Origin of the sequence: Geodermatophilus bullaregiensis, assembly GCF_016907675.1 — a bacterium.
Classification (GTDB): domain Bacteria; phylum Actinomycetota; class Actinomycetes; order Mycobacteriales; family Geodermatophilaceae; genus Geodermatophilus; species Geodermatophilus bullaregiensis.
In genome coordinates this window covers 1,374,363-1,430,609 of sequence record NZ_JAFBCJ010000001.1, presented here as the reverse complement: position 1 = coordinate 1,430,609, position 56,247 = coordinate 1,374,363, and the positions used below count along the sequence as shown (strand labels likewise).

The window sequence follows — 56,247 nt, the reverse complement described above, 5'->3', positions numbered from 1 at the left end:
GACGCGGCCGGCGGGGCGTGTCCGCCCGGGACTGTCGGAGGGGCGTGCGACGGTCGCGGACGAGTGGGACCGGAGCGTCCCGCCGCCGACCCGCGAGAGGAGCCCCACGTGGACGCCCAGCTGTCCGTGCAGCCCGAGTGGCCCTGCCCCACCTGCGCCGAGACCCGGGTGTTCGAGCAGCCGCCGTGCGCCGACGGGCACACCGACGACGGCGCCGAGTGCCCGGAGTGGGTGTGCACCGGCTGCGGCGCCGCGTTCTTCCTCGGGGGCCTGGAGACCGTCGTCGAGGCGGTGGCGCGGCGCGCGGCCTAGCAGCGCACCGACCCGGCCACGCCCTGCAGGCTCGATACCCTGGGGTCAGGTGGCGCGGTCCGTCCGTGCCCGTGACTGCTGAGGACTGCTCGTGTTCGAGACACTCTCCGACCGCCTCGACAAGGTCTTCACCGGCCTGCGGGGCAAGGGCCGGCTGACCGACGCCGACATCGACGCCACCGCGCGCGAGATCCGCATCGCGCTGCTGGAGGCCGACGTCGCGCTGCCGGCGGTGCGGGCCTTCATCAACGCCGTCAAGGAGCGGGCCCGCGGGGCGGAGGTCTCGCAGGCGCTCAACCCCGCGCAGCAGGTCATCAAGATCGTCAACGAGGAGCTCGTCCAGATCCTCGGTGGCGAGACCCGCCGGCTGCGCTACGCCAAGCAGTCGCCCACGGTGGTCATGCTCGCCGGCCTGCAGGGCTCCGGCAAGACCACGCTGGCCGGCAAGCTCGGCCGCTGGCTGCGGTCGCAGGGCCACACCCCGCTGCTGGTGGCCTGCGACCTGCAGCGGCCCAACGCGGTCAACCAGCTCTCGATCGTCGCCCAGCAGGCCGGCGTCGACGTGTACGCGCCCGAGCCGGGCAACGGCGTCGGCGACCCGATCCGGGTGGCCGCCGACTCGATCGAGCACGCCCGCCGCACCCAGCACGACGTCGTCGTCGTCGACACCGCCGGCCGGCTGGGCATCGACGCCGAGCTGATGGCCCAGGCCGCCGGCATCCGCGACGCCGTGCGCCCCGACGAGACGCTGTTCGTCGTCGACGCGATGATCGGCCAGGACGCCGTCACCACGGCCGAGGCGTTCCGCGACGGCGTCGGCTTCAGCGGTGTCGTCCTCACCAAGCTCGACGGCGACGCCCGCGGTGGCGCCGCCCTCTCGGTGCGGTACGTGACCGGGCAGCCGATCATGTTCGCCTCCACCGGCGAGAAGCTCAGCGACTTCGACGTCTTCCACCCCGAGCGGATGGCCTCGCGCATCCTCGGGATGGGCGACGTGCTCACCCTCATCGAGCAGGCCGAGCAGGCCTTCGACGCCGACCAGGCCGAGAAGATGGCCGGCAAGCTCGCCAGCCGCGAGGGCTTCACGCTCGAGGACTTCCTCGAGCAGATGATGGCCATCCGCAAGATGGGCCCGATCGCCAACCTGCTCGGCATGCTGCCCGGCGCCGGGGCGATGAAGGAGCAGCTCAAGCAGGTCGACGACCGCGACCTGGACCGCACGGCGGCGATCATCCGCTCGATGACGCCCCAGGAGCGGGTCGACTCCAGGATCATCAACGCCTCGCGCCGCGTGCGCATCGCCAACGGCTCGGGCGTGACCGTCACCGAGGTCAACCAGCTGCTGGAGCGCTTCGCGCAGGCGCAGAAGATGATGGGCCAGATGGCCGGGAGCATGGGCCTGCCCGGGATGGGCCCCATGTCGAAGAAGGCCCGCGGCCGCCAGATGCAGGCCCAGTCGAAGAAGGGCAAGGGCGGCAAGAAGGGCAAGGGCAAGGCCCCCGCCCGCCGGCCCGCGGGCGCCCCGGGGCTGCCCACCGGCGCCGGGTTCCCCGGCCAGCTGCCCGGCGGCATGCCCTCGCTCCCGCCCGGTCAGGCGCTGCCCGACCTCAGCAAGCTCGACTTCAGCCAGTTCAAGGACGAGCGGCCCGGCCGGTGAGCGACCCGCGGCTGCCGGACCTGCACCTCTCCGGGGTCGTCCTCCCCGCGGGTGAGCACCGCGACCTGTGGGTCCGCGACGGGCGCATCACGTTCGAGCCGGTGCCCGGCGCGGAGACGGTGGGTGCCGGCGGCTGGCTGCTGCCCGGGCTGGTCGACGCGCACTGCCACGTCGGCATCGGCCGCGGCGGCGTGTTCGTCGAGGACCTCGCCGGCCTGCGCGAGCAGGCGCTGGCCGAGCGCGCGGCGGGCGTGCTGGCGCTGCGCGACTGCGGCTCACCGGTGGACACCCGGGCGCTGGACGACGAGCCCGACCTGCCGCGGATCGTCCGGGCCGGCCGGCACATCGCCCGCACCCGCCGCTACCTGCCGGGCCTGGGCGTGGAGCGCGAGCCCGGGGACCTCGTCGCGGAGGTGCGCGTGCAGGCCCGCCGCGGCGACGGCTGGGTCAAGCTCGTCGGCGACTGGATCGACCGCGGCGTGGGCGACCTCGCGCCCGAGTGGCCGGCCGACGTCCTGGCCGCGGCGATGGCGGCGGCGCACGAGGAGGGCGCCCGGGTCACCGCGCACACCTTCGGCACCGACGCGCTGCCCGACCTCATCCGTGCCGGCATCGACTGCATCGAGCACGGCACCGGGCTGACCGAGGACCTGCTCGCCGAGATGGCCGCCCGCGGGACCGCCGTCGTCCCGACGCTGGTCAACGTGGAGAACTTCCCGGGTTTCGCCGAGGCGGGGGAGAAGCGGTTCCCCACCTACGCCAGCACGATGCGGCGCCTGTACGCCGGCGCCGGCGCCGTCGTCCGGGCGGCGTACGAGGCCGGGGTGCCGGTGTTCGCCGGCACCGACGCCGGCGGCGGCATCGAGCACGGCCGGATCGCCGAGGAGGTGTGGGCGCTGTGCCAGGCCGGCATCCCGGCCGAGGCGGCGCTGGCCGGGGCGTCCTGGGCGGCGCGGGAGTGGCTGGGGCTGCGCGGCATCGAGGAGGGGGCGCCGGCCGACGTCGTCGTCTACGACGCCGACCCGCGCGCCGACCTCGGCACCCTCGCCCGGCCGGTGCTCACCGTCCTCCGCGGCCGGGTGGTCTGACCGGCGCCCGGCCGGTGCGCGGCCCGGTGGCGGCCGTCACCGCTTCCTGCCCTCGCGGAAGAGCGCGACGGCCTTCTCGATGCGCCGCTGCCGCGTCTCGGCGGTCTTCGCGCCGGTGACCGTGTCGACGTGGTGGCGCTGCAGGCTGTTCGACAGCGTCGCGAAGAAGGCCCCGGCCCGCTCGTCGGCGGCCAGGGCGGCGGCGAGGTCGGCGGGGACGGCCACCTCGCGCGGGGTGTCGGCCACGGTCAGGGTGACGCGGATCGGGTCCCCGGCCGCCAGCCCCGTGGCCTGCCGGACGGCCGCGCTGATGCTGACGAGGTGCCGGCCGCCCACGACCCCCACGGTGCTGCGGTACTCGTAGCCGTCGACGTCGACGACGACCGGCGGTCGCCGGCCCGCCCCCAGCTCGTCGATGACCTCGGGCGGGACCTCGATCCCGGTGTTGTTGCCGCTCGCGGCCACCGTCGTCTCGAACGTCACGCTGCGCTGCTCGGTCACCCGTCGCCCCGCTCCGTGCGGTCCTCTGCTGCCGAGGAGACCGGCACGGTACGGCGGACTCATCGGTCCGGCCCCTCCGGCACGGTGGCCGCGGGAGAGCCGGTGCACGGCCTGGGAGGATGACGTCCGTGCTCCTTCGCATGTCGACGCTGTTCCTGCGCACCCTGCGCGACGACCCGGCCGACGCCGAGGTCCCCAGCCACCGCCTGCTCGTGCGGGCCGGGTACATCCGGCGGGCCGCGCCGGGCGGCTTCACCTGGCTGCCGCTGGGCTACCGCGTGTTCCGCAACGTCGAGCGCGTCGTCCGCGAGGAGATGGACGCGATGGGCGCGCAGGAGGTGCACTTCCCGGCCCTGTTGCCGCGCGAGCCCTACGAGGCGACCAACCGGTGGACCGAGTACGGCCCGAACCTCTTCCGCCTGCAGGACCGCCGGGGGGCGGACTTCCTGCTCGGCCCCACGCACGAGGAGATGTTCACGCTCCTGGTGAAGGACCTGTACTCGTCGTACAAGGACCTGCCGCTGTCGCTGTACCAGATCCAGACCAAGTACCGGGACGAGGCGCGGCCCCGTGCCGGGCTGTTCCGCGGGCGCGAGTTCACGATGAAGGACAGCTACTCCTTCGACGTCGACGACGCCGGCCTGGACGCCTCCTACGCCGCCCACCGCGACGCCTACATCCGGGTCTTCGACCGGCTGGGCCTGGACTACGTCGTCGTCTCGGCGGTGTCGGGGGCCATGGGCGGCTCACGGAGCGAGGAGTTCCTGCACCCGACCGACATCGGCGAGGACACCTTCGTCCGGTCGCCGGGGGGCTACGCGGCCAACGTCGAGGCGGTCAGCACCGTCGTCCCCGAGCCGCTCCCGCTCGACGGGCTGCCCGAGGCGCACGTCGAGGACACCCCCGACACCCCGACCATCGAGACGCTGGTCGCCGTCGCGCGGGAGATGTTCCCCGACGCCGGCTACACCGCCGCCTCGACGCTGAAGAACGTCGTCGTCACGCTGGTGCACCCCGACGGCACCCGCGAGCCGCTCGTGATCGGCATCCCCGGGGACCGCGACGTCGACACCAAGCGGCTCGAGGCGCAGGTCGCCCCGGCCGAGGTCGAGCCGTTCACCGACTTCGACGGCCACCGCGCGCTGGTCAAGGGCTACATCGGCCCGGAGGTGCTCGGCAAGGACAGCGCGTCGGGCATCCGCTTCCTCGTCGACCCGCGGGTGGTGCCCGGCACCCGCTGGATCACCGGCGCCAACCAGCCCGGCAAGCACGTGTTCGACCTGGTGGCCGGCCGCGACTTCTCCTGGGACGGCACCATCGAGGCCGCCGAGGTGCTGCCCGGTGACCCCGCGCCCGACGGCTCCGGCCCGCTGGAGCTGGCCCGCGGCGTGGAGCTCGGCCACATCTTCCAGCTGGGCCGCAAGTACGCCGCCGCCCTGGGCCTGGAGGTACTCGACGAGAACGGCAAGCTCGTCACCGTGACCATGGGCTCCTACGGCATCGGCGTCTCCCGCGCCGTCGCCGCGATCGCCGAGTCCACGCACGACGAGCTGGGCCTGGTCTGGCCCCGCGAGGTCGCCCCGGCCGACGTGCACCTGGTGGCCACGGGCAAGGACGCCGCGGTCTTCGACGCCGCGGAGTCGCTGGCCGGCGAGCTGGTCGCCGCCGGGCTCACCGTGCTCTACGACGACCGGCCCAAGGTCTCGCCGGGGGTCAAGTTCAAGGACGCCGAGCTGCTGGGGATGCCGACGATCGTCACCGTCGGCCGCGGGCTGGCGCAGGGCGTCGTCGAGCTGCGCGACCGCGCGACGGGGGAGCGCGAGGAGGTGCCGGTCGGCGACGCCGCCGCCCGCGTGCTGGCCGCCGTCCGGACGTGACGCCGGGCGGGCGCCACGATCAGGTGACCTGATCGTGGCGCGTCCTCCCTCACCGTCGGCGGTCGGGGAGGACGCGCTGCGGTGCGGGAGGACGTCGCATCAGTCCGGGACCGCGACCAGCTCCACCTCGTAGCCGTCGGCGTCCTCGAGGTAGGCGGCCCGGTGTTGCGGGCCGCCGGCGAACGGGTGGCGGTCGGCGAACAGCAGCCGCCACCCGTGCGCCGGCGCCGCGGCCACCAGGGCGTCGAGCTCGGCGGCCGACCCCGCCCAGAACGCCAGGTGGTTGAGGCCCGGCCGGCACCGCTCGTGCGTCCCGCCGGTCAGCGCGGGGGACTGCTCGACGACGACGTAGACCCCGCCCAGCCGCCACGACCGGCCGCGCTCCCAGGACTGGTACGGCCGCGCGCCGAGGGCGGGGAGCAGCCAGCCCCACGAGCGCTCGGCGCGGGCGAGGTCGGGCACCCACAGCTCCACGTGGTGGAGCAGTCCCCGGCTGGTCACTGCACGCCTCCCGGCATCTGGCATCATGGACCGTCGAACACGGCCACGGGTGGCCCTCTCACCCCCGACGGCCGTGTCCCTGGCTCCGCCCCGGCGTACCCCCACGCGTCCGTCCGGCGAGCACCGACAGACAGCGTTCGAGGAGAACACGAGCCACCGTGGCCACCAAGATCAAGCTCATGCGACTGGGCAAGATGCGCGCCCCGTACTACCGCATCGTCGTCGCCGACGCCCGCACCAAGCGGGACGGTCGCTCGATCGAGACGATCGGCAAGTACCACCCGAAGGAGGACCCCTCCTTCATCGAGGTCGACAGCGAGCGCGCCCAGTACTGGCTGGGTGTCGGCGCGCAGCCGACCGAGGCCGTCGCGGCCATCCTCCGCGTCACCGGCGACTGGCAGCGGTTCAAGGGCGAGCCGGCCCCGCCGCCCATGAAGGTCGCCGCCCCCAAGCCCGACCGCAAGGCCCTCTACGAGGAGCTCGTGCGCAACAACGGCGACGAGCCCGCCGCCGGCGCCACCACCCCGAAGAAGAAGGCCGCCCCGAGGGCCGACGCCCCCGCCGAGGACCCGGCTCCAGCCGACGCCGCTGCCGCCCCCTCGGCGGGCGCCCCGGCCGAGACGCCCGCCGAGTAAGACGTGCTCGAAGAGGCGCTCGAGCACCTGGTCAAGGGCATCGTCGACCACCCGCGTGACGTCACCGTCGACATGGTCGGCGGGCGCCGCGGCAAGACCCTCGAGGTCCGGGTCCACCCCGACGACCTCGGCAAGGTGATCGGCCGCGGCGGCCGCACCGCCAAGGCGCTGCGGACGGTCATGGCCGGCGTGGGCGGCCGCGGTGTGCGGGTCGACGTCGTCGACACCGACGGGCGCTGAGCGCCGCCGTCCCTTGGACGCACAGGACCCACCCGACACCGTGGTGGTCGGCCGCATCGGCCGGCCCCACGGTGTCCGTGGTGAGGTGACCGTCGAGGTCCGCACCGACGACCCGGACGACCGCTTCGTCCCCGGCGCCGTCCTGCGCACCGAGCCCGCCGCGCGCGGCCCGCTGACCGTGGCCGGCGCCCGCTGGCACCGCGAGGTGCTGCTGCTGAGCATCGAGCGCCCCGACGGCTCGCCGGTCGACAGCCGCGAGGCGGCCGAGGAGCTGCGCGACACCGAGCTGCACGTGCCGGTCGCCGACCTGCCCGAGCTCGAGGACCCCGACGCCTACTACGACCACCAGCTCGTCGGGCTGGCCGCCCGGCTGACCGACGGCTCGGCGCTGGGCACCGTCACCGCGGTGCGCCACGAGGGCGCCGACCTGCTCGTCGTCGCCCGGGACGGGGGCCGCGAGCTGCTGGTCCCCTTCGTCGCGGCGATCGTGCCCACGGTCGACCTGGCCGGCGGCGTCGTCGTCGTCGACCCGCCCGAGGGGCTGCTCGACCTGTGAGCGCGTACCGGGTCGACGTCGTCACGATCTTCCCCGAGTACCTCGCCCCGCTGCGGCAGTCGCTGCTGGGCAAGGCCGCCGAGCGCGGCCTGGTCGCCATCGGCGTGCACGACCTGCGGCAGTGGACCGACGACGTCCACCGCACCGTCGACGACGCCCCCTACGGCGGCGGCCCCGGCATGGTCATGCGCCCGGAGCCGTGGGCCCGCGCCCTGGAGGCCGTCCGCCCGCCCGGCACCCGCCTGGTCGTGCCGACCCCGGCCGGGCGGCCCTTCACCCAGGCCGTGGCCGCCAAGTGGGCCGCCGAGCCCGGCCTGGTCTTCGCCTGTGGGCGCTACGAGGGCATCGACCAGCGGGTGGCCGAGTGGGCCGCGGCGTCCGGGCCGGTCTCGGAGGTCTCGATCGGCGACTACGTGCTGGCCGGTGGCGAGTCGGCGGTGCTGGTGATGGTCGAGGCGGTGACCCGGCTGCTGCCCGGCGTCGTCGGCAACCGCGAGTCCGTCGAGTACGACTCGCACACCGACGGGCTGCTCGAGGGGCCCTCCTACACCCGGCCGGCCTCGTGGCGCGGGCTCGACGTCCCGCCGGTGCTGCTCTCCGGCGACCACGCGGCGATCGCCCGGTGGCGGCGGGCGGAGGCGCTGCGGCGGACGGCGGCGCGGCGTCCGGACCTGCTCGCCGCACTCCCCGGGGACGCCCTCTCGCCGGCCGACCGGGCCGTGCTCGACGGTGCCTGAGAAGCGGGTGGGGGGGCGAGCGGTCGTCCGGCCCACCGCGCGGGTCGTCGTCCTCGATCCCGCCGGCCGGGTGCTCCTGCTCGGCGCGCGGCTGACCGACCCCGCCGTCCCGCCCGGCGACGTGCTGTTCTGGTACACCCCCGGCGGCGGGGTGGAGGACGGCGAGAGCGTCCGGCAGGCCGCCGCCCGGGAGCTGGCCGAGGAGATCGGCCTGGTCGTCGAGCCCGCGGCGCTCGAGGGCCCGGTGTGGTTCCGCCGGCACGTCGGTGCCTTCGCCGGGGTCGACGTCGACTCGCGGGAGACCTTCTTCGTCCTGCGCGACGTGGTGCACGAGGTCGACCCGGCCGGGCGCACCGAGCTGGAGCTGCTGGGGGAGGAGCCGCACCGCTGGTGGTCGGTCGGCGAGATCGTCGCCAGCGGTGAGGAGTTCGCGCCGCGCGAGCTGGCCGCGGTGCTGCCCGAGGTGCTCGCCCGGCCGTGGCGGCGGCCGCCACGGGTGGTCGACTGAGCCGCCCGTCCCCGGGGCAGCCTCGGCAGCCCGGTGAGGATGTGGCACAGTAGAGAGCTGCTGCAGACCGGAGGCGCCCGCCGACGGGCGCTCCCTCCCGGAGTCGCAGCCACCTGGACCCGAGCGCGGGGCACCCCGCTGCCCGGTCCGATGACGAGCCACTGCTGAGACCGAGGAATGCTGCGATGAACACCCTGGACGTACTCGACGCCGACTCGCTGCGCGACGACATCCCCACGTTCCGCCCGGGGGACACCGTCAAGGTGCACGTCCGCGTCGTCGAGGGCAACCGGTCGCGCATCCAGGTCTTCCAGGGCGTGGTCATCCGCCGCCAGGGCGGTGGCATCCGCGAGACCTTCACCGTCCGCAAGGTGAGCTTCGGCGTGGGTGTCGAGCGCACCTTCCCGGTGCACACCCCGGTCGTCGAGAGGATCGAGGTCGTGACCCGCGGTGACGTCCGCCGCGCCAAGCTGTACTACCTCCGCGAGCTGCGCGGCAAGGCCGCCAAGATCAAGGAGCGTCGCGAGCCCGTCGCGCGCTGAGGACCTCCTGGCCGGCTCGACCCGGCCTGACCGCGGCGGACTCCCCGCGGCCGTACGCTGGCTCCCGATGAGCAGCGACCGGTCCGGGGAGCCCGCCGACGTCGTCCCGGGGGACCAGTCCCCGCCCGGAGCGGAGGACACCGGCCGCCGGTCCCGCCGCCGGCGCGAGAAGCCGGAGAGCTCGCTGCTGCGCGAGCTGCCGGTGCTGCTGCTGGTGGCCTTCGTGCTGGCGCTGGTGGTCAAGACCTTCTTCGCGCAGGCGTTCTTCATCCCCTCCGGGTCGATGGAGCAGACGCTGCACGGCTGTCCCGGCTGCACCGGTGACCGGGTGCTGGTGAACAAGGTGCCGTACTGGTTCGGCGAGCCCGAGCCCGGCGACATCGTCGTCTTCCGGGGCCCCGACACCTGGGCGCCGGAGGTCGAGGTCGACGAGCCGGCGAACTGGTTCACCGGCGCCCTGCTGTGGCTGGGCCGCACCGTGGGCGTCGCGCCGCCGAGCGAGGACGACTACGTCAAGCGGGTCATCGCCACCGGCGGCCAGACCGTGGAGTGCTGCGACGCCGAGGGCCGGGTGACCGTCGACGGCCAGCCCCTCGACGAGCCCTACGTCTACCAGGACACCCCGCCCGAGAGCCGCGCGTTCGACGCGGTGACCGTGCCCGAGGGCCGGCTGTGGGTGATGGGCGACCACCGCTCGGCCTCCGCCGACTCGCGCTCGCACGTCGATGACCGCTACAGCGGCACCATCGCCGTGGACGACGTCATCGGCAAGGCGGCCCTCATCGTCTGGCCGGTGAACCGCTTCGGCACCCTCGACGACCCCGACATCCAGGACGTCGGGGCGTCGGCGGCACGCCCGTCCGGCTCGGCCGGCACCGCACACCCCGTGGCGTCGGTGCTGCCGCTGGGGGCCGGCCTGGTCGGCGCGCTCCCCGTGACCGTCTGGCACCACCGACGGCGGTCGCGCCGCGCGGCCCGGCACCGGCCCGGCTGAGCCCCGCACCCGCACCGCGACGGCGTCGTCCCCCGGGGGCGACGCCGTCATCGTCCGTGCCCGCGACCGTTCCGCCGCCATTTCCGAAATGGCGTCACCATGTCGACGATCGGCCGACCGGTCACCGGTCGGTGTTTCTCCTGTGGCGAGGCCGGTGCATTGTCGCCCGCCGGACATTCTTTGGAGAAATCCTCGGAAAGTGTTCAAGCAAGCACCATTCCACTCCGATGAGGTGTTCGAGAGCAACTCGGTCCACCGAAATGGAGTACGTCGTGTCCGCACCCATGGCGAGCGCCGCCCGAGGCGTCACCCGCGTCCTCGTCCTCGCCGACGCCCCCGTCCTGCGCCGTGGTCTGATCAGCATGATCAACGAGACCGCCGGCATGCAGTCGGTCGGCACCCCGGGGGAGCTGCGCCGCGGGCTGACCCTGGTGGAGACCGCCCGTCCCGACGCCGTGGTCGTGGAGATGGGCGCCGGCCGCGCCGCCACCCTCAACGTCGTCCGCGACCTGCGCCGTCGCTTCCCGCGGGTGGCCATCGTGGCCCTGGCGACCTCCGAGGACCCCGCCGTGGTCAACGAGGCGATCGCCGCCGGTGTCCGCGGCTACCTGATGCTCAACACCTCTCCGACCTTGCTCGGCTGGGCCGTCCTGGCCGTCCGCGCCGGCCGCACCGTGGTCGACCCGCAGATCCGCCGGGTCGAGCCCTCGGCCACGCCGGTCGGCAAGCCGCTGACGCCCGAGGTGCCGCTGACCCGTCGCGAGTCCGACGTCCTCGACGAGCTGCTCCAGGGCCAGTCCAACCGCCAGATCGGCCGCAACCTCTTCATCAGCGAGGACACGGTCAAGTCGCACGTCAAGGCGATCCTGCGCAAGCTGGGTGCCCGCGACCGGGCCCACGCGGTCTCGCTGGTCCTCTCGTCGCGCAGCTCGGGCACCTGCACCTGCGGCGCCCACGGCCTGACCGCCCCGGCCCCGGCCGAGGTCTGACCCACCGACGCCCGGGCCCGGCGCGTCACCGCGCCGGGCCCGGCGCACCCCAACCGGACCGCCCGCCTCCTCGGCGGCCCGCACGGGTGCCCCGCCGCGCGCCCTCCCGGGCCCGGCTCCGGTCCGCGGGCCGGTCCCCTCTGCCCCCGGGGACCGGCCCGCGGCCGTCCGGCGGCCGGCCCTCCGGACCGACCCGGCACCGTCGTACTGTCGGACGGCGATGGCCGGCCGTCTTCCCCTCCCGCACCGGGTCTCCGCGGCACCGACCGCCCGCACCCGCCGTCCCTCCCCGCTCGAGGAGCGCACCGACGCCCTCTGGGACATGGAGCGCTCGCTGCGCCGCCGCGGGTTCGCCGCCGTGGCCGGTGCCGACGAGGCCGGGCGCGGTGCCTGCGCCGGGCCGCTCGTCGCCGCGGCGTGCATCCTGCCCGCCGGCCGGCGCGGCCGCGTCCCCGGGCTGGCCGACTCCAAGCTGCTGACCGCCGCCGCCCGCGACCGGGTCCACGACGAGGTCGTCGACCGCGCGCTCGCCTGGTCGGTCGTGGTGATCCCGGTGGCCGAGCTCGACGCGCGCGGCATGCACGTGACCAACCTCGAGGCGCTGCGCCGCGCGGTGGTCGCGCTCGACCCCCCGGCCGACTACGTGCTCACCGACGGGTTCGTCGTGCCCGGGCTGGGACGGCCGAACCTCGCCGTCTGGAAGGGCGACCGCGTGGCCGCCTGCGTGGCCGCGGCGTCCGTGCTGGCCAAGGTGACGCGGGACCGGATCATGCTCGACCTGCACGAGCGCTTCCCGCAGTACGACTTCGCGGTGCACAAGGGCTACACGACCGAGGCGCACACCGCCGCGCTGGAGCGTCACGGCCCCTGCCCCGAGCACCGGTCCCGCTTCGTCAACGTGGTCCGCGCCCGCGACGCACACGCCGGTCGGGAGCTCCAGCTGACCGGTCCCGGCGGCATGGTCGATGATGGGCACATGCGCGCTGTGTCCGGAGAGCCTCGATGAGCACCGAGGACCTGGAGAAGTACGAGACCGAGATGGAGCTGCAGCTCTATCGCGAGTACCGGGACATCGTCCGGCAGTTCACCTACGTGGTGGAGACCGAGCGGCGCTTCTACCTCGCCAACTCCGTCGACCTGCAGGTCCGCGAGGCCGGCGGCGAGGTGTTCTTCGAGCTCAAGCTGTCCGACGCGTGGGTCTGGGACATGTACCGGCCGGCGCGCTTCGTGCGCAACGTCCGCGTCCTGACGTTCAAGGACGTCAACGTCGAGGAGCTGGACAAGCCCGACCTCGAGCTGCCCGACGGGCCCCGGCTGCCCTGATCGGTCCGCCACGCCCGGCCGCCCGCTGCCGGGTCGGGTGGCGGCCGGGGCGGGCGCCTCCTCGCGCAGCACCTCCGCCACCGTGCGCATCCGCTCCAGGTCCGGTCGCCGGGTCAGCTCGCCGGTGTCCCACGGGGGCCTGCAGGCACGCCAGACGGCGGTCGAGGCCCATGACGGTGGCCGCGGCCGGCGCCACGGACGCCAACGCGCGCTGGGCGACGGCGTGGACGGTGGCGGGTGTGCGCGGCACGTGGACCCGCCGGCCCGGCACCTCCTCGAAGAGCCGGGCGACGTCGGCCCACGTTCCGACCTCGGGGCCGCCGACGTCCACGGTGCCGTCGAGGTCGGGGGCGTCCACCGCCGCGACCACGAGCCGGGCGACGTCGTGCACCGAGATGAACGCGTGCCGTGCGCACGCCGGTCCGGGCAGGAGCACCAGGCCGTGGTCGTCGATGCTGCGACCGGTCAGGCGGCGGAACCGCTGCAGAAACACATGAGGCCGCGACACCGTCGCGCGCGGCTCGTCCCGGAGCGGGAGGGAGCTGCCGACGAGCGCCAGCCACACCTCGGTGGACGGCGCCGGCCGCAGCGACACCCACGACAGCGTGGACGCCGCGAGTCGCTCCTCGGCCCGGAGCTCCGCCCGGACCGGGCCCCGGCGGCGTGCGTGTCGCCGGCCCGTGTCGGCGTGACCACGTCCGCCGTCGCGACGACGGTGCGGACGCCGGCCAGCGCCCGGTCGAGCGTCCCCGGCTCCCGCAGGTCGGCCGCCACGAGTCCCGCGCCGGTCGCGGCGACGTCCTGCGCGGCGGCCGGCCGCCGCACGACCGCCCGCACCGGACGGCCCCGCGCCCTGAGCTGCCGGACGACCTGGTGGCCCAGCTGTCCGGTGGCACCCACGACCAGGATCACGGCGACCCACCCCTCCCTGCCGAACCCGGACGGGACGGGACGCGGCGACGGGAGGAGCCTGTGGCTGCGGACCGACAGGAGCGGAGGGCCCCTCCACAGGCCGCTGCGCCGTCCACAGATCTCCGTGCGGGCCGCTCGCGGGTCGTCGGCCGGGTCACGGTCGGCGGGTGTCCACGACCACCGAACTTGGCAGCCACGGCGAGTCCGTCGCCGCGACCTACCTCACCGACGCCGGGCTGCGCGTCCTCGACCGCAACTGGCGCTGCCGCGACGGGGAGCTCGACATCGTCGCCCGCGACGGGACGGCGATCGTCTTCTGCGAGGTCAAGACCCGCCGCGCCACCGGTTTCGGCCACCCGGTCGAGGCGGTCACGGCGGCCAAGCAGCGGCGCCTGCGCACCCTGGCCCAACGCTGGCTCGCCGCTCACGACCACCACGCTCCCGACCTGCGCTTCGACGTGGTCGGCGTGCTGGTGCGGCCGGAGCGCCCGCCCCTGGTGACGCACCTGCGCGGGGCGTTCTCGTGACGCTCGCGCGCACCTGGTCGGTCGGCCTGTCCGGGGTCACCGGCGCGATGGTCGAGGTCGAGGTGGACATGTCCGCCGGGATGCCGGGGGTGGTGCTGGTCGGCCTGCCCGACGCCGTGGTGCGCCAGTCGGTCGACCGCGTCCGGGCGGCGGTGGTGAACACCGGCGCGGCCTGGCCGCTGCGCCGCATCACCATCGGGCTGTCCCCGGCTTCGATGCCCAAGCAGGGGAGCGGCTTCGACCTGGCGCTGGCCGCCGCCGTCCTCGCCGCCGCCGGCACCGTCCCCGCCGACGCCGCCGACGGGCTGGTCCTGCTCGGTGAGCTCGGGCTGGACGGCTCGGTGCGGGCGGTCCGGGGCGTCCTGCCGGCGGTGCTGGCGGCCGCGGCGGCCGGGCACGGCGCCGTCGTCGTCCCGGCCGGCAACGCGGAGGAGGCCGCGCTCGTGCACGGCCTCGAGGTCCTGCCGGCCGCCACCCTCGGCGACCTGGTGGCCCACCTGTCCGGCCGCGCCCGCCTGTCCCCGCACGTCCGCGGCCCGCTGCCCGCGCCGGCGCCGGCGCCCGACCTCGGCGACGTCGTCGGTCAGGCCGCCGGGCGGCGGGCGGTCGAGGTGGCGGCGGCCGGCGGTCACCACCTGTACCTCACCGGGCCGCCGGGCGCGGGCAAGACGATGCTCGCCGAGCGCCTGCCCGGACTGCTGCCCGTCCTGGACGAGCGGGCCGCCCTGGAGGTCACCGCCATCCACTCCGTCGCCGGCACGCTGCCGCCCGGGTCGCCCCTGGTGAGCCGGCCGCCGTTCGAGGCGCCGCACCACTCGGCGACGATGGCGGCGCTGGTCGGCGGCGGCTCGGGCGCCATCCGTCCCGGCGCCCTCTGCCGGGCCCACCGGGGCGTGCTCTTCCTCGACGAGGCGCCGGAGTTCCCCCGGTCGACCCTGGACACGCTGCGCCAGCCGCTGGAGCGGGGCGCGGTCACCATCGCCCGCGCCGCGGGGTCGGCGACCTTCCCCTGCCGCGCACAGCTGGTGCTGGCCGCCAACCCGTGCCCCTGCGCCCGCGCGGCGGGGGACGCCGCCTGCACGTGCAGTCCGCTGGAGCGGCGCCGCTACCAGGCCCGCCTGTCGGGCCCGCTGCTCGACCGCATCGACCTGCGGGTCGAGTTGCCCCCGGTCACCCGCGCGGCCTGGCTGGGCGGCGGTGAGCCGCCGGAGTCGACCGCCCGGGTGTCCGCCCGGGTGGCGGCCGCGCGGGCGGCGGCCGCGGCCCGGCTGGGCGGCACGGGCCTGACGCTCAACAGCCAGGTGCCCGGCCGGTTGCTGCGCGAGCGGTGGGCGGTGCCCCGGCCGGCGCTGGCGCTGGCCGAGCGGGCGCTCGACCGCGGGGTGCTGTCGGTCCGTGGCCTGGACCGGGTGCTCCGGGTCGCCTGGACGCTGGCCGACCTCGGCGGGCGCACGGTCCCCGACGGCGACGACGTGGCCGAGGCGCTCGGGATGCGGCTGCAGCGGGTGGCGGCGTGACCGCCCCGACCCTCGACGAGGACCTCGAGGAGGCGCTCGCCGGGCCGCCGGCGGTCGAGGGCGGGGCCGTCCCGGGCGTCCGGCGGGCGCGGGCGTGGCTGACCCGCGCGGCCGAACCGGGCTCGGTCGGCCTGTGGCGCTGGGTCGACGACGTCGGGCCGGTCGCGGCCGTGCGGGCCCTCCGGGCGGGGACGGCCCCGGAGCACGCCCGGGCGCTGGTCGGCGCCCGCGCGGGGGAGGACGGCAGCCTCGCCGACCTGCGCCGCGCCGAGCGCTGCGGTGCCCGCCTGGTGGTCCCCGAGGACGACGAGTGGCCGGCGCTGCCGCTGCACGCGCTCACCGTGGCCGTCGTCGCCCACGACGGGGAGCGCGAGCAGGCCGACCGGACGACGGCGCTGGTACCGCCGGTGGCGCTGTGGGTGCGCGGCACCGCCCGTCTCGACGAGGTGGCCGACCGCTCGGTGGCCGTGGTCGGCGCGCGGGCGTCCACCGCCTACGGCGAGCACGTGGCCGCCGAGCTCGGCCATCAGCTGGGGGAGCGCGGCTGGACCGTGGTGTCCGGTGGCGCCCACGGCATCGACGCGGCGGCGCACCGCGGCGCCCTGGCCGCGGGCGCGCCGACGGTCGCCGTGCTGGCCTGCGGTGTCGACCGGCCCTACCCGGTGGCGCACTCGGCGGTGTTCGCCCGCATCGTCGACACGGGGGGCCTGCTGGTCAGTGAGTGGCCGCCGGGTGCGGCTCCGCACCGGCACCGCTTCCTCGTGCGCAACCGGCTGATCGCCGGGCTCACCCGCGGCACGGTGGTCGTGGAGGCGGCCGCCCGCTCCGGCGCGCAGGCCACGGCCCGGCGGGCGCGCGGGCTGGGCAAGGAGGTGCTGGTGGTGCCGGGTCCGGTGACCAGCGCGATGTCGGTCGGCTGCCACGAGCTGCTGCGCGACGAGGAGATGGGCGCGCGGCTGGTGACCGGCGCGGCGCAGGTGGTCGAGGCGGTGGGCGGCATCGGGACCGACCTCGCCGAGCCACCGGAGCGGCTCGCGGGCCCGCGCGACGGCCTCTCCGACCTGGCGAGGCGGGTGCTCGACGCCTGCCCAGTCCGCGCCGGCGTCAGCGCCGAGCGGCTGGCCGCCGTCGCCGGCTGCGACCCGCTGGAGGCGCTGCGGGTGCTGCCGGCGCTGGAGCTGGCCGACCTCGTGCAGTGGACCGGCACCGGCTGGCGACTGGCCCCGCCGCCGGAGCGGAGGGAGGGCCGCGGCGCGGGCGGGTGAGGCCGGCCCCTGCGCGACCATGGGGACCGTCAGGGCGCCCGGCCCGGCGCGGGCACGACCTGCGGTCCCGTCGCCCGGCGGCCGTCGCGCCAGACCGCCGTGATCGCCCGCGTGCGGGTGATGTCCTGGCCGGGGTCGCCGTCGACGAGCACGAGGTCCGCGCGCCTCCCCGGTGCGAGGGTGCCGCGGTCGGCGAGGCGGAAGGCCGTGGCCGCTGCGCTGGTCGCCGCCGCGAGCGCCGCTGCCGGGGACAGGCCGGCCTGCACCAGCAGAACGAGCTCGTCGTGCAGGCTGACGCCGTGGGCGACGCCCGGGCTCGACGCGTCGGTCCCGGCCAGCAGCGCCACCCCGGCCCGGTGCAGCCGGCCGACCGTCGACGTCGCGACGTCCAGGTCGGCCCGCGCACCCGGCCCGACCGGGAAGGCCGTCCCGAGCAGCGTGCGCTGCCCGTGGTCGATGCCCGGTCCGAGGTCCGGGTCGGCGGCCAGGGCCGGGCCCCGGCTCCGCCCCGCCCGCGCGGCCAGCGAGGTCAGCGTGGGGACGACGAACACGTCCCGGCGCACAGCGGCGTCCAGGAACTCCGCCGACGCCGGCTCGTCCACGAACAGGTGGGCCAGCCCGTCGACGCCCGCGTCGACGGCCAGCAGCGCGTGGGCCTGCGTGAGCGTGTGCGCGACGACGAGCAGGCCCCGGGCGTGCGCCGCGAGGACCAGCGCCCGCACCGTGTCGGCCGTCAGCGAGGGGCAGGGGCGCCCGGTGGTGGTGCCGTCCTCGAGGACGATCTTCAGGTGGTCGGAGCCCTCCGCGACCCGGTCCGCGACGAAGGCCTCGGCGTCCTGCGGTCCCGCCACGGTGGGGAAGGGGAGCAGCAGGCCCCTGTCGACCAGCGCGGTCGGGTGCCCGCCGGGAGCCGTGGCGCCGGTCCCGGCCGAGCGCAGGTCGGCCATCCCGGGGTCGGACGACGCCTGCCGCCGGAGCGAGCGCACGAGGGCCGGGTCGGCGAACATGTCCAGCTCGGTCGTGACGCCCGCCCGCAGCGCTGTCTGCAGGGCGCCGGGGTGCACGTGGACGTGTGCGTCGACCAGGCCCGGGAGGACGGTGCCGCCGCGGGCCGCGAGGACGGGTGTGCCGGCCGGCGGGGTCAGCCGGGCGTCGACCGCGGCGATGCGCCCCTCGACGACCAGCAACGCACCGGGGGACAGGAACCGGTGCCCGTCGAAGACCCGGGCGCCCTCGATCAGGAAGCTGTCGGTCGCCGCGTCCACCCCGTCCCCCTCGTCCGGTCAGAGCCTGGGGGTCCTGCCGGGCCGGCGCAACGCCCCCTCGCGACGCCCCCACGCAACGCCCTCGCGCGGGGGTCCCCGCACGGGGGTCCCCGCACGGCCGGGCCGACCCCGCCGTCCGCGGGGACGCGCGACGGCTGGTGCGGCGGTGGCGCCCGACTCCTGTCGCGGGCAACCGACCGGCGCGGCGGCTTGACCGCCGGGGGACGCCGTCGGACGGTCGGTGCGTGACCGCCCGCACCGCCGACGCCCGCGCCGCGCTGCCCCCGGCGCTCGCCGCGGCGCTCGAGGGCTACGAGCGGGCGCTGCACGAGGAGCGCGACCTCTCCGGGCACACCGTCCGGGGCTACGTCACCGACGCCGTCTGGCTGCTCGACCACCTTGCCCGGCGGGGCGGCACCGGGGTCGGCGAGCTCGACCTCGCCGTCCTGCGCAGCTGGCTGGCCCAGGGCCGCACCCGCGGGGCCAGCCGGGCGACCACCGCCCGCCGCGCCGCGGCCGCCCGGTCGTTCACCGCCTGGCTGCGCCGGTCGGGCGTGACCGCCGAGGACGTCGGCCTGCGCCTGGTCAGCCCCAAGGCGCACCGCACGCTGCCCGACGTGCTCGCCCCCGACCAGGCCCGCGCGGTCGTCGAGGCGGCCGGGGGCTCCGACGACCCGGCCGGCCTGCGCGACGCCGTCGTCCTCGAGCTGCTCTACGCCAGCGGCATCCGGGTCAGCGAGCTGGTCGGGCTGGACGTCGACGACGTCGACCGCGGCCGGCGGCTGCTGCGGGTCCTCGGCAAGGGTCGCAAGGAGCGCAGCGTGCCCTACGGCGCGCCGGCCGAGCGGGCGCTCGACCAGTGGCTGACGCGCGGCCGCCCCGCCCTGGCCACCGCGGACTCCGGCCCGGCCCTGCTGCTGGGGCTGCGCGGCCGGCGGCTCGACCCGCGCGAGGCCCGCCGCACCGTGCACGCCGCCGTGGCCCGTGCGCCCGGCGCCCCAGACGTCGGCCCGCACGGGCTGCGCCACTCCGCGGCGACCCACGTGCTCGAGGGCGGCGCCGACCTGCGGTCGGTCCAGGAGCTGCTCGGCCACGCTAGCCTCGCCACGACGCAGATCTACACGCACGTGACGGTCGAGCGCCTCCGCGCGGTGCACGCGCAGGCGCACCCCCGGGCATGACCGTCGTGCCCACCCGAACGACGTCCATCGGGCCGCGAGCCCATTTCCCAGCGGGAGTGCAGACCGTGCCCGAGGCGACCATCCACCGGATCGGCGAGTCCGACGAGGACGCCGACGCAGCGCTCGCCGAACTGTGGGCGCAGTACGTCAGCGACCGTGCCCCGGCCCTCCGCGACCGGCTGATCCTGCACTACGCGCCACTGGTGAAGTACGTCGCCGGCCGGGTCGGCAGCGGCCTGCCCGCGCACGTCGAGCACGCCGACCTGGTCTCCTACGGCACCTTCGGGCTGATCGACGCCATCACCCGCTACCAGCCCTCGCGCGAGGTCAAGTTCGAGAGCTACGCGATGTCGCGCATCCGCGGCGCGATCATCGACGAGCTCCGTAGCACCGACTGGATCCCGCGGTCGGTGCGGATGAAGGCCCGCCAGTTCGAGCGCACCGTCGCCGCCCTCGAGACCCGGCTGCAGCGCAGCCCGACCGAGGAGGAGGTGGCCGCCGAGATGGAGATGGACGTCGAGGAGGTCCGCAAGTTCCTCGGGCAGCTCTCGCTGGTCAACGTGGTGGCCCTCGACGAGCTGCTCACCGACGACGACGGCGGCGCGCCCCGGCTGGTCGACACCCTGCAGGACGCCAACGCCCTCGACCCCCAGGCCGTCGCCGAGCACGGTGAGGCCCGCCAGATGCTCGCGCGCGCCGTCGAGCAGCTGCCGGAGCGGGAGAAGGTGGTCGTCAGCCTCTACTACTTCGAGGGCCTGACCCTGGCCGACATCGGCCGCGTCCTCGGCGTCACCGAGAGCCGGATCTGCCAGCTGCACACCAAGGCCGTCCTGCACCTGCGCACCAAGCTCGCCGACATCGCCTGAGCCGCCCGGCCGCCGGCCCTGCTCCACCGGGGACGCGTGGGGTCACCCCAGCGGCAGGAGCCGCACCTCGGGCGGGCGCAGCAGCGCCAGCGGGTCGAGGTAGGTCTCCGCGCGGCGCAGGCCCCAGTGCAGGCACGCCGCGGCCGGGCAGCCCTCGTGACCGGCCAGCACGGTGCCCAGCGGCGAGCCGCGGGCCACCCCCTGGCCCGCGGCGACCACCGGCGCGACCGGCTCGTAGGTCGTCCGCAGCCCGTCGGCGTGGTCCACGCTCACCACCGGGCGCCCGGCCACCATCCCGGCGAAGGCGACCACGCCGTCGCCGGCGGCCCGGACCACGGTCCCCGGCGCCCCGGCGAGGTCGGCACCCCGGTGCCCGGGCCCGTACGGCGACGCGGGCGGCTGGAACGGCCGGGTCACCGCCGGCGGGTCCCCGAGCGGGGACGTCCACGCCGCGGTGCCGGCGACGGGGGACGGGGGCTCGGCGACCGCCGGAGCGGGCCCGAGGACCGCGGCGACCGTGAGCAGCGCGGCGACGAGGGGCCGGGCGGGCACGAGGACGGGCACCCCGGGAGCCTCGCCGTCCACCCGGCCGCGGGACGACGAGGCCGCCGGGCTGTGGACGGCGCCGACGGCGGGGGAGGGGCACACCGGCCGCGGCGTATGCTGTCCGGTGCGGCCCGCTCCGGCGGGCCGACTCCGCGCGTCCTCCTCCCGCCGCTCCGGCGGGGCAGCCCCACCTCGGTCCCGGTCCCCACCGGGTCGGTGGCGCCGCTGGACGCCAGGGCGGTGCGCCACCCGGCGCCCGCGTCAACCGAGGAGCGCGGCCGCCCGTCGGCCGTGCGCACAGACAGGAAGGCTGCACATGGCAGTCGTCAGCATGAAGCAGCTGCTCGACAGCGGCGTCCACTTCGGGCACCAGACCCGTCGCTGGAACCCGAAGATGAAGCGCTTCATCTTCACCGAGCGCAACGGCATCTACATCATCGACCTGCAGCAGACGCTCGGGTACATCGACAGTGCCTACGAGTTCGTCAAGCAGACCGTCGCCCACGGCGGCTCGATCCTCTTCGTCGGCACCAAGCGCCAGGCGCAGGAGGTCGTCGCCGAGCAGGCGCAGCGGGTCGGCATGCCCTACGTCAACCAGCGCTGGCTGGGCGGCATGCTCACCAACTTCCAGACCGTGCACAAGAGGCTCCAGCGGCTCAAGGAGCTCGAGGACATGGAGCAGACCGGCGTGCTGGTCAGCCTGTCCAAGAAGGAGCAGCTCGGCCTGACCCGCGAGAAGGCCAAGCTCGAGCGCAGCCTCGGTGGCATCCGCGACATGCAGAAGGTGCCCAGCGCCATCTGGATCGTCGACACGAAGAAGGAGCACATCGCCGTCGGCGAGGCCCGCAAGCTGGGCATCCCGGTCGTGGCGATCCTCGACACCAACTGCGACCCCGACGAGGTCGACTTCAAGATCCCGGGCAACGACGACGCGATCCGCAGCATCACCGTGCTGACCCGCGTGGTCGCCGACGCCGTCGCCGACGGCCTCATGGCCCGCTCGGCCGCGCAGGCCAACGCCGGGCGCGAGGAGGGCGGCGCCCCGGTCATCGGTGGCGACGAGCCGCTGCCGGACTGGGAGCGCGAGCTGCTCACCGGGCAGGCCGACGGCGCCGCCGAGGCGACCGCCGCCGAGGCCACCCCGCTCCCGGAGACCCCGGCCGCCCCGCCGGCCGTGACCGCCGAGGAGATCGCCCCCGTCGAGGGCGTGCCCGCCACCGGCGACACGTCCACCGGCACCCAGGGCGCCCAGAACGGCTGACCCGCCGGCGCCGCTGCCCAGCCCCCGTGGCCGGGCAGCGGCGCCGCGGCACGTCCGCACCCACCCGCATCCAGACCCGTAGGGAAGTGACATGCCTGCCTTCACCGCCGCCGACGTCAAGCGGCTCCGCGACGCCACCGGCGCCGGCATGATGGACGCCAAGAAGGCCCTGACCGAGGCCGACGGCGAGTACGACAAGGCCATCGAGCTGCTGCGCATCAAGGGCGCCAAGGACGTCGGCAAGCGCCTCGAGCGCTCGACGACCAACGGCATCGTCGTCAGCCGGGACGGCGCGCTGCTCGAGCTCGACTGCGAGACCGACTTCGTCGCCAAGAACGCCGAGTTCGTGGCCCTCGCCGAGCGCCTGCTCGACCTCGCGCTGCAGAGCAAGCCGGCCGACGCCGAGGCCCTGCTGGCCACCGAGGTCGACGGCCAGACCGTCGCCAAGCTGGTCGAGGCCGAGTCCGCGCGCATCGGCGAGAAGCTGGTCCTCTCCCGCTTCGCCGCCTTCGACGGCCCGACCGCGGTCTACCTGCACAAGCGCGCCACCGACCTGCCCCCGGCCATCGGCGTCGCGGTGCAGTACACCGGTGGCGACGAGGACGCCGCGCGCTCGCTGGCCATGCACATCGCCGCCGCCCGCCCGCGGTTCCTCACCCGCGACGAGGTCCCGGCCGAGGCCGTCGAGACCGAGCGCCGGGTGGCCGAGCAGACCGCCAAGGAGGAGGGCAAGCCCGAGCAGGCGATCGTCAGGATCGTCGAGGGCCGGGTCAACGCCTACTACAAGGACTTCGTCCTGCTCGAGCAGCCGTCGATCACCGAGCCCAAGCGCACGGTGAAGCAGATCCTCGACGACGCCGGCCTGACCGTGCAGCGGTTCGCCCGCTTCGAGGTCGGCCAGGCGTAACACCAGCGGCAGGGGAAGGACCCCGCCACCCCCCGATCGGCCCCGCCACAGGGGCACGCGCCGAGCACGCGAGGCGTGGGGGGTGGCGGGGTCTTTCGTCCGTCCCCGCCCAGGGACGGGGCCGGTGGTGCGTCCGGGCCCCACTGGCGCCGGGCCCGCGGTTTGGCAGGATCACGGGAACGACGTCGAGCGAGGGATGAGCAGTTGACCGACACCGCCGCGCCCAGCACCTTCGCGCCCACGACCGCACCGACCTCCGCGCCCACGGCCTTCGCGCCCGCCGACGGCGAGGGGTACAAGCGCGTCCTGCTCAAACTGTCGGGTGAGGCCTTCGGCGGCGGCAAGGTGGGTGTGGACTCCGGCATCGTGCACAGCATCGCCGAGCAGCTCGCCGAGGTCGTCCACGGCGGCACGCAGGTCGCCGTCGTCGTCGGCGGGGGCAACTTCTTCCGCGGCGCCGAGCTCTCCCAGGCGGGCATGGACCGCCGGCACGCCGACTACATGGGCATGCTGGGCACGGTCATGAACTGCCTGGCGCTGCAGGCCTTCTGCGAGCAGGTGGGCCTGGAGACCCGGGTGCAGACGGCGATCACCATGGGCCAGGTCGCCGAGCCCTACATCCCGCGCAAGGCCGTCCGGCACCTGGAGAAGGGCCGGCTGGTCATCTTCGGCGCCGGCGCGGGCATGCCCTACTTCTCCACCGACACCGTCGCCGCCCAGCGCGCGCTGGAGATCGGCTGCCAGGTCCTCCTGATGGCCAAGAACGGCGTCGACGGCGTCTACGACGACGACCCGCGCACCAACCCCGCGGCCACCATGTACGACGACCTGGACTACGCCACGGTCCTGGCCGACCAGCTCAAGGTCGCCGACGCCACCGCCATCAGCCTGTGCATGGACAACCAGATGCCGATCGTGGTGTTCAACCTGCTGCAGGACGGCAACATCGCCCGCGCCGTGGCAGGTGAGAGGATCGGCACGCTGATCAGCCAGCCGGACTGAGCCCGGCGCCCGCCACGCGCAGCCGCACCCAGAGGGACGGCGGGACACCCCGCCGCAGGAGGAGAGACCCGTGATCGACGACACCCTGCTCGACGCCGAGGAGCGGATGGACAAGGCCCTGTCGGTCGCGCGGGAGGACCTCGGCTCGGTGCGCACCGGCCGGGCCGCGCCGTCGATGTTCAACAAGATCCTGGTCGACTACTACGGCGCCCCCACGCCGGTGCCGCAGATGTCCTCGATCACCGTGCCCGAGGCCCGCATGGCGGTCATCAAGCCCTACGACAACAGCCAGCTGTCGGCCATCGAGAAGGCCATCCGCGACAGCGACCTCGGCGTCAACCCCACCAACGACGGCCAGATCATCCGCGTGGTGTTCCCGCAGCTGACCGAGGAGCGCCGCCGCGACCTGGTGAAGATGGCCCGGTCCAAGGGCGAGGACGCCAAGGTCGCCATCCGCAACGTGCGCCGGCGCGCCAAGGAGGAGCTCGACCGCATCGCCAGGGACGGCGAGGCCGGCGAGGACGACGTGCGCCGCGCGGAGAAGGAGCTCGACGACCTCACCGCCCAGCACGTCTCGAGCATCGACGAGGCGGTCAAGAACAAGGAGGGCGAGCTGCTCGAGGTCTGAGCGCTCACCCCGTCCCTACCATGACCTCCCGTCCCGACGCCGCCGGGGCCGGTCCCTCCGGCCCGGGTGGCCCACGTCGGCCTGCCGCCCGCACGGCCGAGTCACCCCTGCCGGCGACGCCCGACACCGGCCCGATCCCGGTCGCCGGGCGGCCGTCCCCGCCGCCGACCCGCGGCGCCCCGGCCGCGGCGGTGGCGCCGCCCACCGGCCCGACCGCCGTCCCGCCGGCCACCGCGGAGATGGCGGTCCCGCCCACCGCGGCCGCGCCCCCGACCGAGCACCTCCCGGCCGCGCTGCTCCCTGAGGAGTCCCTCCCGGCGGGTGCCTCCCGGCCGGCGGCCCGGCGCGGCAGCGGCCGCGCCGGGCGGGACCTGGTCGCCGCCGTCGGCGTCGGGCTGGGCCTCGGCGGGGTCATCCTCGCCTCGCTGCTGGTCTACCGGCCGGCGTTCCTGCTGGTCCTCACCGCGGCGATCCTCCTGGGCGTGGTCGAGCTCGTGCGCGCGCTGGAGGCCGGGCGGGCGCGGGCCCCGCTGGCGCCCCTGGTCGTGGGCACGGTCGCGATGTTCGCGCTGGCCTGGACCCGTGGCCCCGACGGCCTGGTCGCGGCGTTCCTGTTCACCGTCGTCGCCGTCCTGCTGTGGCGGCTGGGCGACGGGCCCGAGAGCTACCTGCGCGACGCCTCGGCCGGCGTGCTGGTCGCCCTCTACGTACCCCTGCTGGCCGGCTTCGCGGTCCTGCTGCTCGTCCCGGAGGACGGCGCGCTGCGGGTGCTGGTCTTCATCGCCACCGTGGTGGGCAACGACGTCGGCGGCTACACCGCGGGCGTGCTGTGGGGCCGGCACCCCATGGCGCCCTCGGTGAGCCCGAAGAAGTCGTGGGAGGGCATGGTCGGCTCCGTCGTGGCGTGCGTCGCCGTCGCCACCCCGATCGTCGTGCTCGGCCTCGGCGGGCCGTGGTGGAGCGGGGTCCTCCTCGGCGCCGCACTCGCCGTCACGGCCACCGCCGGCGACCTCGGCGAGTCGCTCATCAAGCGCGACCTCGGCATCAAGGACATGGGCACCCTGCTGCCCGGTCACGGCGGGATCATGGACCGGCTCGACAGCCTGCTGCCCTCGGCCGTGGTCGCCTACCTGCTGCTGTCGTGGGTGGCGCCCCCGGCCTGATGAGGGACCCCCGCCAAGGGCGCGGTCACCTCCCAGGTGGACCCGACCGTGGCGAAGCCGCGCCGGGCGTACCAGTGCTGCGGCCAGTCCTCGGCCGCCGCCTCCAGCACGACCAGGTCGCAGCCGCCGGCCGCGGCACGGTCGAGCGCGGCGGCCAGGACCGCGTCCCCGTGCCCGCGGCCGCGCGCGGCCGGCTCGGTCACCACCGACTCCACCGCCGCGGTGGCGCCGTCGACACGCAGCTGACCGGCGGCGACGACCCGCCCCTCCTCCCGCACCGCGAGGTCGGTGACCGCGACGACCGTGTCGTTGCGGTGCTCGCGGCCGACCAGCTGGGCGACCACCTCGTCGAGGTCGGGCTCCCCGGCGAGGTCGGCGCGCCACCCGGCCTCCCACAGCGCGTGCACCTCGCGCTGCTTGACCGGCTCGGCGCGGCGCCCCGGCAGCGGAGGCGTGGCGGGGCGGGCCATCACCAGCACCTCCTCGGCCTGCCACCCGCGACCGGCCAGCTCCGCCGCCACGCCGTCGGCACCGGGCCAGGTCAGGGTCGCGGCGGCGTGGGAGAGGCCCGTGCCGGTGGCGGCGGCGGCCACCGTGGCGGCGTCGACCGGCTCCCACAGCACGAGCCGGTTGTCGTCCCGGGAGTGCCGGAACCGCGGGTCGAGCACCGCGACCCCGCCGGGGACGTCGCGCACCTCGGCGGCCCGCCTCGTGCGCAGCGACAGGGACAGCGCGAGCGCCCGGCCCAGCGCGTCGTCCGGCCGGGGGAGCACCGGCTCGGCCGGTGGCCGGTACGGGACGACGGCGACCACGGCGGCCGTCGGCAGCGGCCCGGGGAGGACCGCGGGCTCCTCCCGCACCGGGTCGGCGAGCCGCGCCGGGTCGACGACGAGCAGCACCAGGTCGCGGCGCCCGGGGAACAGCCGCTCCGCCGGCTGGTGCACCTGGTCCGGGTGCGACAGGTGCACGAACCCGGCCTCGGACGGGGGCCGCAGCTGCCCCGTGGTCAGCGCCGCCCGCCAGGCAGCCGGCTCGCACAGGTGCAGCAGCGGGCTCACCCGGGCAGCCCGTCCGGGTCGATCCCCCGGGCGGCCAGCGCCGTCTCGATCGCCTCGCACACCGTGCGGACGACGGCGACCCGAGCGTGGCGCTTGTCGTCGGCGGGGACGACGGTCCAGCGCCCGCCCTCGTGGTCGGTGCGCTGCAGCATCTCCTCGACGGCGACCTCGTAGGCCTCCCGCTTCTCGCGGTTGCGCCAGTCCTCGTCGGTCAGCTTCCACGCGCGGTAGGGGTCGTCGCGGCGGGACTCGAAGCGGCGCAGCTGCTCCTCAGGGGAGACGTGCATCCAGAACTTGGCCAGCACGGTGCCCTCGGCCGCCAGCGTCGTCTCCAGGTCGACGATCTCGCCGTAGGCCCGCTGCCACTGCTCCTCGGTCGCGAAGCCCTCCACCCGCTCGACGAGCACGCGGCCGTACCAGGTGCGGTCGAGCACGGCCATGCCGCCCCAGCCGGGCAGCACCGGCCAGAACCGCCACAGGAAGTGGTGCCGCTTCTCGTCGTAGGAGGGGGCGGCGAACTGGGCGACCCGCACGTGCCGGGGGTCGAGCTCGTCGACCAGCCGCTTGATGGCACCGCCCTTGCCGGAGGCGTCCCAGCCCTCGAAGAGCACGCACAGCGGCGGACCGAGCTCCCCGGAGCCGATCTGACCGCCGAGCAGCAGGCGCAGGTGCACCAGCCGCTGCTGCGCCGCGGCGAGCTGCTCCTTGCCCTCCTTCTTGGACAGCCGGGCGGACAGGTCGACGTCGTCGAGTCGGCTCACCCGGTCGAGCCTGGCCCACGCGGGCGCGGCTGTCAGCTCGACCGGGCGTCCCCGCTGCCGACGGCGTAGGACAGCAGGACGTTGTCCGAGCCGGGACGCCGGGACGCCTCGCGCAGCCGCAGGTGCGCCGGGACGCCGTCCGGGAAGGCGCGCAGGCCCGCGCCGAGGACGACGGGGCCCACCAGGAGGAACAGCTCGTCGACCAGGCCGGCGGCGAGCAGGTCGCCCCACAGCGTCCGGCTGCCGAAGACGAGCACGTCCCCGCCGGCCCCGGCGCGCAGCGCGGCCACAGCGGCGTGCGCGTCGGCCCGGCGGACGATCGTCGTGGTGTCCGCCCAGGGCCCGGTGTCGGCCGGGGTCAGGGAGTCGGAGACGACCACCTTCGGCAGCGCGGCGTTGCGCTGCCCGGTCTCGCGGTGCAGGTCGGCGGCCGACGGGTCGAGCGCCACCGCGGGGGACACCGTCGGGTCCGCGGCGACGGCCGGCCACCAGCCGACCATCTGGCGGTAGGTGGTGGCGCCCATCAGCAGGGTGCCCGCGGCACGCAGCCGCTCCAGGTTCAGGGCGTCGAAGGAGGCGTCCAGGGGCAGGCTGGAGATGTCGCCGCCGGGGCCGGCGACGTACCCGTCCAGGGACACGAGGGTGCTGACGACGACTGCGCTCACGGTGTGCTCCTCGGGGATCGGTGGGGTCCGTCACCCGTACAGAGACACGCGGGAGCGCCGACTCATCGGTCGCGGGCGGACCCCGTCCCGAACCGCTCGTGCAGGGCGGGGTCGACGAAGCCCGCGATCCAGGCGACGCGTCCGTCGCGCAGGCCCAGGACGTTCACCGAACCGGGACGCCAGGCCCCGTCGGCGAACTGCTCGCAGAGCAGCCCGACCGAGGCGTTGACCGGCGCCGGTGTCAGCCGCCAGGGCGTGGCGAACACCCGCTCGGCGAGGAACCGGCCGACGTCGGCCCGGCCGGAGAACCACGCCGGCAGCGGCGGCATCGTGAACCGGACGTCCTCGGTGAGCAGGTCCACGAGGGCGGGGACGTCGGCGCGCTCCCACGCGGCGACGAACCGGTCCACCAGCGCAGCCGTGCCGGCGTCCCCGAGCCGGGCCAGCTCGGCCTGTTGGCTGACCGGCGGGACCCGCTCGCCCACACCGGCCCGGGCCCGCTGCAGGGCGCTGTTGACCGAGGCGGGCGTGGTGTCGAGCAGGTCCGCGGCCTCGGCCGCGCTGTACCCGAGCACCTCGCGCAGCAGCAGGACCGCGCGCTGGGTGGCCGGCAGGTGCTGCAGGGCGGCGACGTAGGCCAGCTCCACGCTCTCGCGGCGCAGGTAGGCGGTGGCCGGGTCCCCGTCGTCGACGAGGTCACCGGGCAGCGGTTCCAGCCAGACCGGCCCGGGGACCGGCTCGCCGAGGTCGGCGACGTCCGACCGGGGCGGTCCGGCGTCCGGGGACAGCAGGCGGGGCCGGCGGCGGGCCTGGCGGAGGCAGACGGAGGTGGTCACCCGGTACAGCCAGGTGCGCAGCGAGCTGCGGCCCTCGAACCCGGGCAGGCCGCGCCAGGCGGCCAGCAGCGCCTCCTGGACGGCGTCCTCGGCGTCCTGGGGCGAGCCGAGCACCCGGTAGCAGTGCGCGGTCAGCTCCCGGCGGTGCCGGCCGACCAGGCGGGCGAACGCCGCCTCGTCCCCGCGGCGGGCCGCGGCGAGGTCCGGGTCGTCGTCCACGGTCACACCGGCTCCGCGTGCTGCCGGATCCACGCGTGCATGGCGATGCCCGCGGCCACGCCGGCGTTGATCGAGCGGGTGGAGCCGTACTGCGCGATCGACAGCACGTCGTCGGCCAGCGACCGCGCCTGCGCCGACAGGCCGCTGCCCTCCTGGCCGAAGAGCAGCACGCAGCCGCGGGGGAGCACCGCGGTCTCCAGCGGGCGGGCGCCGGGCAGGTTGTCGACGGCCAGCACCGGCAGCCCCGCGGCGCGCGCCCACGCGCCGAGCGCGTCGGCGTCGGGGTGGTGGCGCACGGAGAGGTACCGGTCGGTGACCATCGCGCCGCGGCGGTTCCAGCGCTTGCGGCCGACCACGTGCACCTCGGCGGCGAGGAAGGCGTTGGCGGTGCGCACGACCGTGCCGATGTTCAGGTCGTGCCGCCAGTTCTCGATGGCGACGTGGAAGGCGTGCCGCCGCGGGTCGAGGTCGGCCACGATCGCCTCGACGGTCCAGTAGCGGTACCGGTCGACGACGTTGCGCCGGTCGCCGTGCGTGAGCAGTTCGGGGTCGTACCGGGGGTCCTCGGGCCACGGCCCCACCCACGGGCCCACGCCGACGCCGTCGGGCGGCGCGGGCGGCCTCTCCACCTCCGTCACCCGGCCGACGCTAGCCGCCCACGCCGGTCCGCCGGTTCGGGCCGTGGCGGTCGCGACCGCGTGCGGCGAGCCGGTCGGTGTGGCCGGCCTCGCGGCTGGCGCCCGGTCGCGCCTCCCCGGACCGGCCGGGTCCGTGCGGCACCATGGTCGGCTCCGGTAGGTCACCTGTCGGTGACTGTCAGTGGATGCGAGGTGGGATGACGGTACGGCAGGACGACGAGGTCCCAGGCGTCCCCGGGCCGGCCGCGATCCCGTCGGCCGCCGCCGGACCCCCCGTCGACCAGCTGCCGGACGAGGTCCGCGTGCCACCGGCGGACGACTGGCAGGACTGGCTGCCCGACTGGCTGACCGGACCCCCGGCCGTGGCGGACCGGCCCGGCGCGGCGGGTGCCCCCGAGGGGGACGCCCCCGCGGGCGTCGACGCGCAGGACGCCGACGCGCAGGACGCCGACCCGCAGGACGCCGACCCGGGGGACGACCTCGAGGCGTTCGTGCCGGAGCCGGCCACGCCCGAGGACGGCGATCCGGGCCTCGACACCCTCGCCGACTCCCACCCCGTCGCCGCCGACAGCACGACCGTCGTCGACACCGTGCCGCCGCAGGTCGTCGTCGGCCCGCGGGTGCGGCCCCGGCGCCGCGTGGGGACCGCGGTCGTGGTGGGGCTCCTCGCCGCCGGCGGCATCGCGGGCGCGGTCCTGCTGGCGGGGTCCTCCTCCGGCCCGGTCCCGTCCGCCGCCGTCCAGTCGTCGCCGAGTGCGGTCGCCCCACCGACGCGGACCGTCATCCCGACGCGGCCCTGGGGCATCACCGACGCCGTCCCGGCCGCACCGACGACCAGCGTCCCGGTACCGGCCGTCCCGGCGCAGGAGGCCGACACGGACCCGGCTCCGGTGCCGGTGCGCGTCGCCGGGTCCCGAACCGCACCAGCGGCGACCGTCCCGACCGCGGACGCGTCGCTGCCCGTGGTCGCCCCGCCGCCACCCGGATCGCCGGTCACGGTCCCCGCGGACCAGCCCGCTGGGGAGACCGGACCCGCCGGGGCCGTCGATGGCCCGGTGCCGACAGGCGGGCCCCCGGTTCCGTCCCCACCGCCGGATCCCGACGCGGGGGACCTCGAGGTGGCGGACCCCGAGGTGGCCGACCCCGAGGTCGCCAAGCCCGAAGTGGGGATCCCCGACGTGGCGGACCCCGAGGTCGAGGACCCCGAGGTGGACGGCCCCGTCCAGGAGGACCCGAGCGTGACGGACCCGAGCGTGACGGACCCCGGCGTGACGGACCCCGGCGTGACGGACCCCGACGACCCCTCGACGGACCCGACGGACCAGGCGCCGGACGGGACGGACGGCGACGGGACCGGTCCGGACGCCACCGGGACGCCGGTGCCCACTCCTCCCACCCTCGGGGCACGGGTGCCCTGAGCGAGCGACCTCACCCGCAGCCGAGCCCACGCACCGCCGGCGGGTGGGACGATGGACATGCCATGACTGCCCTGCCCCTCGTCTTCGACGCCCCGCGCCGGGGCAAGCCGCCGCGCCACCTCGCCGACCTCACCCGCGAGGAGGCGCGCGCCGCCGTCGCCGAGCTCGGGCAGCCGGCCTTCCGCGCCGACCAGCTCGCCCGGCACTTCCACCGCGGCGTCACCGACCCGGCGCAGATGACCGACCTGCCCGCCGCGGTCCGCGAGACGCTGACCGAGGCGCTGCTGCCCGGGCTGCTCACCCCCGTCCGGCACCAGTCGGCCGACGGCGGGCGCACCCGCAAGACGCTGTGGCGGCTGCACGACGGCGCGCTGGTCGAGAGCGTGCTCATGCGCTACCCCGACCGGGCCACCGTCTGCATCTCCAGCCAGGCCGGCTGCGGCATGGCGTGCCCGTTCTGCGCCACCGGGCAGCAGGGGCTGACCCGCAACCTGTCGGCCGCGGAGATCACCGGCCAGGCGGTCGCGGCCGCGGCGGCCATGGCGAACGGGGAGATCCCCGGTGGTCCCGGCCGGCTGTCCAACGTCGTGTTCATGGGCATGGGCGAGCCGCTGGCCAACTACCCGCGCGTGCGCCAGACGCTGCGCTCGCTGCTCGGGCAGCCCCCCTACGGCCTGGGCCTCTCGCAGCGCTCGGTCACCGTCTCCACCGTCGGCCTCGTGCCGGCCATCCGCCGGCTCACCGAGGAGGGTCTGGCGGTCACGCTGGCGGTCAGCCTGCACGCCCCCGACGACGAGCTGCGCGACACGCTCGTGCCGATCAACACGCGGTACGCGGTGGGCGAGGTCGTCGACGCCGCCGACGCCTACGCCGCCCGCACCGGCCGCCGCTACTCGGTCGAGTACGCGCTCATCCGCGACGTCAACGACCAGCCGGAGCGCGCCGACCTGCTCGGCCGGCTGCTGGCCGGGAAGCTGGCGCACGTGAACCTCATCCCGCTCAACCCGACGCCGGGCAGTCCGTGGGACGCCAGCCCCCTGCCGGCGCAGCGGGAGTTCGTCGCGCGGCTGCGCGCCGCCGGCGTGCCGACGACGGTCCGCGACACCCGTGGCCAGGACATCGACGGCGCCTGCGGCCAGCTCGCCGCGGCCGACACGGGGCCCCGCCCGGAGGCCCACCCCGAGCGTGCGCGGGACGAGGGGGACGGGGTCCTCCTGGGCGTCCCCGTCGTCGCCACCTCGACGCCGGAGGCGCCCGTGGCGCTCGGCGCCGAGGGCGACGCGTGACGTCCCGGACCGACCGGATCCCCGCCGACGGCGTCCCCGCGGACGACGAGCCGGCCGCCCTGCACGAGCACCACCACGCCGACGTCTCCGGCGGCTGGCTGCGCGCGGCCGTCTTCGGCGCCATGGACGGGCTGGTCACCAACACCGCCCTGGTGGCCGGCGTCGGCGGCGGGGGAGCGGCCCCGCGCACGATCGTGCTCTCCGGCGTCGCCGGCCTGGTCGCCGGCGCGATCTCGATGGCGCTCGGCGAGTACACGTCGGTGAAGACGCAGAACGAGCAGCTCGACCTCGAGGTGGCCAAGGAGCGGCGCGAGCTCGAGCACCACCCCGAGGAGGAGCTGGCCGAGCTGGTCGCGATGCTGCGCGTGCGCGGCGTCGAGGAGGGGCTGGCCCGCGAGGTCGCCGTCCAGCTCTCCCGCGACCCGGAGGTCGCGCTGCGGCTGCACATCGTGGCCGAGCTGGGTCTCAGCCCGGAGGAGAAGCCCTCACCGCGGACGGCGGCGGTGTCGTCGTTCCTGACCTTCTCGCTGGGCGCCGTGCTCCCGCTGCTGCCCTACCTGTTCGGGCTGTCGGTGCTGTGGGTGGCGCTGTTGTGCGGCGGGATCGGCCTGGTGGCGGCCGGCGCGCTGTCGTCGCGCTTCACCGCGCAGCCGTGGTGGTACGCCGGCCTGCGCCAGCTGTTGTTCGGGGCGGTCGCGGCAGGCGCGACCTACGCGATCGGCGCCGCCATCGGGGTCACCGCCGCCTGAGGGATCGGCCCCTGCGGGCCCTGCCTCAGGGGCGCCAGGCGGTCCGCTTGCGGCGGAGGTCCCACAGCAGCAGGACGACCAGGGCCGCGGCCAGGCCGAACAGCCAGAGGTCCTCCATGCGGCCCTCGTGGTTGCCCCACACGTAGGACAGCAGCGACAGCACGCCGAGCCAGCCGGCGACCTGGCCCCACTTGCCGGCGCGGCCGTGCCAGCCCCAGTCCTCGGGGCGCTCGTGCTCGATCGGGTGCTCACCGGCGCGGACCACGGCCTCCTCGCGGCCCGGCTGGTTGACCCGCGTGGTGGCGGGGTTGTCCTGGGCGATCCGGGCGCGGTGCTGCTCGCTCACGCCGTCCATCCTGCCAGCAGGGGCGGCGCCGCACCGGACGAGGCTGCCGGTGCGCTCGTGGCGGAGGGCGGGTTGGCAGGATCGCCCCATGAGCGAGCCGCGCGAGGTGACCGTGCTGGGCTCGACCGGGTCGATCGGCCGGCAGGCGATCGCGGTCGCCGAGCAGAACCCCGACCGGCTGCGGATCACCGCACTGGCCGCCGGCGGCGGGGACGTCGCCCGCCTGGCGGAGCAGGCACTGGCGCTCGGTGTCCGCACGGTGGCCGTCGCCCGCGCGACGGCGGCCCAGGACCTGCAGCTGGCCTTCTACGCCGCGGCCTCGCAGCGCGGCTGGGCGCGGGGCGAGTACGCGCTGCCGGAGATCCTCGCCGGCCCGCGGGCGGCCGAGGAGCTGGCCGTCCGCCCCGCCGACGTCGTCCTCAACGGCATCACCGGCTCCATCGGGCTGGGGCCGACCCTGGCGGCCCTGCAGGCGGGCACCGTGGTGGCGCTGGCCAACAAGGAGTCGCTCGTCGCCGGCGGCGACCTGGTCACCGCCGCGGCCGCGCCCGGTCAGCTCGTGCCGGTGGACTCCGAGCACTCCGCGCTGGCCCAGTGCCTGCGCGGCGGGCACAGGAGCGAGGTGGCCCGGCTGGTGCTCACCGCCAGCGGCGGCCCCTTCCGCGGGCGCCGCGCCGACGAGCTGGCCGACGTCACTCCTCAGCAGGCGCTGGCGCACCCGACCTGGGACATGGGCCCGGTCGTCACCGTCAACTCCGCCACCCTGGTGAACAAGGGCCTGGAGCTGATCGAGGCGCACCTGCTCTTCGACGTGCCCTACGCCGACATCGACGTGGTCGTGCACCCGCAGTCGATCGTGCACTCGATGGTGACCTTCGCCGACGGCGCCACCATCGCCCAGGCCAGCCCGCCGGACATGCGGCTGCCCATCGCGCTGGCGCTGGCCTGGCCCGACCGGCTGCCGCAGGTGCAGGCGGCGCTGGACTGGTCGGCGGCGAGCACCTGGGAGTTCGCGCCGCTGGACGAGCAGGCGTTCCCGGCGGTCCGGCTCGCCCGGGCGGCCGGGGAGTCCGGCGGCGTCGTCCCGGCGCTGTACAACGCGGCCAACGAGGAGGCGGTCGCGGCGTTCCTGGCGGGTCGGCTGCGTTTCCCGGACGTCGTGGGTCTCGTCGCGCGTACGCTCGACGACGCGCCGGACCTCGGCGCCCCCACCTGCGTGGACGACGTGCTGGCCGCTGAGCGCTGGGCCCGGCAGCACGCCCGCGCCGCCCTCGCCGGAGGCCAGAGCTGAGCACCCTCCTGACGGTCCTCGGGATCGCCGCCTTCTTCGTCGGGCTGCTGGCCTCGATCGCCTTCCACGAGGCCGGGCACTTCTGGTGGGCGCGGAAGTTCGGCATGCGGGTGCCGCAGTTCATGGTCGGCTTCGGGCCCACGCTGTTCTCCCGGCGCCGCGGCGAGACCGAGTACGGCGTCAAGGCCATCCCGCTCGGCGGCTACATCCGCATCGTCGGCATGATCCCCCCGGCCGAGGAGAACGAGAGCACGCGCGCCACCCGCATGCGCCGGTTCATCGCCGAGGTGCGCGGCCAGGCCCTCGACGACGTGCTGCCCACCGACGGCGACCGGGTGTTCTACAGGAAGCCCTGGTGGCAGCGGGTCGTGGTCATGTTCGCGGGGCCGTTCCACAACCTCGTGCTCGCGGTGCTGTTCTTCACCATCACGCTCACGGCCATCGGCACCAACGTCATCACCACCCAGCTCGACACCGTGCCGGCCTGCGTCGTCCCCGCCGGCGCGGAGAGCATCGCCGTCGCCGACGAGCAGGACCGCGACGTGTGCGGCATCCCGATCGTCACCAGCGGCGCCGACGCCGGTCAGGTCTGCGAGGAGGGCACCCCCGGGTGCGCGCGGCCGGCGCCCAGCCCCGCCGCGCGGGCCGGCCTGCAGCCCGGCGACACGATCGTGGCGATCGACGGGCAGCAGGTCGACCCCACCGCCTACGACAGCTGGACGGCGGTGCAGCAGGCCATCCGCGGGTCCGCGGGCGAGCCCCTGGCGCTGACCGTCGAGCGCGACGGCGACCGCCGGGAGCTCACCGTCACCCCGATCGAGAACGTCGTCGCCGACGACGACGGCGAGGGCACCGTGACCGCCGGCTACCTCGGCGTCAGCCCCGTGTTCGGTTTCGCCCGCCAGTCGGCCTCGGACCTGCCCGGCTACTTCGGGATGGTCGTGTCGCAGTCGGTGCAGCGGCTGATCGAGATCCCCGAGCGGGTCCCGCAGCTGTTCCGCGCGGCCTTCCTCGGCGAGGAGCGCGACGTCAACGGCCCGATCGGCGTCGTCGGGGTGGGGCGGATCTCCGGTGAGGTGTTCGCCATCCAGGAGTTCAGCGGCGCGGAGAAGCTCAGCTTCTTCCTCAGCCTGCTGGCCAGCGTCAACCTGGTGCTGTTCCTGTTCAACCTCGTGCCCATCTACCCGCTCGACGGCGGGCACGTGGCCGGGGCCCTGTACGAGAAGGCCCGCTCGGTGGTCGCCCGCTGGCGCGGCCGCCCCGACCCCGGCCCGTTCGACATCGCCCGGCTGATGCCGGTCGCCTACCTGGTGGCGGGGCTGTTCATCGCCCTGTCCGGGCTGCTGCTGATCGCCGACGTGGTCAACCCGATCACACTGCAGTAGGCATCCGCGGCGCTCGCGGCACCGACCTGCCCGGACGCGGATACTGGTGGTCATGGCCATCCCCGTCGGTCTCGGCATGCCCGCGGCACCCCCGCCCGTCCTGGCCCCGCGCCGGAAGACCCGTCAGCTCGACGTCGGCGGGGTCGGGGTCGGCAGCGACCACCCCGTGAGCGTGCAGTCGATGACCACGACCAAGACCGCCGACATCAACGCGACGCTGCAGCAGATCGCCGAGCTGACCGCGTCGGGCTGCCAGATCGTGCGCGTGGCGGTCCCGGACACCGACGACGCCGAGGCGCTGCCGGTCATCGCCAGGAAGTCGCAGATCCCGGTCATCGCCGACATCCACTTCCAGCCGCGGTACGTGTTCGCGGCCATCGACGCCGGCTGCGCCGCCGTCCGGGTCAACCCCGGCAACATCAAGAAGTTCGACGACAAGGTCGGCGAGATCGCCCGGGCGGCCACGGGCGCCGGCATCCCGATCCGCATCGGCGTCAACGCCGGTTCCCTCGACAAGCGGCTGCTGGCCAAGTACGGCAGGGCCACGCCCGAGGCGCTGGTCGAGTCGGCACTGTGGGAGTGCTCGCTGTTCGAGGAGCACGACTTCCGCGACATCAAGATCTCGGTCAAGCACAACGACCCGGTGGTCATGGTCCGCGCCTACGAGCTGCTCGCCGCGCGGTGCGACTACCCGCTGCACCTCGGCGTCACCGAGGCCGGCCCGGCGTTCCAGGGCACGATCAAGTCCGCCGTGGCCTTCGGCGCGCTGCTCTCCCAGGGCATCGGCGACACGATCCGCGTCTCGCTGTCGGCCCCGCCGGCCGAGGAGGTCAAGGTCGGCAACCAGATCCTCGAGTCGCTGAACCTCAGGCAGCGCGGCCTGGAGATCGTCAGCTGCCCCTCGTGCGGCCGGGCGCAGGTCGACGTCTACAAGCTCGCCGACGAGGTCACCGCCGGGCTCGACGGGCTCGAGGTGCCGCTGCGCGTGGCCGTCATGGGCTGCGTCGTCAACGGCCCCGGCGAGGCCCGCGAGGCCGACCTGGGCGTGGCCTCCGGCAACGGCAAGGGCCAGATCTTCGTCAAGGGCCAGGTCGTCAAGACCGTGCCCGAGTCGCAGATCGTCGAGACGCTCATCGAGGAGGCCATGCGACTGGCCGGCGAGCAGACCGACGACGGCGTCCCGTCCGGCCCACCCGTCGTCAGCGTCGGCTGACTCCGCACCTGCCCGCGCTCCCGTGCTCCGCTCGCCGACCGCCCGCGTCCTCGACGAGACCGACGAGCCGGCCGTCCGCCGGCTCCTGGCCGCCGACCCGGTCGGGGCCTGCGTCCTCGCCGGCCGGGTGGAGGTCACGGGCACCGCGCCGGCCGCGCTCGGCGCGCCGCTGTGGGGCATCGGCACCGGCCGCGACCTCGACGCGGTCTGCCTGGCCGGCGCCAACCTGATCCCGTTCGCCGTCCCCGGCGCCGAGCGGGCCGCGGCCACGGCCTTCGCCGAGCGCGCCCGCCGCGCCGGCCGGCGGTGCTCGACGATCGTCGGGCCGGCCGCCGCCGTCGACCCGCTGTGGGAGCTGCTCGAGCCCTCCTGGGGCCCGGCCCGCGACCACCGGCCGCGCCAGCCGCTCCTGGCGATCGAGGGACCGCCCGCCGTGGCGCCCGAGCCACGGGTGCGCCCGGTGCGCCCGGCCGAGGTCGACGTCCTCCTGCCGGCGGCCGTGGCGATGTTCACCGAGGAGGTCGGCGTCAGCCCGCTGCGGCTCGACGGCGGCGCCGGCTACCGGGCCCGGGTCGAGGACCTCGTCCGCGCCGGCCAGTCACTGGCCTGGATCGAGCGCGGCGAGGTGCTGTTCAAGGCCGAGATCGGCGCGGTGTCGCGCGCGGCCTGCCAGGTGCAGGGCGTGTGGGTGGCCCCCGCCTGGCGCGGCCGCGGCCTGGGCGCCGCGGGCATGGCCGCCGTCGTCGAGTACGCGCGGACGGCCATCGCGCCCGTCGTCAGCCTCTACGTCAACGACTACAACGCCCCCGCCCGCGCCGTCTACCGCCGGGTCGGCTTCCGCGAGGTCGGCTGCTACGCCAGCGTCCTCTTCTAGGAGGACCCCGCTGCCCCCCACGCCTCGCTGGCGCTAGGCGCGGCCCTGCAGAGGGGCCGCTTGCCCGGGATCGTCCCCCCGGTCTGACAGGGTGGGCAGCCGTGGGAGCACGACGCACGGCGGTCCTCGGTTCGGTCCTGACCCTCCTCGCCGCACCGGCGCTGGCGGCCTGCTCGGGCAGCTCCGAGGACGACGTCCGCGCCGCCGCCCGGGCGTTCCTCGACGACTGGACCGCCGGCGACGCCGACGCCGCCGCGGCGGCCACCACCAACCCCGACGCGGCCCGAGCGCTGCTCCGGCAGACCGCCACCGACCTGCCCGGGGCCGCGCTCACCGCCGAGCTCGGCGACGTCACCGTCGACGACGGCACCGCCACCGCCGGCTGGAGCGCCACCTGGGACCTCGCCGCCGCCCCCGACTGGACCTACGACGCCACCCTGGAGCTGCAGGAGGGCGAGGAGGGCTGGCAGGTCGTCGCCGAGCCGGCCGTCGTCCACCCGGAGCTGGGGGAGGGACAGCGCCTGCAGCTGACCCGCGCGCTGCCCGAGCGCGCCGCCGTCACCGACGCCGCCGGTGCCCCGCTGTTCGCCCCGACCGAGGTGGTCAACGTCGGCGTCGACACCGCCCAGGTCACCGACCTGCCCGCGCTGGCCACGGCGCTCTCGGCGGCCACCGGCGTGGCGGCCGAGGAGATCACCGCCGACGTCCAGGCCGCCCCGCCCGGCCAGTTCGTCCCGGTCATCACCCTGCGCCGTCCGGACTTCGAGGCCATCCGCGCGCAGGTGTTCGACCTGCCCGGCGCGGTCTTCCCCACCGAGACGCGGCTCCTCGCGCCCTCGGCCCGGTTCGCCTCCGCGCTGCTCGGCCGGGTCGGCTCGGCCACCGCCGAGGTCATCGAGGAGACCACCGACGACGGCGTGGCCGCCTACGCCGCCGGCGACCAGCTCGGCCTGTCCGGCCTGCAGCGGGCGCTGCAGGAGCAGCTGACCGGCACGCCGGGGTTCACCGTGTCGGTGGTGAGCACCGACGAGACCACGGGCGACGCCGGCCGGCAGGTCGCCGCCGTCGAGCCGGTGCCGGGCGAGCCGGTGCGGACGCCGCTGGTCCGCCCGCTGCAGGAGGCCGCCGACGCCGCCGTCGCCACCCAGCCGCTGGCCACCCACCTCGTCGTCGTCCGGCCGGGCACCGGGGAGGTCCTGGCCGTCTCCTCCAACGAGGCCGCGGCCGCCGGCAACGCCCTCACCGGCCAGTTCCCGCCCGGCTCGAGCATGAAGGCGATCACCGCCACGGCGCTGCTGTCGGCCGGCACGCTGACCCCCGCCACCCCGGTGGCCTGCCCGGGGACGACGGTCGTCGACGGCCGCGAGTTCGAGAACCAGGACCAGTTCGACCTCGGCACCGTGCCCTTCACCGAGGCCTTCGCGCAGTCGTGCAACACCACCTTCATCGAGGCCGGCCTCCAGCTGCCCGACGACGCCCTGGCCGCCGCGGCCGCCTCCTACGGCGTGGGCACCGACTGGCAGCTGCCGGTCGACGTCTTCTCCGGCAGCGTCCCGGCCGACTCCGCCGGCACCACCAAGGCCGCCGACGCCATCGGCCAGGGCCAGGTCCTCGTGAGCCCGGCGCAGATGGCCCTGGTGGCCGCGGGCATCGCCAGCGGCACCCCGGCCGCGCCGGTCGAGGTGGTCGGCGCCCCGGCGGCGGGCCCCGCACCGGAGGGACCGGGGCAGGCGGTGCTCGACCAGCTGCGCCCGCTGATGCGCCAGGTGGTGCTCACCGGGACGGCGACCGCCCTGGCCGACCGCGGCGAGGTCCACGGCAAGACCGGCACCGCCGAGTTCGGCAGCAACACCCCGCCGGACTCGCACGGGTGGTTCATCGGCTACCAGCTGGCCGGCCCGCAGGGCGACATCGCCTTCGCCGTGCTCGTCGAGGCCGGGCAGTCCAGCAGCGCCGCCGTCGGCGTCACCGACGCCTTCCTCGGCAACCTCGGCTGAGACGGCCCCCTGCGAGGGGGTCCTCCCTCAGGCGTCGGGGAGGCCGGGCAGGGCGGTGGTGACCGGCGTCCGCCCGGCGCCGACGCGCCAGCCCACCGCGCGGGTCTCCGCGGCCTGCAGCTCGAGCACCGCCAGCTGGCGCACCGACGCCTGCTCCGCGGCGTCGAGCAGGGCGACCCACGACGCGCAGACGCCCTCCTCGAGCACCACTCCGAGCGCCGCCGCGTCGACCGCGGACAGCACGGGGAAGGGCAGCGTGTAGCCGGCCTCGGCGGGCACCGGGTCCGCCCCGCGGTCCTCCAGCAGCGCGGCCAGCCGGTCGCGGACGTCGCGGTGGGCCTGCTCGCCCCCGACCGCCGGGGCCCGGCCGGCGGCGGGCAGCGCCGCGCCCACCACGCCGTAGCCCCACACGGCGGCGTGCTCGGCGGCCAGCGCGTCGCGCAGGGCACCGTCCTCCCCGCTCGCGGTGCCGTCCTCAGCCATCCCGGTCCTCCCTCACGCGAGCGCGGCCTCGTGACCGCGCAGCCCGGCCGCGACCGCCCCCAGCAGTGCCGCCCGGGCACCGGAGACGTCGACGCAGGCGCCGGCGTGCGCGGTGGCGGCCGCACCGACCTGCGCGCGCAGCCAGCCCCGCACGTCCCCGCCGGCCGGTGGTGCGGCCGGGGGGCCGGCCGGCGAGGAGGTCGCCGCCCCGGGCGCCGCGGCGCGCAGCCGCTCCAGCTGCGCGCGGGCCTGGTCGGCGAGGACCGCGACCTCGCCCCCGAGGGCCGGGTCGGCCGCGGCCGCGGCGTCGTAGGCGGCCACGGCGGCCTCCTGGACGGCGACCTGCGCGGCCAGCCGGTCCGCCTGCCCGTCGGTCGCCCCGGCCGCCTCCCCGGACCCGCCGGGCGTGCACGCGGCCGCGGCCAGCAGCGCCAGTCCGGCCGTGGCGGTGAGCAGGGTCCGCCGCGGGAAGCCGGGCGGCGGGGGAGGCGGTGCGGGCGGTGCGGACATCGCCGCCATCCTCCCAGGCGCCGTCCCGCCGGGCCCGCAGCGACGGGCACCCGTGCCGTGTCCGTCGCCCCCGCCCGGCGTCCGGGGACCGGAGGCCGGGGGAGCGGTAGCCTGGCCACTCCCCGGGTACGCCGCCGGCCGGTGCCGTGCGACGCGCGCCGCCGGGCGCGGTCCCGGGCGGTGCGGTCCGCCGAGGACGAGCTCCGACCGGTGCAGGAGGGGAGGCAGCCCGTGTCCACGCGACGGCACGACGACCCGGCCGCCACGCGGCTGGCCGGGTGGATCGAGCCGGTGGTCGGTGCCGCCGGCTACGACCTCGAGGAGCTGGTGGTGACCCCCGCCGGCCGGCGCAGCGTCGTCCGCGTGGTCGTCGACCGCGACCAGGGCGTGAGCCTCGACGACGTCGCCGAGGTCAGCCGCGCGGTCTCGGCGGTGCTGGACGCGAACGACGGCGAGCTCGGCCGCGCGCCCTACGTGCTCGAGGTGACCAGCCCCGGCGTCGACCGGCCGCTCACCGAGCAGCGGCACTGGCGGCGCAACAGCGGACGCATGGTCGCCGTCGCCGTCGGCCCGGCCGGCGCCACCGAGCAGGTGACCGGCCGGATCACCGCCGTCGACGACGCGGGCGTCACCCTCGCCGTCGAGAAGCCGGGCAAGCCGGGCGCCCGCAGGAAGCCGCCCACCCCGCGGCAGGTGCCCTGGGCCGAGCTCGGCGCCGGGCGGGTGCAGGTGGAGTTCGCCCGCCCCGGCCACGACGAGGACGCGCACGACGCCACGGACGACGGTGCGGACGCCGACACGGACGACGAGGGCGACGACGAGGGCGACGACGGAGGAGGACAGTGAACATCGACGTGACCGCCCTCAAGGCGGTCGAGCGGGAGAAGGGCATCCCCGCCGACACGGTCATCGAGGCCATCGAGACGGCGCTGGTGACCGCCTACCGGCACGCCGACGGCGCCGCCAAGCACGTGCGGGTGCACGTCGACCGCAAGTCCGGCGAGGTGGCCGTGCTCGCCCAGGAGCTCGGCACCGACGGCGAGGTCGTGCGCGAGTGGGACGACACCCCCTCGGACTTCGGCCGGATCGCGGCCAGCACCGCCAAGCAGGTCATCGTGCAGCGCCTGCGCGACGCCGAGCACGAGCAGACCTTCGGCGAGTACGCCGGCAAGGAGGGCGACATCGTCAGCGGCGTCGTCCAGGCCGACGCCCGCCGCAACGCGCAGGGCTCGGTGCTGGTCGACATCGGCAAGGTCGAGGCCGTGCTGCCCGCCGCCGAGCAGGTGCCCGGCGAGAAGTACCCGCACGGCAGCCGGCTGCGCGCCTACGTGGTGTCGGTGGCCCGCACGTACCGCGGCCCGCAGGTGACCGTCTCGCGCACCCACCCGAACCTGGTGCGCAAGCTGTTCGCCCTCGAGGTCCCCGAGATCGCCGACGGCAGCGTCGAGATCGTCGCCGTCGCCCGGGAGGCCGGGCACCGCTCGAAGATCGCCGTCCGCACCTCGGTGCCCGGGCTCAACGCGAAGGGCTCCTGCATCGGCCCGATGGGCCAGCGGGTGCGCAACGTCATGAGCGAGCTGCACGGCGAGAAGATCGACATCGTCGACTGGTCGGACGACCCCGCGACCTTCGTGGCCTCCGCGCTGAGCCCGGCACGGGTGAACAGCGCGGTGCTGGTCGACCCCAAGGCCAAGGCGGTGCGCGTCGTGGTGCCCGACTACCAGCTGTCGCTGGCGATCGGCAAGGAGGGGCAGAACGCCCGCCTGGCCGCGCGGCTGACCGGGTGCCGCATCGACATCCGCAGCGACGCCCAGCCCGACGACGCCATCCCCTCGCCCGGGGTGGGCCGACCGCCGCTGCGCTCGGGGCCGCCGCCGGTGCGCGCCGGGGCCCCGGGGGGTCGCCCGTCCCCCGGTGGGGGTGCCCTCCGCCCCGGTCAGCGGCGCCCGGAACAACGAGGTCCCGCAGCGCGCTAGGATGACGGGTGGCCGAAACGTCTGTCCCGGTGCGCACGTGTGTGGGCTGCCGGGAACGCGCTCCGGTCACCGACCTGCTGCGTGTCGTCCTCCGGGCCGGGGCCCTCGTGCCCGACCCGCGGCGGCGGCTCCCCGGACGGGGTGCCTCGCTGCACCCCACCCCGGAGTGCCTGCGTGCAGCGGAGCGACGCCGGGCCTTCCCCCGGGCGCTGCGCCTCCCCGGCGGCAGCAGCGCCCCGGTGGAGGCAGGTCCGCTCCGGGCTCACGTCCTCGGCGCCACGGCGCCCGGGGAGGCGCCGCCCGGGCGGGCGAACGCACACGAACGACAGACCGCAGTTCCCCCGACGGACCGGCAACCGGCCGGTCCGCACGTCGAGAGCAGGACGTCGTCGGATGAGTCAGCCGTGAAGTCCCCACGATGACAAGCCAGACCATGCACCACTGACGACGAGGTCGCGCGGGCGAGCCGCCGGCCTCACCAGAGGAGATCCGTGCCAGGCAAAGCCCGCGTCCACGAACTCGCCAAGGAGTTCGGGGTCGACAGCAAGACCGTGCTCGCCAAGCTCAAGGAGCAGGGCGAGTTCGTGAAGTCCGCCTCCTCGACCGTCGAGGCCCCCGTGGCCCGGCGGCTCCGGGAGGCCCTCGGCGCTGCCACAGGCGGCAGCAGCAACGGCGGCAACGGCGGCGGGGCCCCCGCGGCCCGTCCCGGTCCCGGCCCTCGTCCGGCTCCGCAGCCGGTGGCCAGTGCCCCCCAGGCCCCGGCGGCCAGTGCCCCGCAGGCCCCGGCGGCCAGTGCTCCGGCGGCTCCGGCGGCTCCGGCGGCGCCCGCTCCTGCGGGCGTCACCCCCGGCCCGCGTCCGGGCGCCCCGCGTCCCGGCGTGCCGGGCCCGCGTCCGGTCACGCCCGCTCCCCAGGCGCCCGCCGCGAGTGCCCCGGTGCAGCAGCCCCCGGTGCAGCAGCCCCCGGTGCAGCAGCCCCCGGCTCAGCAGCCTCCGGCTCAGCAGCCTCCGGTGCAGGGCTCACGCCCGGTCGCGCCGGGCGCTCCGCGTCCGGGTGCTCCGGCCCCGGGCCCGCGTCAGGCAGGTGGCCCCGTCCCCGGTGCCGCCCGTCCGGGCGCCGGCCGTCCCGCCGGTCCCGGCGCCCCGGGCGCCGGTCCGCGGCCCGGTCCCCGTCCGGCTCCGCGGCCGGGCAACAACCCCTTCAGCAGCGCCCCGCGTCCGGCGGCCGCGTCCGGCGGCCCGCGTCCGGGTCCGGCGGCCGGTGGCCCGCGTCCGGGTCCTGCGGCCGGTGGACCGCGCCCCGGCCCGGGTGCCGGTGGGCCGCGTCCCGCTCCGGGTGCCGGTGGCCCGCGTCCCGGTGGCCCGCGTCCCGCGGCCGGTCCGGGTGGTCCCCGGCCGAACCCGGGCATGATGCCGCCCCGGCCCTCGCCGGGCATGATGCCGCCGCGTCCGGCCGGTGCCGGCCGTCCCGGTGGTGGCCCCGGTGGTCCCGGTGGCCGTGGCCGTCCGGGTGGTCCCGGTGGCGGTGGCGGCTTCCGTCCCGGTGGCGGCGGAGCTCCCGGCGCTGGCGGCGGCGGTGGCGGCGGCGGCGGTGCTCCCGCCGGCGGGTTCCGTGGCGGCGGTGGCCGCGGTCGTGGCCGCGGTGGCTCCGGTGCGGGCACCGCGGGTGCCTTCGGCCGTCCGGGCGGGCGTGGCCCGGTCCGCGGGCGCAAGAGCAAGAAGCAGCGGCGTCAGGAGTTCGACCAGATGGCGGCGCCCAGCATGGGCGGCGTCTCCCTGCCCCGCGGCAACGGGCAGACCGTCCGTCTGCCCCGCGGCGCGTCGCTGACCGACCTGGCCGAGCGCATCAACGCCCAGCCGGCGGCGCTGGTGACCGCCCTGTTCCACCTGGGCGAGATGGTCACGGCGACGCAGTCGGTCAACGAGGAGACGCTGCAGCTGCTCGGTGCCGAGATCGGCTGGGACATCCAGGTCGTCAGCCCCGAGGACGAGGACCGCGAGCTCCTCGAGACCTTCGACCTCACCTTCGGCGACGAGGGCGACGCGGAGGACTGGGTGGCCCGTCCGCCGGTCGTCACCGTCATGGGTCACGTCGACCACGGCAAGACCAAGCTGCTCGACGCCATCCGCAACACCAACGTGGTGGCGCGGGAGGCCGGCGGCATCACCCAGCACATCGGCGCCTACCAGGTCGCCAGCGAGCTGGAGGGCGAGGACCGGCCCATCACCTTCATCGACACCCCGGGTCACGAGTCGTTCACCGCGATGCGTGCCCGTGGCGCGAAGGTGACCGACATCGTCGTCCTGGTCGTGGCCGCCGACGACGGCGTCATGCCGCAGACGGTCGAGGCGCTCAACCACGCCCAGGCCGCCGGCGTGCCGATCGTGGTCGCGGTCAACAAGGTGGACAAGGAGGGGGCCAACCCCGCCAAGATCCGCCAGCAGCTCACCGAGTACGGCCTGGTGGCCGAGGAGTACGGCGGCGACACGATGTTCGTCGACGTCTCCGCGACCACCCGGCAGGGCCTCGACGACCTGCTCGCGGCGATCCTGCTGACCGCCGACGCCTCGCTGGACCTGCGGGCCAACGCCGAGCAGGACCCGCAGGGCGTGGTCATCGAGGGCAAGCTGGACAAGGGCCGCGGCCCCGTCGCCACGGTGCTGGTCCAGCGCGGCACGCTGCGCGTCGGCGACTCGATCGTCGCCGGCGACGCCTACGGCCGCGTCCGGTCGCTGCTCGACGAGTACGGCACCAAGCTCAAGGAGGCCAGCCCCGCCCGCCCCGTGCAGGTGGTCGGCCTCACCTCGGTGCCGCGTGCCGGTGACACCTTCCTCGTCGTCGAGGAGGACCGCGTCGCCCGGCAGATCGCCGACCGACGGCAGGCCCGCATCCGCAACGCGCAGAACGCCTCCATGCGCAAGCGGATCAGCCTCGAGGACCTCGACGCCGCGCTCAAGGAGAACCGCCAGCTCAACCTGATCATCAAGGGCGACAACTCGGGCACCGTGGAGGCGCTCGAGGAGGCCCTGATGAAGATCGAGGTGAGCGACGACGTCTCGCTGCGGGTCATCCACCGCGGCGTCGGCTCGATCACCAAGAGCGACATCGACCTGGCGCTGGCCGACGACGTCATCGTCCTCGGCTTCAACGTCCGGGCCGAGGGTCAGGCCACGGAGCTGGCCAACCGCGAGGGCATCGACGTCCGGTACTACTCGGTCATCTACCAGGCGATCGACGAGATCGAGGCGGCCCTCAAGGGCATGCTCAAGCCCGAGTACGAGGAGGTCCAGCTCGGCACGGCGGAGGTCCGCGAGGTCTTCCGGGTGCCGCGCATCGGCAACGTCGCGGGCTCGCTGGTCCGCAGCGGGACCATCGTCCGCAACTCCAAGGCCCGGCTGCTGCGTGACGGGGTGGTCGTCGCCGACAACCTCACCGTCGAGTCGCTGCGCCGGTTCAAGGACGACGCGACCGAGGTCCGGGAGGGCTACGAGTGCGGTATCGGTCTGGGGTCGTTCAACGACATCAAGATCGATGACGTGATCGAGACCTTCGAGGTCCGCGAGAAGCCGCGCGACTGAGGAAGGACCCCCTTGCCCCCCACCCCTCGCGAGCTCGGGGCGGGGCCCTGCAAGGGGGCCACGGTCGGACCGGTTCGGCAGTAGGGAGGCGGTGAGCGTGTTCACGGGCACGCTCACCGCCGACCTGCTGCTGGGCGACGTCCACTCGCTCAAGGGCAAGCGCGCCGTCGTCCGGCCGATCGTGGCCGAGTTGCGGCGCCGCTTCGCCGTGGCCGCAGCCGAGGTGGGCGACCTCGACCTGCACCGTCGCGTGCAGGTCGGGGTCGCCGCCGTCGCCGGGGACGCCGGTCAGGTGACCGACGTCCTCGACGCCTGCGAGCGGTTGCTGGCCGAGCGGCCCGAGGTGACGCTTCTGTCGACGCACCGGCAGCTGTTCAGCGACACCGACTGACGAAGGACCCCCTCCTCCCCACCCCTCGCACGCTCGGGGCGGGACCCGGGAGGGGGCCGGACCTCGGGCTGCGTGCCGATTGTCCACCGGCGTCCTCGTGACGCCCCGACCCACGGAGGTCCGCCGTGGCCGACCCCGCCCGCGCCCGCAAGCTCGCGGTGCGCATCCGCCAGATCGTCTCCTCCGCCATCGAGTCCCAGATCAAGGACCCGCGGCTGGGCATGGTCACCGTGACCGACGCGCGCGTCACCAGCGACCTGCGCGAGGCCACCGTCTTCTACACCGTGTACGGCGACCCGACGCAGGTCGAGGACTCCGCCCGGGCGCTGGCCAGCGCCACCGGCGTCCTCCGCTCCACGGTCGGCCGCCAGACCGGCATCAAGTTCGTGCCGACGCTCACCTTCGTCGCCGACCACGTGCCCGACACCGCCCGCGAGCTCGACGAGGCGCTCGAGCGCGTCCGCTCCGCCGACGCCGAACTCGCCCGGCTGCGCGAGCACGCGACCTACGCCGGGGACGCCGACCCGTACCGTCATCCGGCGGACGACGAGACCGACCTCGACGAGGCCGACCTCGACGCCACCTCCGCCGCCGACCGCAGGAGCGCCTCGTGAGCGAGAACGACCCCGACCCGTACCTCCCGGCCGAGGGCCAGGGCCGCTCAGAGCTCGGTGGGCGCGCGGAGCCGAACGCCGGTGACCCCACCGAGGGCGGCCGCGAGGGCCAGATCGGCGAGGTGCCCAGCATCGCCGAGGACGAGCCCGACGACGGCGGTCCGCCGCTGCCGCCCGGTGGCGGCCTGGTCACCGAGGACCGCAACGCACCCCCGGTGGCCGATCCCGGCCCCGACGCCTGACCCGGTGACCGTCGTGTCACCGGGGTGGCCGGTGACCCCGGCCGCCGGTGCGGCCCGGACGCCGGCCGCGGTGCTGGCCGCGGCCGCCGACGCCCGGGCCACCGTCGTGCTGTCCGGGCACGTCCAGCCCGACGCCGACGCCCTCGGCAGCACGCTCGCCCTGGCCGAGGGCCTGCGCCGCCGCGGCGCGCGGGTGCTGGCCACCTTCCCCGGCCCGCCCGCCCTGCCGGCCTCACTCGGCTGGCTGCCGGGCGCGGAGGGGCTGGTCCCGTCCACCGCCGTCCCCGGCTGCCCGGACGTGTTCGTCAGCCTGGACGCCGCCTCGCCGGGCCGGCTGGGGGAGCTCGCGGCGCTGCTCGCGGACGCCGGTACGTCGCTCGTCGTCGACCACCACGCCAGCAACCCGGGGTTCGGGGACGTGCGCCTGGTCGACCCGGCCGCTCCCGCCACCGTCGTCCTGGTGGCCGGCCTGCTCGACGAGCTGGGGGTCGCCCTCGACGCCGAGCTGGCCACGCTCCTGTACGCGGGCCTGACGGCCGACACCGGCTCCTTCCGCTTCGGCAGCACCCGGCCCGACACCCACCTGCTGGCCGCCCGGCTGCTGGCGACCGGCATCGACCACGCCGCGATCAGCCGGCGGCTCTTCGACACCGCGCCCTTCGGCTGGCTGCGGCTGCTCTCGGCGGTGACCGGCCGCGCGGTGCTCGAGCCAGCCGTCGGGGCCGGCCTGGTGTGGACCTGGTCGAGCACCGCGGAGGCCGCCGAGCACGGCCTGCCGGGCGAGCAGCTCGAGGCGCTGGTCGACGTCGTCCGCACCACCGCCGAGGCCGACGTCGCCTGCGTGCTCAAGGGCCAGGACGACGGCAGCTGGTCGGTGTCCCTGCGCTCCCGCGGGGCCACCGACGTCGCCCGGGTGGCGATGACCCTGGGCGGCGGCGGACACCGCGCGGCCGCCGGCTTCACCTCGTGGCTCGACCGCGAGGGCACCCTCGCGCAGGTCCGCGAGCAGCTGTGCTCTCTGTCGGCCTCCGGCCTCCCACCGCGTCCAGGTGCCGTCCCCGACGGGCGCTGAGCCGGACCCGGCCGCCGCGCCGGGGAGCCTCCGGCCCCCGCACCGCGACGACCGCGTCCAGGTGCCGTCCCCGACGGGCGCTGAGCCGGACCCGGCCGCCGCGCCGGGGAGCCTCCGGCCCCCGCACCGCGACGACCGCGTCCAGGTGCCGTCCCCGACGGGCGCTGAGCCGGACCCGGCCGCCGCGCCGGGGAGCCTCCGGCCCCCGCACCGCGACGACCGCGCGCCCGCGCGGCGGCCCGGTGTCCTCGCGCTGGCGCTGCCGGCGCTGTTCGTGCTGGCCGCCGAGCCGCTGTACCTGCTCGTCGACACCGCCGTCGTCGGCAACCTGGGCACGGTGCCGCTCGGCGGACTGGCCGTCGGCGGTGGGCTGCTGGCCTGGGCCGCCGCGCTGCTCAACTTCCTCGCCTACGGCACCACCGCCCGTGCCGCCCGCCGGGCCGGCGCCGGTGACCGCGCCGGCGCCGTCGCCGAGGGCGTGCAGGCCACCTGGCTGGCGCTGCTGCTCGGCGCTGCGGTCGTGCTGCTCTTCCAGGTGCTCGCCGGCCCGCTGACCCGCGCGCTGGCCGGGGGGCCGGGCGAGGTGGCCGCGGCCGGCGAGCAGTGGCTGCGGGTGGCCGGGTGCGGCGCTCCGCTGCTGCTGGTCGCCCTGGCGGGGAACGGCTGGCTGCGCGGTGTGCAGGACCTGCGCCGGCCGGTGCGGTTCGTGCTGGCCGGGAGCCTGCTGAGCCTGGTGCTCTGTCCCCCGCTGGTGCACCCGGCCGGTCTCGGCCTGGTGGGCTCCGCGGTGGCCAACCTCGCCGGGCAGTCGCTCACCGCGGCGCTGTTCCTGCGAGCCCTGCTGCGCGAGGGCGCCGACTGGCGGTTCCGCCCCGCGGCCGTCCGGGCGCAGCTCGTGCTCGGCCGAGACCTGCTGCTGCGCGCCACCGTCCTGCAACTGGCCTTCCTCGTCGCCGCCGGCGTCGCCGCGCGCACCGGGCAGGCGGCCCTGGGCGCCCACCAGATCGCGCTGCAGCTGTTCCTCTTCCTGGCACTGGTGCTCGACGCCTACGCCATCGCCGCCCAGACGCTGGTCGGCCACGCCCTCGGCGCCGGCCGGCCCGCGGAGGCCCGCGCCACCGCCCGGCGGGTCACCGTCTGGGGCCTGGGCACCGGCCTGCTGGTCGCCGTGCTGCTGCTGGCCGGCCGCGACCTGCTCGTGCCGCTGTTCACCGGCGACCCCGCCGTCCGCGCCCAGGCCGAGCTGGTCTGGTGGTTCCTCGCCGGCTTCCAGCCCCTGGCCGGGGTGGTCTTCGCCCTCGACGGCGTCCTCATGGGCGCCGGCGACGTGGGCTACCTGCGCACCGTGACCGTCGGCGCCGCCCTGGCCGGCTTCCTCCCGCTGTCGCTGCTGTCGGGCCCGCTCGGCTGGGGCCTGGCCGGCGTCTGGACGGGGCTGACGCTGTTCATCGCGCTGCGGCTGGTCGCCGTCCTCGTCCGGGTGGCAGGGGACCGGTGGCTCGCGGCACCTGCGACGGTGGGCGCATGAGCCGACGCCGAGCCGCCGACGCCGACGTGACCCCGGGCGTCCTGCTGGTCGACAAGCCCGGCGGCACGACCTCGCACGACGTCGTCGCCCGGGCCCGGCGGGTGCTCTCGGTCCGCCGGGTGGGACACGCCGGCACCCTCGACCCGATGGCCACCGGGCTGCTGGTCCTCGGCGTCGGCGCGGCCACCCGCCTGCTCGGTCACCTCGGCGGCACCGACAAGGTCTACGAAGCCACCGTCCGGCTCGGGCAGACGACGGTCACCGACGACCGCGAGGGCGAGGTCCTCACCACGACGTCGGCCGCGCACCTCGACGACGACGCCGTCCGGGCCGCCCTGGCCGGCCAGACCGGACCGCTGCAGCAGGTGCCCTCCGCCGTGAGCGCCGTCAAGGTCGACGGCCGCCGCTCCTACGACCGCGTGCGCGCCGGGGAGGAGGTCGTCCTCGAGCCCCGCTCGGTCACCGTGCACCGCATCGACGTGCACCGCCTGACCCGGCCCACCCCCGACCTCGTGGACGTCGAGGTCACCGTCGCGTGCACCGCCGGCACCTACGTGCGCGCGATCGCCCGCGACGCCGGGGCCGCGCTCGGCGTCGGCGGCCACCTCACCGCCCTGCGCCGCACCGCCTCGGGCCCGTTCACCACCGCGCAGGCCGCACCGGTCGAGGCGGCGGCCGCCGCGCTGGCGGCCGGCGGCGGCCCCGGCGTACTGGCACTGACCGACGCCGCCACGGCGGTCTTCCCCGAGCGGCGGCTCACGGCCGAGGAGGCGACGGCGCTCGGGTACGGCCAGCGGGTGGCGGCCACGGGCCGGCCCGGGCTCACCGCCGCCGTCGACCCCGGCGGCCGGCTGGTGGCGCTGGTCGAGGACGCCGGGTCCACCACCCGCGTGGCCGTCGGCTTCCCACCGGTCTGACAGCGGTGTGCGCGTTGGTTGCCAGGTGCTGGCCCGGGCTCGCACGCCGGCGGGCGCTGGTGCCGGTCGGCTGACCACGGTGGGCGGCGTGACCTGCAGCGATGTGCGCCCATGGCTCATCTCGGTCTCCCGGACGAGCCCTCAGCGCACAGCACCGCCGGCGTCGGAGGCCACGGCCGCCAACCAATCGGCACACCGCTGCAAGGGGCCCTTCGTCAGCCGCGGGCGGCCTTGCCGATCAGCGAGTCGTCGAGGTGGTCGAGCAGGTCGGCGGGGGTGTCGTAGACCTCGTCGGCCCCGGCCTCCTCCAGCTCGGCACGGGAGATGCCCCCGCAGGTGAGCGCGATGCAGGGCAGGCCGGCGTCCCGGGCCGCCCGCACGTCCCAGATCGTGTCCCCGACCGCCACGGTGCGGCGCGGGTCCAGGCCGTGGTCGGCGACGGCGGTCTGCAGCAGGTCCGGCGCCGGTTTGGCCGACTCGACGTCGGCCGACGTGGTCGCACCGTCGACGACGTCCTCGCCCCCGATCGCCGGCACCATCCACTCCAGGTCCGACTCCTCGCCGCTGGTCGCCAGGACGACGGCCAGGCCCCGCTCCCGGCACGCGGCGAGCAGTTCGTCCACGCGGGGGAAGGCGGCCACGAGCTCGCGCAGGGGCTCGTAGCGCCGGGTCTTGGCCTCCGAGACGTCGTCGGCGTCGTCGCCGAGCAGGTGGACGACGAGCTCCTCGCTGCCGATGCCGATCGACCGGTGGCAGTCGGCCATCGAGACCTCGTCGTGCCCGGTGTCGCGGAAGGCCTGCCACCAGGCGAGGACCTGCAGGTAGTTCGTGTCGAGCAGGGTGCCGTCGACGTCGAGGAGCACGCCGGGCCGCTTGTCCGGGGTCACCGCGCCATCCTCGCCCGGGCCGTGGACCCCCGCAGTGGATTGGCCGGCACCCCCGGCGGGAAGGGGGCTGCCATGAGCGTCGTGAAGATCAACGCGATCAGCGTCCCGCACCATGCGCACGAGCGCTTCGAGGAGCGATTCCGCGGGCGCGGCGGGGCCGTGGAGAAGACCCCCGGCTTCGAGTGGTTCGAGCTGCTGCGCCCGATCGAGGGCACCGACCAGTACCTCGTCTACACGCGGTGGGAGAGCGAGGAGGCCTACCGCTCCTGGGAGGGCAGCCAGGACTTCGCCCGGGCCCACCAGGGCGGGGGCGACGAGCTCGCCCCCGCGGCCAGCGACTCCCACCACCTGTGGTCCTACGAGGTGATCGAGAGCTCGGCGCCCGACCGGCCCTGACACCGCGCGGGTGGGCGGCGGCGGTCGGCTCCCGGCCGCCGCCGGGCCCGGCGCTACTGTGAGCGCAGGACCGGTCGTCCGCCGGTCCCGCTCCGAGCACGCGCAGGTGGGAGACATGACCGACACGCTCGCCGACAGCCGCACCACCACCCGGGTCTTCACCGAGGGCGTGCCGGTGACCGTGGAGGACGTGCCCCGCCGTCCGGCCGCCGAGCGCGAGGCGGTGCTGGCCGACCCCGGGTTCGGCCGCCACTTCACCGACTCGATGTTCCTGGCCCGCTACGAGGCCGGCCGTGGCTGGTACGACGCCCGGCTCACCGCCTACGCGCCGCTGCAGATGGACCCCGCCACCGCGGCCCTGCACTACGCGCAGTCGATCTTCGAGGGGCTCAAGGCCTACGCCCAGCCCGACGGCAGCGTCGCCACCTTCCGCCCCGAGGCCAACGCCGCACGCTTCGCGCGCAGTGCCCGCCGGCTGGCCATGCCGCCGGTGCCCGAGGAGGCCTTCATCAGCGCCGTCGACGCCCTCGTCGACGCCGACCGCGACTGGGTGCCCACCGGGCCCGACCAGACGCTCTACATCCGGCCCTACCAGCTGGCCACCGAGCCGTTCCTCGGCGTGCGCCCGGCCCACGAGTACCTGTTCCTCGTCATCGCCAGCCCCGCCGGCGCCTACTTCCCGCGCGGCGTGCACCCGGTGTCGGTGTACCTCTCCGAGGACTACATCCGCGCCGCGCCGGGCGGGACCGGCGACGTCAAGTGCGCCGGCAACTACGCCGCCAGCCTGCTGGCCCAGGAGCAGGCCATCGCCGCCGGCTGCGACCAGGTCGTGTGGCTCGACGCGGTCGAGAAGCGCCACGTCGAGGAGATGGGCGGGATGAACCTGTTCTTCGTCCTCGGCTCCGGCGACGACGCCGAGCTGGTCACCCCCGAGCTCACCGGCACCCTGCTGCCCGGCATCACCCGCGACTCGCTCATCGCCGTCGCCCGCGAGAAGGGCATGCGGGTCACCGAGCGCCGCTTCAGCGTCGACGAGTGGCGCTCGGGCGTCGCCGACGGCACGGTCACCGAGACCTTCGCCTGCGGCACGGCCGCCGTCATCACGCCGGTCGGCGAGGTCAAGGCCCGCACCGGCGACTTCACCGTCGGCGGCGGCGGCCCCGGCCCGGTGACGATGCAGCTGCGCGAGCACCTGCTCGACATCCAGCACGGCCGGGTGCCCGACACCTCCGGCTGGCTGCACCGGGTCGCCTGAGCGACCCGGGCAGCGGTCAGGAGAGCGGGCGCGTGCAGCGCTGGCGCGGGCTCGCGGCGACCCCGGCCGACCTCGGCCGGACCGTGGTCACCGTCGGCATGTACGACGGCGTCCACCGCGGGCACCAGCAGCTGATCGGTGCCGCCGTCGCCCGTGCCCGTGCGCTGGGGCGGCCCTGCGTGCTGGTCACCTTCGACCCGCACCCGACCGAGGTCGTCCGCCCCGGCTCGCACCCGGCGATCCTCACCTCCCTCGACCGCAAGGCCGAGCTGGTGGCCGGTCTCGGCGTCGACGGCATGTGCGTGCTGCCGTTCACCCCGGAGTTCAGCCGGCTGACCCCCGAGGAGTTCGCCCACGGCGTGCTGGTGGAGAACCTGCACGCCGCCGCGGTCGTCGTCGGCGAGAACTTCACCTACGGGCACAGGGCGGCCGGCACGGTGACCACGCTGACCCAGGAGGGGCGGCGGTTCGGCTTCGCCGTGGAGGGCGTGCCGCTGGCCGGGGACGCCTCGGCCGACGGCGAGGTCACCATCTCCTCGACCTACATCCGCGCCTGCGTCGCCGCCGGGGACATGGAGAGCGCGGCCCGCGCGCTGGGCCGGCCGCACCGCGTCGACGGCGTCGTCGTCCGCGGCGACCGGCGCGGCCGCGAGCTGGGGTACCCGACGGCCAACGTCGAGACCCCGCCCTTCACCGCCATCCCCGCCGACGGCGTCTACGCCGGCTCGCTGGTCACCCGCGACGTCTCCGGCGCCACCCTCGGCAGCGCACCGGCCGCCGTCTCGGTGGGCACCAACCCGACCTTCCAGGGCTCGCGGCGCACCGTCGAGGCCCACGTGCTCGACTTCTCCGGCGACCTCTACGGCGAGCACGTCGGCGTCGAGTTCGTGCAGCGCCTGCGGCCGATGACCTCCTTCGCCGGCATCGGCGAGCTCGTCGCCGCGATGGCCGACGACGTCGTCCGCACCCGCACCGTGCTGGGGATGCCGTCCGCCGGGTGATCACCGCGACGGGGCTCCCGGACGCACGCTGGTAGCCTCGGGGGAGTCGGGCCCTGCCCGACGTGTGTGCGACCTGCCCCCGTGACCCGGACCGGGGGCCACACGTGACCGGACCCCGGAGGCCCGCATATGGCGCTCGACAGCGCGACGAAGCAGCAGATCATGACCGACTACGCGACGGTCGAACGGGACACCGGCTCGCCCGAGGTCCAGGTCGCGATGCTCACCCGCCGGATCAGTGACCTGACCGAGCACCTCAAGCAGCACAAGCACGACCACCACAGCCGCCGGGGCCTGCTGCTCCTGGTCGGCCGTCGTCGCCGGCTGCTGAACTACTTGGCCAAGACCGACATCAACCGCTACCGGTCGCTGATCGAGCGGCTCGGCCTGCGCCGCTAGCACGTCGAGGGGACCGTCCCGCCGGGAGGGTCCCCTCTCTCGTGCGGCACCCGCCGCACGACCCCCGGCCACCCACGGCGCGCAGCGCACCGGTCCTCGGTGGTGGCTCCCGGGCAGGACCGGTCCCCGAGCGGGACACGGGTCCCGGGGGCTTCGATCGAAGACCGGTCGCCCCGGACGCCGTCGGCGCAGGGGGCGCCGAGGAGGACGCCGGCGCGAGTCCGCGCCGCAGAGGACGTCGCCGCATGCGACGAAGGAAGAGGACACCGTGTCCGCACCCACCACCCAGGGCAGCACCGCTGCCGAGTTCGACCCCGAGGACGGGGTCACCACCGCCACCGCGGTCATCGACAACGGCAGCCGCGGCAGCCGCAGCATCACCTTCGAGACCGGCCGCCTGGCCAAGCAGGCCGCCGGCTCGGTCGTCGTCAGCACCGGCGACACGATGCTGCTGTCGGCCACGACGGCCGGTCGCCAGCCCAAGGAGCACTTCGACTTCTTCCCGCTGACGGTCGACGTCGAGGAGCGCATGTACGCCGCCGGGCGCATCCCCGGCTCGTTCTTCCGCCGCGAGGGCCGGCCCTCGGAGGACGCGATCCTCACCTGCCGGCTCATCGACCGGCCGCTGCGCCCCACCTTCGCCAAGGGCCTGCGCAACGAGGTCCAGGTCGTCATCACCGTCCTGGCCCTCGACCCGGAGCACCTCTACGACGTGCTCGCGATCAACGGCGCGTCGGCCTCCACCCAGCTCTCGGGCCTGCC

At 76.0% G+C, this 56,247-nt stretch carries 61 protein-coding genes and 1 pseudogene (1 of these 62 cut by a window edge); 48 read left to right on the top strand and 14 right to left on the bottom strand.

Annotated elements, in window-relative coordinates:
- Positions 1-108 precede the first annotated feature (108 nt).
- From JOD57_RS06640 to JOD57_RS06630, 3 genes are all read left to right on the top strand, one after another.
- Positions 109-312, top strand: a complete 204-nt coding sequence (locus JOD57_RS06640) for a hypothetical protein (protein ID WP_307824517.1) — start codon at positions 109-111, stop codon at positions 310-312.
- 91 nt (positions 313-403) lie between these two features.
- Positions 404-1,969 (top strand): signal recognition particle protein, encoded by a 1,566-nt coding sequence (gene ffh / locus JOD57_RS06635; RefSeq protein ID WP_204691162.1) that lies wholly within the window; start codon positions 404-406, stop codon positions 1,967-1,969.
- Positions 1,966-3,057, top strand: coding sequence for an amidohydrolase family protein (locus JOD57_RS06630; RefSeq protein ID WP_307824516.1), 1,092 nt, complete (start codon positions 1,966-1,968; stop codon positions 3,055-3,057). Before ffh ends, JOD57_RS06630 begins: the two co-directional genes overlap by 4 nt.
- Positions 3,058-3,093: 36 nt before the next feature.
- Here JOD57_RS06630 and JOD57_RS06625 read toward each other — a convergent pair whose 3' ends face one another.
- Positions 3,094-3,540 (bottom strand): YdeI/OmpD-associated family protein, encoded by a 447-nt coding sequence (locus JOD57_RS06625; protein ID WP_307824515.1) that lies wholly within the window; start codon positions 3,538-3,540, stop codon positions 3,094-3,096.
- Positions 3,541-3,686: 146 nt separating this feature from the next.
- Here JOD57_RS06625 and JOD57_RS06620 point away from each other — a divergent pair, with 146 nt between their 5' ends.
- Positions 3,687-5,435, top strand: a complete 1,749-nt coding sequence (locus JOD57_RS06620; RefSeq protein WP_204691160.1) for a proline--tRNA ligase — start codon at positions 3,687-3,689, stop codon at positions 5,433-5,435.
- Between the two features lie 99 nt (positions 5,436-5,534).
- On the opposite strand, the gene JOD57_RS06615 is transcribed toward JOD57_RS06620, so the two are convergent.
- Positions 5,535-5,936: a VOC family protein gene (locus tag JOD57_RS06615; protein ID WP_204691159.1), complete on the bottom strand. Its 402-nt coding sequence runs from the start codon at positions 5,934-5,936 to the stop codon at positions 5,535-5,537.
- A 158-nt stretch (positions 5,937-6,094) separates the two neighbouring features.
- Here JOD57_RS06615 and rpsP point away from each other — a divergent pair, with 158 nt between their 5' ends.
- From rpsP to JOD57_RS06565, 10 genes are all read left to right on the top strand, one after another.
- A complete protein-coding gene (gene rpsP, locus JOD57_RS06610; RefSeq protein ID WP_204691158.1) occupies positions 6,095-6,571 on the top strand; it encodes a 30S ribosomal protein S16 in 477 nt (158 codons plus the stop codon).
- 3 nt (positions 6,572-6,574) lie between these two features.
- Positions 6,575-6,811, top strand: a complete 237-nt coding sequence (locus JOD57_RS06605; RefSeq protein ID WP_106280128.1) for an RNA-binding protein — start codon at positions 6,575-6,577, stop codon at positions 6,809-6,811.
- A 40-nt stretch (positions 6,812-6,851) separates the two neighbouring features.
- Complete coding sequence (gene rimM, locus JOD57_RS06600) at positions 6,852-7,367, top strand: ribosome maturation factor RimM (protein ID WP_307824940.1); 516 nt, start codon at positions 6,852-6,854, stop codon at positions 7,365-7,367.
- Positions 7,364-8,104, top strand: a complete 741-nt coding sequence (gene trmD / locus JOD57_RS06595; RefSeq protein WP_204691156.1) for a tRNA (guanosine(37)-N1)-methyltransferase TrmD — start codon at positions 7,364-7,366, stop codon at positions 8,102-8,104. Before rimM ends, trmD begins: the two co-directional genes overlap by 4 nt.
- A gap of 7 nt (positions 8,105-8,111) precedes the next feature.
- Positions 8,112-8,612 (top strand): NUDIX hydrolase, encoded by a 501-nt coding sequence (locus JOD57_RS06590; RefSeq protein WP_204691155.1) that lies wholly within the window; start codon positions 8,112-8,114, stop codon positions 8,610-8,612.
- Positions 8,613-8,797: 185 nt separating this feature from the next.
- The gene (gene rplS / locus JOD57_RS06585) at positions 8,798-9,154 is read left to right on the top strand and encodes a 50S ribosomal protein L19 (RefSeq protein WP_204691154.1); all 357 of its coding nucleotides are present in this window, start codon (positions 8,798-8,800) and stop codon (positions 9,152-9,154) included.
- A 67-nt stretch (positions 9,155-9,221) separates the two neighbouring features.
- Positions 9,222-10,148 carry a signal peptidase I gene (lepB, locus tag JOD57_RS06580; RefSeq protein WP_204691153.1) on the top strand — a complete coding sequence of 309 codons (927 nt, stop codon included), beginning with the start codon at positions 9,222-9,224 and terminating at the stop codon, positions 10,146-10,148.
- Between the two features lie 272 nt (positions 10,149-10,420).
- Positions 10,421-11,137 (top strand): LuxR C-terminal-related transcriptional regulator, encoded by a 717-nt coding sequence (locus tag JOD57_RS06575; RefSeq protein ID WP_307824514.1) that lies wholly within the window; start codon positions 10,421-10,423, stop codon positions 11,135-11,137.
- A 220-nt stretch (positions 11,138-11,357) separates the two neighbouring features.
- The gene (locus JOD57_RS06570; protein ID WP_204691152.1) at positions 11,358-12,143 is read left to right on the top strand and encodes a ribonuclease HII; all 786 of its coding nucleotides are present in this window, start codon (positions 11,358-11,360) and stop codon (positions 12,141-12,143) included.
- On the top strand, positions 12,140-12,460 hold the full coding sequence (locus JOD57_RS06565; RefSeq protein WP_029432918.1) for a DUF2469 domain-containing protein: 321 nt from the start codon (positions 12,140-12,142) through the stop codon (positions 12,458-12,460). The genes JOD57_RS06570 and JOD57_RS06565 overlap by 4 nt, the downstream gene beginning before the upstream one ends.
- A 465-nt stretch (positions 12,461-12,925) precedes the next feature.
- Here the strand turns inward: JOD57_RS06565 and JOD57_RS27225 are convergent, their stop codons facing one another.
- Entirely contained in the window at positions 12,926-13,360 is a 435-nt protein-coding gene (locus JOD57_RS27225) for an SDR family oxidoreductase (RefSeq protein WP_372440298.1), read from the bottom strand.
- A gap of 179 nt (positions 13,361-13,539) precedes the next feature.
- Here JOD57_RS27225 and JOD57_RS06555 point away from each other — a divergent pair, with 179 nt between their 5' ends.
- Genes JOD57_RS06555 through dprA form a run of 3 tightly spaced genes read left to right on the top strand, consistent with a single transcriptional unit; the run spans position 13,540 to position 16,681 of the window.
- Positions 13,540-13,899: a YraN family protein gene (locus JOD57_RS06555; RefSeq protein WP_204691150.1), complete on the top strand. Its 360-nt coding sequence runs from the start codon at positions 13,540-13,542 to the stop codon at positions 13,897-13,899.
- A complete protein-coding gene (locus JOD57_RS06550) occupies positions 13,896-15,416 on the top strand; it encodes a YifB family Mg chelatase-like AAA ATPase (RefSeq protein WP_204691149.1) in 1,521 nt (506 codons plus the stop codon). The genes JOD57_RS06555 and JOD57_RS06550 overlap by 4 nt, the downstream gene beginning before the upstream one ends.
- Entirely contained in the window at positions 15,413-16,681 is a 1,269-nt protein-coding gene (gene dprA / locus JOD57_RS06545) for a DNA-processing protein DprA (RefSeq protein ID WP_204691148.1), read from the top strand. Before JOD57_RS06550 ends, dprA begins: the two co-directional genes overlap by 4 nt.
- 29 nt (positions 16,682-16,710) lie before the next feature.
- Here the strand turns inward: dprA and JOD57_RS06540 are convergent, their stop codons facing one another.
- Positions 16,711-17,946 carry an amidohydrolase family protein gene (locus JOD57_RS06540; RefSeq protein WP_204691147.1) on the bottom strand — a complete coding sequence of 412 codons (1,236 nt, stop codon included), beginning with the start codon at positions 17,944-17,946 and terminating at the stop codon, positions 16,711-16,713.
- A 245-nt stretch (positions 17,947-18,191) separates the two neighbouring features.
- On the opposite strand from JOD57_RS06540, the gene JOD57_RS06535 reads away from it, so the two are divergent.
- Both JOD57_RS06535 and whiG read left to right on the top strand, forming a co-directional pair.
- Positions 18,192-19,127 (top strand): tyrosine-type recombinase/integrase, encoded by a 936-nt coding sequence (locus tag JOD57_RS06535; RefSeq protein WP_204691146.1) that lies wholly within the window; start codon positions 18,192-18,194, stop codon positions 19,125-19,127.
- A 65-nt stretch (positions 19,128-19,192) separates the two neighbouring features.
- A complete protein-coding gene (whiG, locus tag JOD57_RS06530; RefSeq protein WP_204691145.1) occupies positions 19,193-19,993 on the top strand; it encodes an RNA polymerase sigma factor WhiG in 801 nt (266 codons plus the stop codon).
- Between the two features lie 42 nt (positions 19,994-20,035).
- Here whiG and JOD57_RS06525 read toward each other — a convergent pair whose 3' ends face one another.
- Positions 20,036-20,641: a M23 family metallopeptidase gene (locus JOD57_RS06525; RefSeq protein WP_307824513.1), complete on the bottom strand. Its 606-nt coding sequence runs from the start codon at positions 20,639-20,641 to the stop codon at positions 20,036-20,038.
- A 214-nt stretch (positions 20,642-20,855) separates the two neighbouring features.
- On the opposite strand from JOD57_RS06525, the gene rpsB reads away from it, so the two are divergent.
- The 5 genes from rpsB (at position 20,856) to JOD57_RS06500 (ending at position 25,500) form a co-directional block, all read left to right on the top strand.
- The gene (gene rpsB / locus JOD57_RS06520) at positions 20,856-21,800 is read left to right on the top strand and encodes a 30S ribosomal protein S2 (RefSeq protein ID WP_204691144.1); all 945 of its coding nucleotides are present in this window, start codon (positions 20,856-20,858) and stop codon (positions 21,798-21,800) included.
- Between the two features lie 91 nt (positions 21,801-21,891).
- Positions 21,892-22,707: a translation elongation factor Ts gene (gene tsf / locus JOD57_RS06515; RefSeq protein ID WP_204691143.1), complete on the top strand. Its 816-nt coding sequence runs from the start codon at positions 21,892-21,894 to the stop codon at positions 22,705-22,707.
- Between the two features lie 204 nt (positions 22,708-22,911).
- Positions 22,912-23,709 carry a UMP kinase gene (gene pyrH / locus JOD57_RS06510; protein ID WP_204691142.1) on the top strand — a complete coding sequence of 266 codons (798 nt, stop codon included), beginning with the start codon at positions 22,912-22,914 and terminating at the stop codon, positions 23,707-23,709.
- Positions 23,710-23,779: 70 nt separating this feature from the next.
- Positions 23,780-24,337: a ribosome recycling factor gene (gene frr, locus JOD57_RS06505; protein ID WP_204691141.1), complete on the top strand. Its 558-nt coding sequence runs from the start codon at positions 23,780-23,782 to the stop codon at positions 24,335-24,337.
- Positions 24,338-24,357: 20 nt separating this feature from the next.
- A complete protein-coding gene (locus tag JOD57_RS06500) occupies positions 24,358-25,500 on the top strand; it encodes a phosphatidate cytidylyltransferase (RefSeq protein ID WP_204691140.1) in 1,143 nt (380 codons plus the stop codon).
- Here JOD57_RS06500 and JOD57_RS06495 read toward each other — a convergent pair.
- The 5 genes from JOD57_RS06495 to JOD57_RS25220 form a co-directional block, all read right to left on the bottom strand.
- Positions 25,464-26,558 carry a GNAT family N-acetyltransferase gene (locus JOD57_RS06495; protein WP_204691139.1) on the bottom strand — a complete coding sequence of 365 codons (1,095 nt, stop codon included), beginning with the start codon at positions 26,556-26,558 and terminating at the stop codon, positions 25,464-25,466. The genes JOD57_RS06500 and JOD57_RS06495 overlap by 37 nt on opposite strands.
- A complete protein-coding gene (locus tag JOD57_RS06490; RefSeq protein WP_204691138.1) occupies positions 26,555-27,319 on the bottom strand; it encodes a polyphosphate kinase 2 family protein in 765 nt (254 codons plus the stop codon). The genes JOD57_RS06495 and JOD57_RS06490 overlap by 4 nt, the downstream gene beginning before the upstream one ends.
- A 32-nt stretch (positions 27,320-27,351) precedes the next feature.
- A complete protein-coding gene (locus JOD57_RS06485; protein ID WP_204691137.1) occupies positions 27,352-27,984 on the bottom strand; it encodes a dihydrofolate reductase family protein in 633 nt (210 codons plus the stop codon).
- 62 nt (positions 27,985-28,046) lie between these two features.
- On the bottom strand, positions 28,047-29,045 hold the full coding sequence (locus tag JOD57_RS06480) for an RNA polymerase subunit sigma-70 (protein ID WP_204691136.1): 999 nt from the start codon (positions 29,043-29,045) through the stop codon (positions 28,047-28,049).
- Positions 29,042-29,677, bottom strand: a complete 636-nt coding sequence (locus JOD57_RS25220) for a TrmH family RNA methyltransferase (RefSeq protein WP_204691135.1) — start codon at positions 29,675-29,677, stop codon at positions 29,042-29,044. Before JOD57_RS25220 ends, JOD57_RS06480 begins: the two co-directional genes overlap by 4 nt.
- Before the next feature lie 197 nt (positions 29,678-29,874).
- On the opposite strand from JOD57_RS25220, the gene JOD57_RS06470 reads away from it, so the two are divergent.
- The 3 genes from JOD57_RS06470 to JOD57_RS06460 all read left to right on the top strand — a co-directional run bounded on the left by JOD57_RS06470 (position 29,875) and on the right by JOD57_RS06460 (position 33,130).
- Positions 29,875-31,095 carry a hypothetical protein gene (locus tag JOD57_RS06470; RefSeq protein ID WP_204691134.1) on the top strand — a complete coding sequence of 407 codons (1,221 nt, stop codon included), beginning with the start codon at positions 29,875-29,877 and terminating at the stop codon, positions 31,093-31,095.
- Between the two features lie 62 nt (positions 31,096-31,157).
- Positions 31,158-32,381: a dual-specificity RNA methyltransferase RlmN gene (rlmN, locus tag JOD57_RS06465; RefSeq protein ID WP_204691133.1), complete on the top strand. Its 1,224-nt coding sequence runs from the start codon at positions 31,158-31,160 to the stop codon at positions 32,379-32,381.
- Positions 32,378-33,130: a VIT1/CCC1 transporter family protein gene (locus JOD57_RS06460; protein WP_307824512.1), complete on the top strand. Its 753-nt coding sequence runs from the start codon at positions 32,378-32,380 to the stop codon at positions 33,128-33,130. The genes rlmN and JOD57_RS06460 overlap by 4 nt, the downstream gene beginning before the upstream one ends.
- A gap of 25 nt (positions 33,131-33,155) precedes the next feature.
- On the opposite strand, the gene JOD57_RS06455 is transcribed toward JOD57_RS06460, so the two are convergent.
- The gene (locus tag JOD57_RS06455) at positions 33,156-33,476 is read right to left on the bottom strand and encodes a DUF2631 domain-containing protein (RefSeq protein WP_307824511.1); all 321 of its coding nucleotides are present in this window, start codon (positions 33,474-33,476) and stop codon (positions 33,156-33,158) included.
- Between the two features lie 88 nt (positions 33,477-33,564).
- Between JOD57_RS06455 and dxr the strand changes: the two genes are divergently transcribed.
- From dxr to JOD57_RS06430, 5 genes are all read left to right on the top strand, one after another.
- A complete protein-coding gene (gene dxr / locus JOD57_RS06450) occupies positions 33,565-34,767 on the top strand; it encodes a 1-deoxy-D-xylulose-5-phosphate reductoisomerase (RefSeq protein ID WP_204691131.1) in 1,203 nt (400 codons plus the stop codon).
- Positions 34,719-36,152: a M50 family metallopeptidase gene (locus tag JOD57_RS06445; protein WP_307824939.1), complete on the top strand. Its 1,434-nt coding sequence runs from the start codon at positions 34,719-34,721 to the stop codon at positions 36,150-36,152. The genes dxr and JOD57_RS06445 overlap by 49 nt, the downstream gene beginning before the upstream one ends.
- A 52-nt stretch (positions 36,153-36,204) precedes the next feature.
- The gene (gene ispG / locus JOD57_RS06440) at positions 36,205-37,365 is read left to right on the top strand and encodes a flavodoxin-dependent (E)-4-hydroxy-3-methylbut-2-enyl-diphosphate synthase (protein ID WP_204691130.1); all 1,161 of its coding nucleotides are present in this window, start codon (positions 36,205-36,207) and stop codon (positions 37,363-37,365) included.
- A gap of 22 nt (positions 37,366-37,387) precedes the next feature.
- Positions 37,388-38,239, top strand: a complete 852-nt coding sequence (locus JOD57_RS06435) for a GNAT family N-acetyltransferase (protein WP_204691129.1) — start codon at positions 37,388-37,390, stop codon at positions 38,237-38,239.
- A gap of 101 nt (positions 38,240-38,340) precedes the next feature.
- On the top strand, positions 38,341-40,236 hold the full coding sequence (locus tag JOD57_RS06430; protein WP_204691128.1) for a penicillin-binding transpeptidase domain-containing protein: 1,896 nt from the start codon (positions 38,341-38,343) through the stop codon (positions 40,234-40,236).
- A gap of 27 nt (positions 40,237-40,263) precedes the next feature.
- Here JOD57_RS06430 and JOD57_RS06425 read toward each other — a convergent pair whose 3' ends face one another.
- Positions 40,264-40,719, bottom strand: a complete 456-nt coding sequence (locus JOD57_RS06425) for a ferritin-like domain-containing protein (protein ID WP_204691127.1) — start codon at positions 40,717-40,719, stop codon at positions 40,264-40,266.
- Between the two features lie 12 nt (positions 40,720-40,731).
- Positions 40,732-41,229, bottom strand: a complete 498-nt coding sequence (locus JOD57_RS06420; RefSeq protein WP_204691126.1) for a hypothetical protein — start codon at positions 41,227-41,229, stop codon at positions 40,732-40,734.
- A gap of 231 nt (positions 41,230-41,460) precedes the next feature.
- Here JOD57_RS06420 and rimP point away from each other — a divergent pair, with 231 nt between their 5' ends.
- The 11 genes and pseudogenes from rimP (at position 41,461) to truB (ending at position 51,547) form a co-directional block, all read left to right on the top strand.
- Positions 41,461-42,075: a ribosome maturation factor RimP gene (gene rimP / locus JOD57_RS06415; protein WP_204691125.1), complete on the top strand. Its 615-nt coding sequence runs from the start codon at positions 41,461-41,463 to the stop codon at positions 42,073-42,075.
- Complete coding sequence (nusA, locus tag JOD57_RS06410; RefSeq protein WP_204691124.1) at positions 42,072-43,205, top strand: transcription termination factor NusA; 1,134 nt, start codon at positions 42,072-42,074, stop codon at positions 43,203-43,205. The genes rimP and nusA overlap by 4 nt, the downstream gene beginning before the upstream one ends.
- Positions 43,206-43,213: 8 nt before the next feature.
- Positions 43,214-43,627 carry a YlxR family protein gene (locus tag JOD57_RS06405; RefSeq protein WP_307824510.1) on the top strand — a complete coding sequence of 138 codons (414 nt, stop codon included), beginning with the start codon at positions 43,214-43,216 and terminating at the stop codon, positions 43,625-43,627.
- A 69-nt stretch (positions 43,628-43,696) separates the two neighbouring features.
- A pseudogene (locus JOD57_RS26165) lies at positions 43,697-43,840 on the top strand (translation initiation factor IF-2 N-terminal domain-containing protein); the annotation flags it as partial.
- A gap of 1,110 nt (positions 43,841-44,950) precedes the next feature.
- A complete protein-coding gene (gene infB / locus JOD57_RS25205; protein WP_239570142.1) occupies positions 44,951-46,783 on the top strand; it encodes a translation initiation factor IF-2 in 1,833 nt (610 codons plus the stop codon).
- A 91-nt stretch (positions 46,784-46,874) separates the two neighbouring features.
- Entirely contained in the window at positions 46,875-47,174 is a 300-nt protein-coding gene (locus tag JOD57_RS06395) for a DUF503 domain-containing protein (protein WP_307824509.1), read from the top strand.
- A 125-nt stretch (positions 47,175-47,299) separates the two neighbouring features.
- Positions 47,300-47,788, top strand: a complete 489-nt coding sequence (gene rbfA / locus JOD57_RS06390; protein ID WP_204691122.1) for a 30S ribosome-binding factor RbfA — start codon at positions 47,300-47,302, stop codon at positions 47,786-47,788.
- The gene (locus tag JOD57_RS06385) at positions 47,785-48,030 is read left to right on the top strand and encodes a hypothetical protein (RefSeq protein ID WP_204691121.1); all 246 of its coding nucleotides are present in this window, start codon (positions 47,785-47,787) and stop codon (positions 48,028-48,030) included. Before rbfA ends, JOD57_RS06385 begins: the two co-directional genes overlap by 4 nt.
- Positions 48,031-48,034: 4 nt before the next feature.
- Positions 48,035-49,102 carry a DHH family phosphoesterase gene (locus JOD57_RS06380; RefSeq protein WP_204691120.1) on the top strand — a complete coding sequence of 356 codons (1,068 nt, stop codon included), beginning with the start codon at positions 48,035-48,037 and terminating at the stop codon, positions 49,100-49,102.
- Positions 49,103-49,247: 145 nt separating this feature from the next.
- Positions 49,248-50,630 (top strand): MATE family efflux transporter, encoded by a 1,383-nt coding sequence (locus JOD57_RS06375; RefSeq protein ID WP_204691119.1) that lies wholly within the window; start codon positions 49,248-49,250, stop codon positions 50,628-50,630.
- Positions 50,627-51,547 (top strand): tRNA pseudouridine(55) synthase TruB, encoded by a 921-nt coding sequence (gene truB / locus JOD57_RS06370; RefSeq protein WP_204691118.1) that lies wholly within the window; start codon positions 50,627-50,629, stop codon positions 51,545-51,547. Before JOD57_RS06375 ends, truB begins: the two co-directional genes overlap by 4 nt.
- A gap of 215 nt (positions 51,548-51,762) precedes the next feature.
- Here the strand turns inward: truB and JOD57_RS06365 are convergent, their stop codons facing one another.
- Positions 51,763-52,434 carry an HAD family hydrolase gene (locus JOD57_RS06365; RefSeq protein WP_307824508.1) on the bottom strand — a complete coding sequence of 224 codons (672 nt, stop codon included), beginning with the start codon at positions 52,432-52,434 and terminating at the stop codon, positions 51,763-51,765.
- A gap of 72 nt (positions 52,435-52,506) precedes the next feature.
- Between JOD57_RS06365 and JOD57_RS26160 the strand changes: the two genes are divergently transcribed.
- The 5 genes from JOD57_RS26160 to JOD57_RS06340 all read left to right on the top strand — a co-directional run.
- Positions 52,507-52,830 carry an antibiotic biosynthesis monooxygenase family protein gene (locus JOD57_RS26160; RefSeq protein ID WP_204691116.1) on the top strand — a complete coding sequence of 108 codons (324 nt, stop codon included), beginning with the start codon at positions 52,507-52,509 and terminating at the stop codon, positions 52,828-52,830.
- A 115-nt stretch (positions 52,831-52,945) separates the two neighbouring features.
- Positions 52,946-54,085, top strand: coding sequence for a branched-chain amino acid aminotransferase (locus JOD57_RS06355; protein ID WP_204691115.1), 1,140 nt, complete (start codon positions 52,946-52,948; stop codon positions 54,083-54,085).
- Positions 54,086-54,117: 32 nt separating this feature from the next.
- Positions 54,118-55,086 (top strand): bifunctional riboflavin kinase/FAD synthetase, encoded by a 969-nt coding sequence (locus JOD57_RS06350; protein ID WP_204691114.1) that lies wholly within the window; start codon positions 54,118-54,120, stop codon positions 55,084-55,086.
- A gap of 129 nt (positions 55,087-55,215) precedes the next feature.
- Entirely contained in the window at positions 55,216-55,485 is a 270-nt protein-coding gene (gene rpsO, locus JOD57_RS06345; protein WP_091382653.1) for a 30S ribosomal protein S15, read from the top strand.
- Between the two features lie 268 nt (positions 55,486-55,753).
- Positions 55,754-56,247 carry the start of a polyribonucleotide nucleotidyltransferase gene (locus JOD57_RS06340; RefSeq protein ID WP_204691113.1) on the top strand. It continues 1,783 nt past the right edge of the window, so the window shows 494 of its 2,277 coding nt (coding positions 1-494); it begins with the start codon at positions 55,754-55,756; its stop codon lies off the right edge, out of view.

Bases quoted from the DNA above. Each gene is read 5' to 3' on its own strand.
- rplS (WP_204691154.1), top strand. From the start codon at position 8,798: ATGAACACCCTGGACGTACTCGACGCCGACTCGCTGCGCGACGACATC.
- lepB (WP_204691153.1), top strand. From the start codon at position 9,222: ATGAGCAGCGACCGGTCCGGGGAGCCCGCCGACGTCGTCCCGGGGGAC.
- JOD57_RS06570 (WP_204691152.1), top strand. From the start codon at position 11,358: ATGGCCGGCCGTCTTCCCCTCCCGCACCGGGTCTCCGCGGCACCGACC.
- JOD57_RS06565 (WP_029432918.1), top strand. From the start codon at position 12,140: ATGAGCACCGAGGACCTGGAGAAGTACGAGACCGAGATGGAGCTGCAG.
- rpsB (WP_204691144.1), top strand. From the start codon at position 20,856: ATGGCAGTCGTCAGCATGAAGCAGCTGCTCGACAGCGGCGTCCACTTC.
- tsf (WP_204691143.1), top strand. From the start codon at position 21,892: ATGCCTGCCTTCACCGCCGCCGACGTCAAGCGGCTCCGCGACGCCACC.
- JOD57_RS06500 (WP_204691140.1), top strand. From the start codon at position 24,358: ATGACCTCCCGTCCCGACGCCGCCGGGGCCGGTCCCTCCGGCCCGGGT.
- JOD57_RS06470 (WP_204691134.1), top strand. From the start codon at position 29,875: ATGACGGTACGGCAGGACGACGAGGTCCCAGGCGTCCCCGGGCCGGCC.
- rlmN (WP_204691133.1), top strand. From the start codon at position 31,158: ATGACTGCCCTGCCCCTCGTCTTCGACGCCCCGCGCCGGGGCAAGCCG.
- dxr (WP_204691131.1), top strand. From the start codon at position 33,565: ATGAGCGAGCCGCGCGAGGTGACCGTGCTGGGCTCGACCGGGTCGATC.
- ispG (WP_204691130.1), top strand. From the start codon at position 36,205: ATGGCCATCCCCGTCGGTCTCGGCATGCCCGCGGCACCCCCGCCCGTC.
- JOD57_RS06425 (WP_204691127.1), bottom strand. From the start codon at position 40,719: ATGGCTGAGGACGGCACCGCGAGCGGGGAGGACGGTGCCCTGCGCGAC.
- JOD57_RS06420 (WP_204691126.1), bottom strand. From the start codon at position 41,229: ATGTCCGCACCGCCCGCACCGCCTCCCCCGCCGCCCGGCTTCCCGCGG.
- infB (WP_239570142.1), top strand. From the start codon at position 44,951: ATGGCGGCGCCCAGCATGGGCGGCGTCTCCCTGCCCCGCGGCAACGGG.
- truB (WP_204691118.1), top strand. From the start codon at position 50,627: ATGAGCCGACGCCGAGCCGCCGACGCCGACGTGACCCCGGGCGTCCTG.
- JOD57_RS26160 (WP_204691116.1), top strand. From the start codon at position 52,507: ATGAGCGTCGTGAAGATCAACGCGATCAGCGTCCCGCACCATGCGCAC.
- JOD57_RS06355 (WP_204691115.1), top strand. From the start codon at position 52,946: ATGACCGACACGCTCGCCGACAGCCGCACCACCACCCGGGTCTTCACC.
- rpsO (WP_091382653.1), top strand. From the start codon at position 55,216: ATGGCGCTCGACAGCGCGACGAAGCAGCAGATCATGACCGACTACGCG.